The following is a 56,512-nucleotide window of genomic DNA, read 5'->3' on the forward strand; positions in this document are numbered from 1 at the left end:
CGAGATCTACACTCTCTCCGTCGTCGGCAGCGTCAGATGTGTCTAAGAGACAGACAAGGAGGAGCCACCCCACGCCTGAAGGAGATTGCCATGATTGTCCGGATCAACCCCTTTGCCGCCCTCGAAGACATCAGCCGGCGGCGTTTTCTCTTCGGTTCCGGCGCGCTGCTCTCGGCCAGCGCCGTCGCCCTGCTTGCGAACCGCCCCGCCCTCGCCGCCGAATATGGCAAGAAGAAAGGCGGCGACTCCACGGCCGACGTCCGCATCCTCAACACCGCGCTGGGCGCGGAACTGGAAGCCATCGCGGCGTACGGCGTAGGCGCGCAAAGCGGACTGCTGCAAAAGGCGACACTGGATCTCGCCCTGCAGTTTCAGGGTCAGCACAAGGAACACGCCGACGTGCTCGCCAAGACGGTGCAGAAGCTCGGCGGCAAGCCGGTCGAGGCGAAAGCGCACTACGAGTTTCCGACCGACAAGCTGAAGACGCAGGCCGACGTGCTGGGCTTTGCGGCGGGGCTCGAAAAAGGGGCCGTCAGCGCCTATCTCGGTGCCGTCCCGCTCTTCCAGGAGCGTGAACTCGCCAGGGCCGCCGCCAGCATCCTCGGCGACGAGGCCATGCACTGGGCCATCCTGCGCCAGGCGCTCGGCGACAACCCGGTCCCGGCGGCCTTCGTGTCATGATCCGGAACGCCGCTGCCGCGCTTGCGCTGCTCGCGGCACAGTGCGCCGCAGCCGCCGCCCCTCCACACGGCGACCCGGCGCGCGGCGCGGCGATCTACGACCGCTGCGCCGCCTGCCACGCACTTGCCTACAACCGCACCGGCCCGAAACACTGCGGCCTGTTCGGACGGCGCGCCGGCAGCGTGCCGGATTTCGAATACTCGCCGGCAATGGCGAAGGCAAAGTTCAAGTGGAACGCGGAAACGCTCGATCGCTTCATTGCAAACCCCACGCGCGCGGTCCCCGGCACGACCATGGGCTACGCAGGCATCCCCGACCGGCAGGAACGCGCCGACCTGATCGCCTGGCTCCGGGTAGCCACGGCCGACCCGGCCGATTGCCGGCACTGACGCTCCCCTGGCCAGCCCCCCGGCCCGGCCTCTTCGCCCTCACTCCGCCCCCGGATCCTCCGCCGGATCGGGAAACAGCACATCGGTAAAGCCGAAGCGGCTCATGTCGCGCATGCGCATCGGGTACAGGATCCCCGCCAGATGATCGCATTCATGCTGCACCACGCGCGCATGAAAACCTTCCACGCTGCGGTCGATCGCGCTCCCGTCCGGCGCTGATCCCGTATAGCGGACGCGGCGCAAGCGCGGGACCAGTCCGCGCAGGCCCGGCACCGACAGGCAGCCCTCCCAGCCGTCCTCCTCCTCGTCGCCGAGCGGCGTGATCACCGGATTCACCAGGACCGTTCGCGGCACGGGCTGCGCATCGGGATAGCGTTCGCTGTGCTCGAATCCGAAGATCACCACCTGCAGGCCCACACCGATCTGCGGCGCAGCCAGCCCCACCCCGCCGGCCGCGGCCATCGTGTCGAACATGTCACGGATCAGTGCCTCGAGGTCGGGCGTCCCAAAGGCGCTCACAGGCGCGGCAGCTTGCAGCAGGCGCGGATCGCCCATGCGCAGGATGGTTCTGACAGCCATTGATCGCTCCGGAACTGTTCGATGGATGGAAGCACGCGGGGAAACCGCACCGGATCTCCCGACCCGCGCCCGTCTCGGCAGAACGCACTATAGTCATGTAAACGCGGACACGCGACCACCTGCAGGCCGGCCCCGAATCACCGCGCCTGCGCACACGGAGAACCGGCCATGAAAACCTCCCTCGTCGTCACCCTGATCGGCCCGGACCGCCCCGGCCTCGTCAATTCCCTCGCCGCGCGCGCCAACGCCTGCGGAGCCGGCTGGATGGAAAGCAGCATGGCCCAGCTTGCCGGCCAGTTCGCGGGTATCGTGCGGCTCGAAATCGACGAGCCGGCCATTGCCGACCTCGAAAAGTCGCTGCTCCCGCTCGAAAACGAAGGACTTCACCTGCGCTTCGAGCGCGGCATCCCGCCGACCACCGCCTCGCTGCGCGAAGCCCGGCTCGAACTGACCGGTCACGACCGTCCCGGCATCGTGCATGAAATCTCGGCGGTTCTCGCGCGTCACGGCGTGAGCATCGACAAGCTCGATACCGCCTGCGAAAACGCATCGTTCAGCGGTGAACCCCTGTTCCGCGCCCATGCCGAGCTGCGCGTCCCCCCGGCGGTTCTGGCATCCGAGCTGCGCCGCGACCTCGAAGCGCTGGCCAACGAACTGATGGTCGACCTGAGCCTCGAAGACCAGCCGCCCCGTTGAACCTGCCTCCATCCGCGTCGCCGAATTGGACCGTTTTTCCCGCGCTTATCGGCGCAGTGCCCATCTCGGCGGCGCATTAAAGTGCTCCCATGTCCGAACCAGTTGGTACGCACGGACGAGGAGCGGCGAATGGAACTCGAATATCTCGAATACGACTGCGAAGTGATCGATCTCGACGACCTCTCGGCGCACGCCGGTGACGCCCAGGCCGACGAGACGGCGGAGGCCGCGTTCGCGAGCTGGTTCACCGACGGGCGCAGCCGCAATGGCTCCCAGCCAGGCGCCAGGGCCAGCTGACACCCGCGGCGGCCGTCACTGAAGCCGGCCACCAACGATCGCCCTTCGCCGCATGATTCCGCACCGAGCGGCACGATGACGCTGGATCTCTTCGAAACGGACGACGCTTCCTCCACCGGGCGCGAAGCGCTCGCCCCCGGCGCCGTGGTCCTGCGCGGATTTGCCCGCGCAAGCGCAGTCCTCCTGCTGGCCGAGATAGAGCGCATCGCGGCCCGCGCGCCCTTCCGCCACATGCTCACCCCCGGCGGCCAGCAAATGTCCGCTGCGATGACGAACTGCGGCCCCCTCGGCTGGGTCTCCGACCGGCGCGGCTACCGCTACGAACCGGCCGACCCGCAGAACGGGCACCCCTGGCCATCGATGCCCGAATCCTTCCGCCGCCTGGCGCACGACGCTGCCGCCGCGGCCGGCTTCCCGGGCTTCGCTCCCGACGCCTGCCTGATCAACCGCTACGAACCGGGCACCCGCATGTCGCTGCACCAGGACCGCGACGAGCCGGACCTCACCGCACCGATCGTCTCGGTGTCGCTCGGCCTGCCGGCGACCTTCCTCTTCGGCGGCCTGAACCGCGGCGACGCCAGCGATCGCATCGCACTCGTGCATGGCGACGTGGTCGTGTGGGGCGGCCCGTCGCGACTGCGCTTTCACGGCATCCTCCCCGTGCAGGAAGGTACTCACTCCCTTCTTGGTCGCCAGCGCATCAATCTGACCTTCCGCAAGGCGACCTGAGCGCCCGCGCCGGCCCGGACACCACGCTTCCAATCCGGCACGGCCAGAAACAAAAAACCCGCAGAGCCTTACGCTGTGCGGGTTTCTGATGCCGTAGAGGCGAGTGTTCGTGGTGGGTGCTAACGGGGTCGAACCGCTGACATCCTCCTTGTAAGGGAGGCGCTCTACCAACTGAGCTAAGCACCCGTGCCGGACGGGTGCTTAGCCCCCGATCCAACAAAGTCGATCAGTTTACTGCATCTTTCAGGGCCTTGCCAGCCCTGAACTTCGGAACCTTTGCTGCCTTGATCTTGATGTTCTTGCCCGTGCGCGGATTGCGGCCGGTTCGCGCGGCACGCGTACCGACATGGAAGGTACCGAATCCAACGAGGGTTACGGAGTCGCCTGTCTGAAGCGCGCCCTTGACTGCCGCGATCGCTGCATCGAGTGCCTTTCCCGCAGCCGCCTTCGACAATTCCGCTTGCGAGGCGATTTGGTCGATCAGTTCGGATTTATTCACTTAAGTCCCCTTCTGGATATGAAAGCGATGACCCGAAATGCGCAAACCCTCTGCCGGAGCCGCATTCAGGGCGATTCCAAATGCGTTGCGAGAAGCACGGACTTTATAGCGCGCCGTATTCCGGGGTGTCAATACGCGCCGCAGCGTTTTACAACGCTACAGCGCGTATTGACGCGGGACTTGTCGAACTGTCGCCCCGGAATCAGTGCGCGCGGACGGCCTTGCCCGTCGCACTGCTCTCGCCGGACTCGGTCGGCGGAGCCTCTTCCGCGGGGGTTTCCGGAAGAGGCTGGGGCCGGCGTTCGAGCGCATGCTCCAGCACCTGGTCGATCCAGCGCACCGGAATCAGCTCGAGCGTATTCTTGATGTTCTCGGGAATCTCGGCGAGGTCCTTGACGTTCTCTTCCGGAATCAGCGCCACGCGGATGCCGCCGCGCACGGCCGCCAGCAGCTTTTCCTTCAGGCCGCCGATCGGCAACACCTCGCCGCGGAGCGTGATCTCTCCCGTCATCGCGACATCACAACGCACCGGAATGCCCGTGAGCACCGACACCAGCGCAGAGCAGATCGCGATGCCGGCCGACGGACCGTCCTTCGGAATCGCCCCTTCCGGCAGGTGGATGTGGATGTCGCTCTTCTGGTAGAAATCTTCCTGGATACCGAGCGAACGCGAACGCTTCCGCACCACGGACAGGGCAGCCTGGATCGACTCCTGCATCACTTCGCCGAGCTTGCCCGTCGTCATGACCTTGCCCTTGCCCGGCAACGCAACGGCCTCGACGGTCAGGAGCTCGCCGCCGACCTCCGTCCACGCCAGGCCGGTCACCTGGCCGACCTGGTTTTCCTTCTCGGCCATGCCGAAGGAGTACTTGCGCACGCCCAGGTACTTGTCGAGGTTCTTCGCGTTCACCACGACCTTGCTCGTACGCTTCCTGAGCACGAGCGACTTCACCACCTTGCGGCAGATCTTCGAGATCTCGCGCTCCATGCTGCGCACGCCCGCCTCGCGGGTGAAGTAACGGCACACGTCGCGCAGGGCTTCCTCGGTCACGGACAGTTCGTCGCGCTTGAGCCCGTTGTTCTTCATCTGCTTCGGCAGCAGGTAACGCAAGGCGATATTGACCTTCTCGTCTTCCGTGTAGCCCGACAGGCGGATCACCTCCATCCGGTCAAGCAGCGCCGCCGGGATGTTGAGCGTGTTCGCCGTCGCGACGAACATCACGTCGGACAGGTCGAAATCGACCTCGATGTAGTGGTCCTGGAAGGTGTGGTTCTGCTCCGGATCGAGCACTTCCAGCAGCGCAGAACTCGGATCGCCACGGAAATCCATGCCCAGCTTGTCGACTTCGTCGAGCAGGAACAGCGGATTCTTGACGCCGACCTTGCTCATGTTCTGCAGGATCTTGCCCGGCATCGAACCGATGTAGGTCCGCCGGTGGCCGCGGATCTCGGCTTCGTCGCGCACGCCGCCGAGCGCCATGCGGATGAACTTGCGGTTCGTCGACTTGGCGATCGACTGGCCGAGCGAGGTCTTGCCGACCCCCGGAGGCCCGACCAGGCACAGGATCGGCGCCTTGACCTTGTCCACGCGTTGCTGGACCGCCAGATATTCGAGGATGCGTTCCTTGACGCGCTCGAGACCGTAGTGGTCCTTGTCGAGGACCTTCTCGGCTTCCGCGAGGTCACGGCTGACGCGCGACTTCTTCCGCCACGGCAGACCGACCAGCGTGTCGATGTAGTTGCGCACGACCGTCGCTTCCGCCGACATCGGCGACATCAGGCGCAGCTTCTTGAGTTCCGCCTGGGCCTTGGCGAGCGCCTCCTTCGGCATGCCCGCGGCCTTGATCTTCTTGTCCATCTCCTCAAGGTCGGCCCCTTCCTCGCCTTCCCCGAGTTCCTTCTGGATCGCCTTGACCTGCTCGTTGAGGTAGTACTCGCGCTGGCTCTTCTCCATCTGGCGCTTCACGCGGCCACGGATGCGCTTTTCGACCTGCAGGATGTCGAGTTCGGTCTCCAGCTGCGACAGCAACCGCTCCAGGCGGTCGCCGGTATCGGACATTTCCAGCACTTCCTGCTTCTGCTCGAGCTTGAGCGGCAGGTGCGCGGCAATGGTGTCCGCGAGGCGGCCGGCATCGTCGATCCCGGACAGCGACGCGAGGATCTCCGGCGGGATCTTCTTGTTCAGCTTAACGTACTGGTCGAACTGGGCAATGATCGCCCGCCGCATCGCCTCGAGTTCGTTGTTGTCGGTCTCGGGAACGGGTACCGGCGTGACCTTGGCCACGAATACGCTGCGCAGGTCTTCCACCGAGTCGACACGCGCGCGCTGCACGCCCTCGACGAGCACCTTGATCGTGCCGTCGGGAAGCTTGAGCATCTGCAGGATGTTGGCAATGCAGCCGATCTCGTAGAGATCTTCGGCCGCGGGCTCGTCCTTGGCAGCGGATTTCTGCGCCACCAGGAGAATGCCCTTGCCCGCCTCCATGGCGTTCTCGAGTGCCTTGATGGATTTCGGGCGACCCACGAAGAGCGGAATCACCATATGCGGGAACACCACCACGTCGCGCAGCGGCAGCAGCGGCAGTTCCATTTGCTCGTCGGGGAGGTCAAGCGGGCCTGACATGATTGTTTTTACCTCGAAAGGACTGGTCAGGCCCACATGGGGCCCAACCACGAAAAATCAAGCGGCGCCCAGAACCGATTTTTCGGATTCAGTTGGAACCCGCTACCTTCTGCTGATCCGCATAGATCAGCAGCGGCTGGGCGCCTTCTTCGATCGTACCCTCGTCGACGACCACCTTCTCCACGCCCTTCAACGTGGGCAGGTCGTACATGATGTCGAGCAGCGCGGCTTCGAGGATCGAGCGCAGGCCGCGCGCGCCGGTCTTCCGGCGGATTGCCTTGCGGGCCACGGCGTGCAGTGCCGCCGGACGGATCTCGAGTTCGACGCCTTCCATCGAGAACAGCTTCTGGTACTGCTTGACCAGCGCGTTCTTGGGTTCGACGAGGATCTGGATCAGTGCAGCCTCGTCGAGCTCCTGAAGCGTCGCGACGACCGGCAGGCGGCCGACGAACTCGGGGATCAGGCCGAACTTGACCAGATCCTCGGGCTCGACCTGACGGAACGATTCGGTCACGTCGCGGCCCTGGCGGCTCTTGATCTCGGCGCCGAAACCGATGCCGATCTTTTCGGTGCGGTTGCGGATGACCTTTTCCAGGCCATCGAAGGCACCGCCGCAGATGAACAGGATGTTGGTGGTGTCGACCTGGATGAAATCCTGGTTCGGGTGCTTGCGCCCGCCCTGCGGCGGAATCGAGGCCACCGTGCCTTCGATCAGCTTCAGCAGCGCCTGCTGCACGCCCTCGCCGGAAACGTCGCGGGTGATCGACGGGTTGTCCGACTTGCGCGAGATCTTGTCGATCTCGTCGATGTAGACGATGCCGTGCTGCGCCTTGTCGACATCGTAGTCGCACTTCTGCAGCAGCTTCTGGATGATGTTCTCGACGTCCTCGCCGACATAACCGGCTTCGGTGAGCGTCGTCGCGTCGGCCATCACGAACGGCACGTTGAGGAGACGCGCGAGCGTCTGCGCAAGCAGCGTCTTGCCCGAACCGGTCGGTCCGATCAGCAGGATGTTGCTCTTCGACAGCTCGACATCGTCCTTGCGCCCCGAAATGTGGCGCAGGCGCTTGTAGTGGTTGTACACCGCAACGGCCAGGTTGCGCTTGGCCTGCTGCTGGCCGATCACGTACTGATTGAGGATCTCGCAGATCTCCGCGGGGGTGGGCAGGCTGTTGCTGCCTCCATCCCCATCGGCCGATTGTGCAATCTCGTCACGGATGATGTCGTTGCACAGCTCGATGCACTCGTCGCAGATAAAGACCGACGGTCCCGCAATGAGTTTGCGAACCTCATGCTGACTCTTTCCACAGAACGAGCAGTAAAGCAGCTTTTCGCCACCCGTCTTCTTTTCCGTCATGGTCTTCCTCTCGTATGTCAGGCTTCGGAACGAGTCGTCAGCACCCTGTCGACAATGCCGTACTCCACCGCATCCTTGGCCGACATGAAGTTGTCACGATCCGTATCCTTCTCGATGCGCTCGAGCGACTGTCCGGTGTGCTTCGCGAGCATCTCGTTGAGACGGGCACGGATATTCAGGATTTCACGGGCGTGGATCTCGATGTCCGACGCCTGCCCCTGGAAACCGCCCAGCGGCTGATGGATCATCACCCGCGAGTTGGGCAGGCAGAAGCGCTTGCCCTTCGCGCCGGCGGCGAGCAGGAAGGAGCCCATGCTCGCGGCCTGCCCGATGCACAGCGTGCTGACGTCGGGCTTGATGAACTGCATCGTGTCGTAAATGGCCATCCCCGCCGACACCGATCCCCCGGGGGAGTTGATGTAAAAGAAGATGTCCTTGTCGGGATTTTCGGACTCAAGGAAGAGCAACTGCGCAACGATCAGGTTGGCGGTGACGTCGTTCACCGGCCCGACCAGAAACACCACGCGCTCCTTGAGAAGGCGCGAATAGATGTCGTAGGCGCGCTCGCCCCGACCGCTCTGTTCAACCACCATCGGAACCAGCCCGAGGCCGACCGGATCCCAGCTGCTGCTCGATTGAGGCGCCATGTTGCTCATTCCTTGGTCTTTCGCGGCATCAGGCCGCGTTGTTACCCATCAGTTCGTCAAACGATACCGCGTTCTCGGCAGTCTGGGCCTGCGAAGTGACCCACGCGACCACGTTGTCTTCGATCACCACGGCCTCGGCCTGTCCGAGACGCTCCGGCTGCGCGTAGTACCAGCGTACCAGTTCCGAAGGATCCTCGTAGCTCTGGGCCATCTCTTCGACCAGGGCACGAACCTGCTCCGGTTTTGCGTAGAGTTCCTTCGCCTTCACGAGTTCGGCCATGATGAGGCCCAGTTTGACACGACGCACGGCCTGATCGGTAAACCAGGCGGCCTCGACCGGGATGTCCTTCGTCTTCATGCCACGCATCTCGAGGTCGCGCTTGGCGTTCTCGGCGAGTTGATGGCTCTCGGCATCGACCAGCGCCTTCGGCACTTCGATCGGATTGGCGGTCAGCAGCGCGTCCATGACCTGTTCCTTGACCTTGGCCTGGATGCGGCGTTTCACCTCGCGTTCGAGGTTGGCGCGCACTTCGTCGCGCAGCTTGGTGACGTCACCGTCGGCGACGCCCAGCGCGCGTGCGAGGTCGGCGTCGACCGCCGGCAGGATCGCGCCTTCGACGCGCTTCACGGTCACTTCGAACTGCACTGCCTGACCGGCGAGGTTACGGGCATGGTAGTCCTCGGGGAAGGTCATGTCGAAGGTCTTGCTTTCACCGGCTGCCAGACCCGTCACGGCAGACTCGAAATCCTTCAGCATCGAGCCGGCGCCGATCACGAACGGGAAGTCCTGGGCCTGACCGCCTTCGAACAGTTCGCCATCCTTGCGACCGGCGAAATCGATCACGACGCGGTCACCCTCGCCGGCGGCACGCTCGGCGGTCTCGAAGCGGGTGCGCTGCTTGCGCAGCACTTCGATGGTCTTGTCGACCTCGGCATCACCGACAACCAGCACCGGACGCTCGATCTTGCTCTGGGACAGGTCACCCAGCTCGACCTGCGGGTAGACTTCGAACACGGCGCTGAATTCGAGCGTACCTTCGGCAGCTGCGTCCTTCGGCTCGATGCGGGGATAACCGGCCACGCGCAGGTTCTGCTCGCGCACGGACTCGCCGAACGCCTTCTCGACAGCCGCGCCGATCGCTTCGGAACGGGCCTGCGATTCGTAGGTTTGCGCTACGATCTTCATCGGCACCTTGCCAGGACGGAAACCCGGCATCTTCACGGTACGGGCCATGCGCTTCAGCCGGGCTTCGACTTCCTTGTCGATCTCGGCCATTGACACGGACATGTCGATGCGGCGCTCCAGTGCGCCCTGCGTTTCCTGGTTGGTCTGCATTAAGTAACGATCCCTGACAAGTCAAAATTTGCCCACAAGGCACACGCCGGGCTTACCGGGAGGCCAGCCCCCCGACCACGGAGGACGAACGGAGCGCGTAAAAATAGATTTTTGATTTTAGCACAGCACAAGGCCCTTCCTTCCAGAGTCCTTCCGGCCGCAGAATGAGGTGTCTTTGAGGTGTGTTGACTTGCGCATGGAATGAAGAAAACCACGGAACTTGAGCCCCCGGACACCCTCTGACGGGTGTCGGCGAACGGCTCGACCCAGACAGGAGAATCCAGATGACGATCTTCAATGCCTATCAGGCCCGTTTCGAGGCGGCCCGCGAAGAGGAGATGTCGATCCAGGAATACCTGGAGCTGTGCCGGTCCGACCGCTCGGCATATGCAACGGCTGCGGAACGGATGCTGATGGCGATCGGCGAACCCGAACTGGTAGACACCCGCCTGGATCCTCGCCTGTCGCGCATCTTCTCGAACAAGATGCTCAAGATCTATCCGGCCTTCCGCGACTTCTACGGCATGGAAGAGGTGATCGAGCACATCGTCTCGTACTTCCGTCACGCCGCGCAGGGGCTGGAAGAGAAGAAGCAGATCCTGTACCTCCTCGGCCCGGTCGGTGGCGGCAAGTCGTCGCTGGCCGAGAAGCTGAAGTCGCTGATCGAGAAAGTCCCCTTCTTCGCGATCAAGGGTTCGCCGGTGCACGAGTCGCCGCTGGGCCTGTTCGACGTGAACGAGGACGGCCGCCTCCTCGAGGACGATTTCGGTATTCCGCGCCGCTACCTGAACACGATCATGAGCCCGTGGGCGGTGAAGCGGCTGCACGAGTTCGGCGGGGACATCACCAAGTTCCGCGTCGTCAAGCTGCGTCCGTCGGTGCTCAAGCAGACGGCGGTCGCGAAGACCGAGCCGGGCGACGAGAACAACCAGGATATCTCGTCGCTGGTCGGCAAGATCGACATCCGCAAGCTGGAACAGTACTCGCAGGACGACCCGGACGCCTACAGCTATTCGGGCGGCCTGTGCCTCGCGAACCGCGGCCTGCTGGAGTTCGTCGAGATGTTCAAGGCACCGATCAAGGTGCTGCACCCGCTGCTGACGGCCACCCAGGAAGGCAACTACAAGGGTACCGAGGGCTTCGGGGCGATCCCGTTCGACGGCATCGTGATGGCGCACTCGAACGAGTCGGAGTGGGTTGCGTTCAAGAACAACCGCAACAACGAGGCCTTCCTCGACCGGATCTACACGGTGAAGGTGCCCTATTGCCTGCGCGTGTCCGACGAAATACACATCTACGAGAAGCTGCTGATCGAGAGCTCGCTCGCCGACGCGCCGTGCGCACCCGACACGCTGCGCATGATGGCGCAATTCGGCGTGCTGTCGCGCCTCAAGGAGCCGGAAAATTCGAGCATCTACTCGAAGATGCGCATATACGACGGCGAGAACCTCAAGGACACCGATCCGAAGGCGAAGAGCTTCCAGGAATACCGCGACTATGCGGGCGTGGACGAAGGGATGACGGGCCTATCCACGCGCTTCGCGTTCAAGGCGCTGTCGAAGGTGTTCAACTTCGACCACCGCGAAGTTGCGGCAAACCCGGTGCACCTGATGTACGTACTCGAGCAGCAAATCGAGCAGGAGCAGTACGCGCCCGAGGTCGAGGCCCGCTACATGGGCTACATCAAGGAGTTCCTGGCGCCGCGCTACGCCGAGTTCATCGGCAAGGAGATCCAGACGGCCTATCTGGAAAGCTACTCCGAGTACGGCCAGAACATCTTCGACCGCTACGTGACCTACGCCGACTTCTGGATTCAGGACCAGGAGTTCCGCGACCCGAACACCGGCGAGATCCTCGACCGCTCGGCGCTCAACGACGAGCTCGAGAAGATCGAGAAGCCTGCCGGCATCAGCAACCCGAAGGACTTCCGCAACGAGGTGGTGAACTTCGTGCTGCGCGCGCGGGCGAAGCACGACGGCAAGAATCCGAGCTGGACGAGCTACGAGAAGCTGCGCGGGGTGATCGAGAAGAAGATGTTCTCGAACACCGAGGAGCTATTGCCGGTCATCAGCTTCAATGCGAAGGCGAGCGCGGACGAGCAGAGGAAGCATCAGGACTTCGTCAACCGCATGATCGAGAAGGGCTATACCGAGAAGCAGGTGCGCTTGCTCTGCGAATGGTACTTGCGGGTCCGCAAGTCCTCGTGACCGACGCGCCGCCCGGGAGACAAGCCCCGGGCGGCGTTCTGCGCCCTTGCCGGAGATACACATGACCCGCATCATCGATAGGCGGTTCGACAGCAAGAAGAAGAGTGCAGTGAATCGGCAGCGCTTCATGCGCCGCTTCAAGCAGCAGATCCGTCGCGCCGTGAACGAGGCGATCCAGGATCGCTCCATCCGCGATCTCGACAACGGCGAGCAGATCACGATCCCCTCCAAGGATCTGAGCGAGCCGCAGTTCCAGCATGGGCGCGGCGGCATCTGGGAACAGGTTTTTTCGGGTAACGATCAGTTCGCCAGCGGCGATCTGATCAACCGCCCCCCTTCCGGGGGAGGCGGAGGTCGGGGCCAGGGCAAGGCGAGCAACGAGGGTGAGGGCGAAGACGATTTCGCGTTCCACCTCTCGCGCGAGGAATTTCTCGACATTTTCTTCGACGACCTTGCCCTGCCGAACCTGGTCCGCACGCAGCTCGCACGCATCACGGATTACAAGACGCAGCGCGCCGGCTTCACCTCCGACGGCACGCCGGCGAACATCAACATCGTGCGCTCGATGCGCGGGGCGCTGGGGCGCCGGCTCGCACTCGGGTCGCCGTTCTCGGCCCGCCTGCGCGAATTGCAAAAGGAACTCGAGAAGGTCATCGAGGAATCCGGCGAGGATTGCGAGGAAGCGCTGCAGCTCAAGGACGAGATCGGGCGCCTGCGCGCGAAGATCGACGCGATCCCGTTCATCGACAGCTTCGACCTGCGCTACAACAACCGCATCCGCGTTCCGAAGCCGACCACGCAGGCGGTGATGTTCTGCGTGATGGACGTGTCGGGATCGATGGACGAGGAGAAGAAGGCCACCGCGAAGCGCTTCTTCATGCTGCTGTACCTGTTCCTCACGCGCACCTACGAGCAGATCGACGTCGTCTTCATCCGCCACCACACCGTCGCCAAGGAAGTCGACGAGGACGAGTTCTTCCACTCGCGCGAGTCGGGCGGGACGGTGGTGTCGAGCGCGCTGAAGCTGATGCACGAGGTGGTCACCGAGCGTTACGCGCAGGGCAGCTGGAACATCTACGGCGCACAGGCCTCGGACGGCGACAACTGGGACAACGACTCGCCCATCTGCCGCGAGCTGCTGGGCGCGCAGATCCTGCCGTGGTGCCAGTATTTCGCCTACATCGAGATCACGCCGGGCGAGCCGCAGAACCTGTGGAGGGAATACGAGAAGCTATCGGGCGAGCACAAGAACTTCGCCATGCAGCGTATCGAGGAACCGGCCGACATCTATCCGGTGTTTCGCGAACTCTTCAAGAAGACTCTCGTATGAAGCGCGCCTCCGCAAAGAAGCCGAAGCAACTGCCCGCGACGTCCGAATGGACCTTCGAGGCGATCGACGCGTACCACACCGAGATCGCGCGCGTCGCCGCGAATTTCCACCTGGACGCCTACCCGGCGCAGATCGAGCTGATCACCTCGGAACAGATGATGGACGCCTATGCGTCGGTCGGCATGCCGGTGAATTACCACCACTGGTCCTTCGGCAAGCATTTTCTTTCGACGGAAAAGAGCTACCGGCGCGGACAGATGGGGCTGGCCTACGAGATCGTCATCAACTCGAACCCCTGCATCGCCTACCTGATGGAGGAGAACACGCTGACGATGCAGGCGCTGGTGATCGCGCACGCGGCGTACGGGCACAACAGCTTCTTCAAGGGCAACTACCTCTTCCGCACCTGGACCAATGCGGACGCGATCATCGACTACCTGGTCTTCGCGCGGAACTACATCGCGCAGTGCGAGGAGCGCCACGGCGAGGAGGAGGTGGAGCTGCTGCTCGACTCCTGTCATGCGCTGATGAACCTGGGGGTGGACCGCTACAAGCGTCCGCCCAAGCTGTCGCTCGCGAAGGAGAAGCTGCGCCAGGCCGAGCGCACGGAATACCTGCAGAGCCAGGTCAATGAGTTGTGGCGCACGCTGCCGGTCCACGACACCAAGCCGGGCAAGGTCGCAGCGCCGCGCTTCCCGCCCGAGCCCGAGGAAAACCTGCTCTATTTCGTCGAGAAGCATGCACCGCTGCTCGAGCCGTGGCAGCGCGAAGTCGTGCGCATCGTACGCAAGATCGCGCAGTACTTCTTCCCGCAGCGCCAGACGCAGGTGATGAACGAGGGCTGGGCGTGCTTCTGGCATTACACCCTGCTCAACACGCTCTACGACGAGGGCCTGCTCGCTGACAGCTTCATGCTGGAATTCCTGCAATCGCACACCAACGTCGTCTACCAGCCCTCCTACAACGAACGCTGGTACAGCGGCATCAACCCTTATGCGCTGGGCTTCGCGATGTGGCAGGACATCAAGCGCATCTGCGAGGATCCGACCGAGGAAGACCGCGCCTGGTTTCCCGACATCGCAGGCAGCGACTGGCGCGAGACCTTCGACTTCGCGATGAAGAACTTCAAGGACGAGAGCTTCGTCGCGCAGTACCTGTCGCCGAAGGTGATGCGCGACTTCCGCATGTTCGCGATTCTCGACGACGAGCACGAACCGAAGCTGAGGGTTTCGGCGATTCACGATGAGCTGGGCTACCGGCGCGTGCGCGAGATCCTGTCCGACCAGTACAACCTCGGCAGCCGTGAACCGAACATCCAGGTCTGGAACGTTGATCTGCGCGGAGACCGTTCGCTCACACTGCGTCACCAGCAATACCGCAAGCGCCCGCTGGGGGGAAACATCGACGAAGTGATGAAGCACATGGCGCGGCTGTGGGGCTTCACGGTGCGGCTGGAGAGCCAGCACGAGGACGGGTCGGTCGAGCTGGTGCAGGAGACGCGCCTCGAAAAACGTCGCGGGCAATCCGAAAACTGACGTGCGGCGGCATTCGATCCGCGTGCGGACAGATTGACGTCATAATTCGCACGAACGCGTAGAATCAGGGCTTTCCAGTCCCGCCGGAGGCTCCATGTTTCTGCCGCCCAAGCCGATTTATCCGGTCGACGGCATTCGTGCGATCGAAGCCCTGGTCGCGCCGGATGCGCGGCCGAGCCTGATGGAGCGCGCCGGACGGGTCGCTGCCGAGGAAGCCGTGCACCTGACCCAGGACCGGGCGGGCCATGTGCTGATTGCTTGCGGCCCCGGCAACAATGGCGGCGACGGCTTCGTGATGGCGCGCCGCCTGCTGCAGGCCGGCCGGAACGTGACCGTTGCGTTCGCCGACGACCCGGCGAAGCTGCCGCGCGAAGCCTCGGCCGCGTTTGCGGCGTGGCGAGCGGCCGGCGGCGAAACCGTCTCGGATTTCCCGGCCGCCCCGGCAAACGGCTGGGCCCTGGTCGTCGACGCGCTGTTCGGCATCGGCTTGCGCAGTGCCGTGACCGGGCGGCACGCGAAGTGGATCGACGCGCTCAACGCGCAGCACGCGCCGCGGCTCGCCATCGATATTCCGAGCGGACTCGACGCCGACACCGGGCGGGTGCTGGGCACGGTATTCCATGCGACGACCACGCTGACCTTTCTCGCGCTCAAACCCGGGCTGCTCACGCATGACGGTCCCGACATTGCCGGGGTCGTCAATGTCCATCGCCTGGACATTGACCCGCCTGACTACCTTCCGCCCCGGGGCTTGCAGATCCAGCCGGGAATCATCAAGCCATTCCTCAGGCAGCGCCTGCAGAACACCCACAAGGGATGCTACGGCGACGTCGGCATCATCGGCGGGGCGCGCGGGATGACCGGCGCGGCCTTGCTCGCCGGCAGGGCAGCGCTGAAGCTCGGCTGCGGGCGGGTGCTCACCGGTCTCGTCGACGACACGGCGCCGGCGGTCGATTTCACTCAGCCGGAACTGATGCTGCAACGTCCGGACGACGTGATCGAGTACGCAACCGTGCTGGCGGCGGGGCCCGGGCTGGGTCATGGCGATGTCGCGGCGGCGCTCCTCGAACAGGCGATCCGGCGCCCTCGCCCGATCGTCCTCGACGCCGACGCGTTGAACATCGTCGCGGCATCCGACCATCTCAGATCCCTCGTCGCTGCGCGTGAGGCGCCGACGATGATGACCCCTCACCCCGGCGAGGCGGGACGGCTGCTGCGATCGGACACGGCCGCCGTCCAGAGCGATCGCGTCGCGAGCGCACTCGAACTCGCACGCACCTTCAACGCGCTGGTGGTGCTCAAGGGCAGTGGCAGCGTGATCGCGACCCCGGATGGCCGCTGGCTGATCAACAGCACGGGACACCCCGGCATGGCCAGCGCCGGCATGGGCGACGTGCTGACCGGGCTGATCGCCAGCCTGGTGGCGCAGGGCTGGCCGGCGGAGTCGGGCCTCATCGCGGCAGTGCATCTGCATGGCGCCGCAGCCGACCGGCTGGCACGCGAGGGCATCGGCCCCGTGGGACTGACCGCCAGCGAGGTCGCGGACGCTTCACGGGGCATATTCAACGGGTGGACCTTGCAGGCAACCAGGGGGCACTAGGCGAAAACCCGGCATCCGGCTGCATGTCGCGCGACTGAAATCGCCGCCCGGCTTATGCGAAAATCCTGACGCCGCCCGCATCGCCGGACTCAACTTCATAACCGACCATATGCTGCAGATCCGCGTCGACCGTCTCAGACCCGGGGTTTTCATATCGCTTTCATCCCTCGGCTGGATGGGACACCCTTTCTTGCTGAATCGCTTCTGCCTCTCGAACGAGAAGCAGATTCAGGCGCTGCGGGAAATGGGCATCACAGCCGTCGAGTGGGACCCCGCGCGCAGCACGGCCGAACCTCTTCCCGAGCGCACGGCCGGCGCCCCTGTCGCCGAGCAGGATTTCAGCAGCGCGGCGCTCGCGGGGATGCAGAACGAGAAACGCGTGCGTATCGAAAGGGTGCGCGAGCAGCGCGAAGGCCTGGCACGGCGTGAACGGCTGTTCGAGCAGCAGGCAATCGCTGCGGGCGATATCTTCCGTTCGCTCCTCGGCCGCCCGCAGGACGCACAGCGACAGGCCAAGGCGCTGGTCGGGACGCTGGTGGAAAACCTGCTCGGCACCGACAGCATGGTGATCCATCTGGTGAGCGAGAAGAGTCGCGAAGGCGGCCTCGCATTTCACGCCCTGAACGTGATGGCCTTGTCGCTGATGCTGGGCAAGACGCTGCGGCTATCCGAGGAGGAAATGCGGCACCTGGGCCTGGGCGCCCTGCTCCACGACGTCGGCAAACAGGAAATCCCGCCCCGCATCCTGCGCAACACCAGGCGCAGCGGCCCCGAGGAAGAGTTCTACCGTGCCCACGTCGGCTACGGCATCAAGGCCATCAGCAGCATGAAGGACCTTCCCGTGGCGGTGCGCAACGTCATTGCGTGCCATCACGAGTTCTTCGACGGCAGCGGTTTTCCCAACCGCCTGGCCGGCGAGAAGATCCCCCGGCTCGCCCGCATTGCGGCAATCGCGAACCGCTACGACAATCTGTGCAACCCCTTCGACCTGCGCGACGCGAAGGCGCCGGCCGAAGCACTGCGCCAGATCTTCCGCGCCGAAAGCGCGCATTACGATGGGCAACTCGTGCAGTTGTTCATCAGGACGCTCGGCGTCTATCCGCCCGGGACCTTCGTCTCGCTGTCCAACGGCGGCGTCGGGATGGTCGTGGAGACCAATCCCGCGGCTCTCCTCCATCCGCTCGTGATGCTGCACGATCCCGACATCCCGCGCGCGGAAGCCCTGCTCCTCGATCTGCGCGACGCCGACCTGAAGGTCGAGTCGGCCCTGAGCCCGGCCACCCTTCCGGTCGAAACCGTGGAATACCTGGCGCCGCGCGGCCGGCTCGACTACTACGTCGAAGGCAGCAAGAATTGATCGGTGCGTTCCACCTGACCGGCGATCAGCCCCGGCCCTGAACGACCGCAAGCCTGCGGGGTGCCTGAATCACACCGGTCGCGAGGCCCGTTCCCGCGAGGATCACACCGCAGCCGGCAAGCATGTTGATCGTGACGACTTCGTCGAGCAGGATTGCGCCCCACAACATGCCGAACACCGGAATGAGGAACGTGACCGCGATCGCACGCGCCGGCCCGACGTGTGCGATCAGGCGGAAGTACATCACGTAGGCAACGCCGGTGCAGGCGAACGCGAGCAGGAGCACCGACGTCCACGCCTCGCGTCCGGGCATCGCCTCGGGCCACAGCCACACCGCGAAAGGCGCGAGCACGAGGGCGGCATAGAACTGGCTGCCGGTGGCGATCGCCATCGGATCGACACCGGACAGGAAGCGCTTGGTGAAATTCGCCGCGATACCGTAATTCAGCGTTGCGGCGAGGCACGCCGCCACCGCCCAACCCGCGCCGCCGACGCGGAACGAGGCCTTGCCCCACACGAGAATCACGACTCCCAGCAGGCCGAGCAGCAGACCGGCCATCGCGGCCGCCGAGAGGCGATCCTTGAGCCAGACCCATGCGACGAGCGCCGCAAAGAGCGGCGAGGTGGCGTTGACGATGGAGGCGAAGCCGGCCGTGACCGACAGTGCCGCCCACGCGTACAGCACGAAAGGCAAGGCCGAATTCGTCACGCCGATGAAAAGCAGCGGCCCGGCCTTGCGCCACAGCGGAGCGAGATGGCCGCGCCATGCGAGCACCGGCAGCAGCAGCAAGGCGGCCAGGCCGACCCTGAGCTCGATCAGCGCCGCCGGCCCGAACTGCGGTGCGGCGACGCGCATGAACAGAAACGAACCGCCCCACAGGGCGGCGAGGATCACCAGTTCCAATACGTCACGCGGTCGCACTTCCGCTCCCGAAAACGATGGCCCCGCGGTGGAGGCCCGATTGCCCCGGCACACGACGGAACCGCTAGAATTCCTGCCTCATCATACCGATCCACGCTAGCCATGAATCTGTCTCAGCAACTGCGCATCGAGATCCAGCGCAACGTCGCCGCGTCGCTCGCCGAGGACGTCGGCACCGGCGACCTGACCGCACGCCTGATCGCCGCCGACACCGACGCCCGCGGTCGGGTGATCACGCGCGAGGACGCGATCGTCTGCGGCACGGCCTGGTTCGACGCCGCCTTCGCCGCACTCAGCCCCGCGGCCACGATCATCTGGCATGTCGCCGACGGCGACCGTGTCGAGGCGGGTCAGGCGCTGTGCGATGTCGTCGCGAATGCACGGGTGCTGCTCACCGCCGAGCGCACCGCACTGAACTTCCTGCAACTGCTCTCCGGCACCGCCACCGTCACCCGCCGCTTCGTCGACGCCGTGGCGGGGACCGGCGCCAGGATCGTCGACACCCGCAAGACCCTGCCCGGCCTGCGCCTCGCGCAGAAATACGCCGTTGCGGTGGGCGGCGGCACCAATCATCGCGTCGGCCTCTACGACGGCATCCTGATCAAGGAGAACCATATCATCGCCGCGGGCAGCGTCGCACGCGTGCTGGAACAGGCGAAGAAGATCGCGCCGTCCAACGTGTTCATCGAAATCGAGGTCGAGACGATCGCGCAGCTCGAGGATGCGCTCGCGGCGGGCGCGAAGATGATCCTTCTCGACAACATGGACCTCGCCACGATGCGCGAAGCGGTGCGCATTACCGCGGGCCGCGCGGAACTCGAAGCCTCGGGCGGCGTGAGCCTGGAAAAGGTGCGGGCGATTGCCGAAACGGGCGTCAACCGCATCTCGATCGGCAGCCTGACCAAGGACGTGCGCGCGCTCGACCTGTCGCTGCGTCACATCGAGGAGTAAGCCGACGCGGGCAGCGGCCGTCCGGCCGCGATGCCCGCGCCTTCCGCCGGCGCCTAGGCGCCGAGGTGCCCGACGATGAAGCGCTTGATCGCGTCGACCTCGGGCGCCATCACCTCGACCCGCTGCGGCAGCGACTCGATGCCATCGAGTTCCGCGGGACGCTCGGGCTCGCGCCCCAGCGCCGCGCGGATGGTCTCGGCGAACTTCACCGGCAGGGCGGTTTCGAGCACCAGCAGCGGCACGCCGGCGGGCACGGAGTCGGCGCAATCCCATGCGACCTTGACGCCGTCGGCCGTGTGCGTATCCACCATCGTCCCGTAGGTCTCGAATACCTGCCGGATCGTCGACAGGCGATCCTCGTGCGTGCTGCGTCCGGACGCGAAGGCGAAGTTCGTGAGGTGGGCGAATTCGGGAGTCCCGGAAAGATCGAACGCTCCGCCCGCGTCGACCGACTTCCACAGTTCCGCAACACGTTTCGGGTCGCGGCCGACGAGATCGAAGACAAAGCGCTCGAAGTTCGACGCCTTCGAGATATCCATCGAAGGGCTCGACGTGACGTGGGTTTCCGCCGCCTTGCGCGGGCGATACACGCCCGTTTGGAAGAACTCGTCGAGGACGTCGTTCTCGTTGGTTGCGAGGATCAGGCGTGCGACGGGCAGGCCCATCTGGCGTGCGATGTGGCCCGCACAGATATTGCCGAAGTTGCCCGACGGCACGCAGAACGCGATCTGCTCGTCGTTGGACTTCGTCGCGGCGAAATAGCCCTTGAAGTAGTACACGATCTGGGCCGCGACACGCGCCCAGTTGATCGAGTTGACCGCACCGATCTTGTACCTGGCCTTGAACGCGGCGTCGTTCGACACCGCCTTCACGATGTCCTGCGCGTCGTCGAACATCCCGGTGACGGCGATGTTGTAGATGTTCTCGTCCTGCAGCGAATACATCTGCGCGCGCTGGAACGCGCTCATCTTGCCGTGCGGCGACAGCATGAACACGGTCACGCCGTGCTTGCCGCGCATCGCGTATTCCGCCGCCGAACCGGTGTCGCCCGACGTCGCGCCGAGGATGTTGATCGTCTCGCCGCGCTTGTCGAGGACGTACTCGAAAAGGTTGCCGAGCAACTGCATCGCCATGTCCTTGAATGCCAGCGTCGGGCCATTCGACAGTTCGAGCAGGCCGAAGCGGCCCGGTTCCAGCCAATGCACCGGGGTGATGTCGGCTGCGTTGTCGCCGGAGCGGGCGAAGCGATAGACGTCGGCAGTGTAGGTCTTGTCGCAGATCGCCTTGAGGTCGGCCGCGGGGATGTCGGTGATGAATTTCGACAGGATCGCGAAGGCGAGCTCCGCGTAGGACAGGCCGCGCCAGGCATCGAGTTCGGCGCGCGTGACCTGCGGGTAGGTCTCCGGCAGGTACAGGCCACCATCGGGAGCGAGACCGCCCAGCAGGATGTCGCAGAACTCGGGACGGGCGGCGTGGCCGCGGGTGGACAGGTACTTCACGGGCAAATCCTCAAAATTTCGTGTTCGTTCATGGACGAAAGGCACGGCGATGCGGCGCTCCGCACCCGGCCGTGCCTGCCGTCGCGCCGGTGCACTCGGGCGGTGCGCCGGCCCCGGAGGAGAATTACTGCAGGCTTTCCATGCGCAGGCGCGTGATCCTGCCCTGCACGACCGGCAGCGCCTCGATCTTCGCGATCGCGGCGTTGGCGTTCTTCTCCACGGTCTCGTGCGTGAGCATGATGATGTCGGTCTGCGACGTGCCCTCGGGGGCTTCCTTCTGGATCATCGCCTCGATCGAGATGCCGCTGTCGGCGAGGATGCGGGTGATGTCGGCGAGCACGCCCGGCTTGTCCTCGACGCGCATGCGCAGGTAGTAGGACGTGATCACTTCGTCGATCGGCAGCACCTTCAGGTCGTGCACCTGGTCGGGCTGGAACGCGAGGTGCGGCACGCGGTGCTCGGGATCGGCCGTATGCAGGCGCGTCACGTCGACGAGGTCCGCGATCACGGCGCTGGCCGTCGGTTCGGCGCCGGCCCCCTTGCCGTAGTAAAGCGTCGCGCCGACCGCGTCGCCATAAACCACTACCGCGTTCATCGCGCCTTCGACGTTTGCGATCAGGCGCTTGGCCGGGATCAGCGTCGGATGCACGCGCAGTTCGATGCCTTCCGGGCGCATGCGCGAGATGCCCAGCAGCTTGATGCGGTATCCGAGCTGTTCGGCGTAGGTGATATCGACGCTGTCGAGCGCCGTAATGCCCTCGACGTGGGCGGCCTCGAACTGCATCGGCACGCCGAAGGCGATCGCGCTCATGATCGTGGCCTTGTGGGCGGCGTCGATGCCTTCGATGTCGAAGGTCGGATCCGCTTCGGCATAGCCGAGCGCCTGCGCTTCCTTGAGCACGTCGGCGAACGGCAGGCCCTTGTCGCGCATCTCGGACAGGATGAAGTTGGTCGTGCCGTTGATGATGCCGGCGAGCCACTGGATGCGGTTGGCGGAGAGGCCTTCGCGCAGCGCCTTGATGATGGGGATGCCGCCGGCGACCGCCGCCTCGAACGCGACCATGACGCCCTTCTTCTGCGCGGCGGCGAAGATCTCGTTGCCGTGCACGGCGAGCAGCGCCTTGTTGGCGGTCACGACATGCTTGCCGTTCTCGATCGCCTTGAGCACCAGCTCCTTGGCGACGCCGTAGCCGCCGATCAGCTCGACGACGATGTCGATATCGGGGTCGGCGACGACCGAAAACGCGTCGTCGGTCAGGCGCGGGCCTTCCCCGGCGACCTTGCGCGCGAGTTCCAGGTTCTTGTCGGCCACTGCAGTAATGCGGATCGGGCGACCGGCGCGACGGGTGATTTCCTCCTCGTTGCGTTTCAGAACGGTGAAGGTACCGCCACCGACGGTACCGATGCCCAGCAGGCCAACATTGATCGCTTTCATAAGAACTCGTTGAGTTTCGTCTTCAGATGGGTAAAACGGCTTGCTTCAGGTGCCGTGACGCTTCCGGTAGCTTTCGAGGAAGCGGGCGAGACGGCCGATGGCGTCGCGCAGGTCGCCCTCGTGCGGCAGGAACACGAGGCGGAAATGGTCGGGATGCGGCCAGTTGAAGCCCGTGCCCTGCACCAGCAGCACGCGCTCCTGCTCGAGGAGCTCGGCGATGAAAGCCTGATCGTCCTCGATCGGGTACATCTTGGGATCGAGCTTCGGGAACATGTACAGCGTCGCCTGCGGCTTCACGCAGCTCACGCCCGGGATTGCCGTGATCAGTTCGTAGGCGAGGTCGCGCTGCCGGCGCATGCGGCCGCCTTCGACGACGAGGTCGTCGATGCTCTGATAGCCGCCCAGCGCCGTCTGGATCGCGTACTGGCCCGGCACGTTCGCGCACAGGCGCATCGAGGCGAGCATGTTGAGGCCTTCGATGTAGTCCTGCGCATGGCGCTTGTCGCCGCACACGACCATCCAGCCGGCGCGATAGCCGCAGGAACGGTAGTTCTTCGACAGGCCGTTGAAGATGATCGTCAGCACGTCCTCCGACAACGCGGCCATCGACGTGTGCTTCACGCCGTCGTAGAGCACCTTGTCGTACACCTCGTCGGCGTACAGGATCAGGCCGAATTCGCGGGCGAGATCTACGATGCCTTTCAGGACCTCGTCGGGATAGACCGCTCCGGTCGGATTGTTCGGGTTGATGACGACGATGGCGCGGGTGTTCGGCGTGATGCGCGAACGCATGTCGTCGAGATCCGGCAGCCAGCCGCTCGCCTCGTCGCACAGGTAATGCACCGGACGGCCGCCCGACAGGCTCACGGCCGCCGTCCACAGCGGGTAATCGGGGGCCGGCACCAGCACCTCGTCGCCGGCGTTGAGCAGCGCGTTCATCGCCATCACGATCAGCTCGGACACGCCGTTGCCGATGTAGATGTCCTCGATCGTCACACCCTTGATGTGCTTCTGCTGGGTGTAGTGCATCACCGCCTTGCGCGCCGCGAAGATACCCTTGGAATCCGAATAGCCCGCCGAGTTCGGCAGGTTGCGGATCATGTCCATCTGGATCTCTTCGGGGGCGTCGAAGCCGAACGCGGCGAGGTTGCCGATGTTGAGCTTGATGATCTTGTGCCCCTCGTCTTCCATCTGCTTGGCGCGGGTGAGGACGGGGCCGCGGATGTCGTAGCAGACGTTGGCGAGCTTGGCGGACTTGCGGACCTGCGGGAGCTTCTGGGCATCGGCGTTGCCCTGCGTTTGTTCGGGCGGGACAGCAACCCGCAGTTTCGGCTCGACGCTCATCGCACTCCGTCCTTTCTTTCGCATGTTCACTCCGCGCCCGGCCTCGGGCGCGCCGCAGGATCGCCGGCAACACCGCAGGGAACTGCCGGGTGGGCCGGAAAACCAAAAGAATGTATCTTATCCAAGCCTGTATCCCCCGGCAATTTTGCCGACCGAGCGAACCCGATGAAGCTGAATCTAGAACAGAATCCCGACCTCAACGTCGTGACCGGCTACGGTACCGACCACCTGATGATCAACAAGGAACGCCACGACGGCAACGTGCTGGTCGCGGCCGACCGCATCGTCGGAGGCTGGGCCCCGGGCGGCTTCGCGAACCTGAGTGCGGACGATTTCGCCCCGGTGTGCGAGATGAAGCCCGAAGTCGTGCTGATCGGCACCGGCAGCCGCCTGCGCTTTCCGGCGCCGGCGATCCTGCGCCCGCTGATCGAAGCGCGTATCGGCTATGAAATCATGGACTTGCCTGCCGCCTGCCGCACCTACAACATCCTCGCCGCCGAGGGCCGCTCGGTCGTCGCGGCACTGCTCTTCGACGCAGCCTGACGCCCGCGAGCGGGCGGATGCGCGCCCGCCGCCCCCTCGCGAGCATGCAGACGTTGTCTTCCGGCCGGCTCCTCCGCTACGCTGAGTGCGACAACCGACACAGGAGAGCCCGATGAGTACGGCAAGCATCCCGTCCATGCCCGATCTGACCCTTCCCGCAACGGGCGGCAACAGCGTCGCCCTCGCGGCACGGAGCGGCCGCAAGGTGGTCCTGTATTTCTACCCCAAGGACAACACGCCGGGCTGCACCAACGAGACCGCGGACTTCCGCGACCATCACGCGTCGTTCCACGCCGCCGGGTGCGACGTGTATGGCATTTCGCGCGACAGCCTGAAGTCGCACGAGAACTTCAAGGCCAAGCTCGGCCTGCCCTTCGAGCTGATCTCCGACGCCGACGAGGCGGCATGCAATGCCTTCGGCGTCATCAAGATGAAAAACATGTATGGGAAACAGGTACGCGGCATCGAACGCAGCACTTTCGTCATCGATGCCGAAGGTGTCGTCCGCCGCGAGTGGCGCGGCGTGAAAGTGGCCGGCCACGCGCAGGAAGTGCTGGATTTCGTGAAGACCCTGTAACCCCGATCAACCGACGCCTCGAGCCTCACCCACTCCATGACCAAACGCGCGCCCAGCAGCCGGGACACCAAGCTCTTCGTCCTCGACACCAACGTGCTGATGCACGACCCCACCAGCCTGTTCCGCTTCGAGGAGCACGACGTGTTCGTGCCGATCATGACGCTGGAGGAACTGGACAACAACAAGAAGGGCATGTCCGAAGTCGCGCGCAACGCGCGCCAGGCAAGCCGCACGATGGACGAGATCGTGAGCTCCTGCCCCGCCGACATCGCCGACGGCATCGACCTCAAGGCCCCCTCGCACGAACTGGCGACGGGCAAGCTGTTCCTGCAGACCGAGGCGATCAACCTCGCCCTGCCCCCCGCGCTGCCGACCGCCAAGGGCGACAACCAGATCCTCGCGGTGGTCATGCACCTGGTCGAGCGCTTCCCCAAGCGGCCGGTGATCCTGGTTTCCAAGGACATCAACATGCGCATCAAGGCCCGCGCGCTGGGCCTGGAGGCGCAGGACTACTTCAACGACAAGGTGCTGGAGGACACCGACCTCCTCTACACGGGCTGGCGCGAGCTGCCGCCCGACTTCTGGGACACCCACGGCAAGGGCATGGAGTCGTGGAAGGAGGAAGGACACACCTACTACCGCATCAACGGTCCGCTCTCGGCCAGCCTGCTGGTCAATGAATTCCTGTTCCAGGACGGCGAATCCCCGCTGCAGGCATGGGTGAAGCGAAGGGAAGGGAAGACCGTACTGATCGAGACGCTGGTCGACTACGCCCACAACAAGAACAACGTGTGGGGCATCACCGCGCGCAATCGCGAGCAGAACTTCGCGCTCAACCTGCTGATGAATCCCGAGATCGACTTCGTCACCCTGCTCGGCCAGGCCGGCACCGGCAAGACGCTGCTCACGCTCGCGGCGGCGCTGACCCAGGTACTGGAAGCCAAGCGCTATTCCGAGATCATCATGACCCGCGTGACCGTGCCGGTCGGCGAGGACATCGGCTTCCTGCCTGGGACCGAGGAAGAGAAGATGGCGCCGTGGATGGGTGCGCTGGAGGACAACCTCGACGTGCTCAACGGCACGACCGGCGAAGGCGGCGACTGGGGCCGCGCGGCGACGCGCGACCTGATCCGCTCGCGCATCAAGATCAAGAGCCTCAACTTCATGCGCGGGCGCACCTTCATCAACAAGTTCCTGATCATCGACGAGGCGCAGAACCTCACGCCGAAGCAGATGAAGACCCTGATCACGCGCGCGGGGCCGGGCACCAAGGTGGTGTGCCTCGGCAACATCGCGCAGATCGACACCCCCTACCTGACCGAGGGCAGCTCCGGCCTGACCTTCGTGGTCGACCGCTTCAAGGATTGGCCGCATTCCGGCCATATCACGCTGCAGCGCGGCGAACGCTCGCGTCTCGCCGACCACGCGGCGGACGTGCTTTGACCTTCGCCGGGGCGGCAGGGCTGCCCCGGCGATACCGTCGAAATACCCTGGAAAAGACACGGGAATTTGCCATGGATCATCCCGGCGGACCGGGATGCACCCTATAATGCGCGGGTTTTTTGCCTGCGAAAGCTGCCATGCCTGCTACCGCCTCCGAGATGCTGGTCGGTGCCAGTTCGGACTTCCTCAAGCGCTTCTCGCCGTTCAACCGGATGGAGCCGGAGGCGCTCGGATTCCTGAGCGAGCGTGCGGTGCTGGCGTTTCACGCCCGCGGCAGCGAGATCCTGACCCCCGAGATGGGGCAGCCGACGCACTTCCACATCGTGCAGCGCGGCAAGGTGCAGGCCCGTCAGACCGGCCCCGCGAGCGTCACCGACTACGCCGCGATGACGCTGGGTCCGGGCGAATGCTTCCCGATCGGCGCGATCTCGGCCCAGCGCCCCTCGACCAACGCCTACGTGGCGGTCGAAGACAGCTTCGTGTTCCAGCTGCCCGCGGAGGATTTCCTCAAGCTCATGCAGATGAGCCCGGTCTTCCACGTCTTCTGCACCCAGTACATCGCGAGCCTGCTCAACCAGTCGCGGCAGCAGCTGCAGAGCACCTTTGCGCAGCGCGCGGCGGAGCAGCAGACGATGACGACGCCGCTCGGCCAGCTCGTGAAGAAGGCACCGATTTTCGTCACGCCGGACAGCTCGCTGCGCGCCGCGCTGGAAAAGATGTCCGAGATGCGTATCGGCTGCATGGTGGTCACGGACAGCGAACAGAAGCCGCTCGGCATCCTGACCCAGAGCGATCTGCTCCCGCGTGTCGTGCTGCCGGGAATCGATCTGCAGCGCCCGATCGGCGACGTGATGACGCGCACCCCGCACGTCATGTCGGCCTCGGATTCCGCCTACGACGCGGCCCTCGAGATGGCGACGCACGGCGTGCGCCATCTGCTGGTGGTCGACTCGGAGGGCCGTCTGAAGGGCGTGGTTTCCGAGCGCGATCTGTTCACGCTGCAGCGCATCGGCCTGCGGCAGATCCGTTCCAGCATCGAAGGCGCCGACGACCTGGACGCGCTGCAGCGCGCCAGCCGCGACATCCGCCAGCTGGCGCTCAACCTGATCGCCCAGGGCATCGGCGCGGAACAGCTGACCCAGTTCATCTCCGCGCTCAACGACGCCCTGACCTGCCGCATCATCGATCTGGCGCGTGCGCGGCATGACCTGTACGGCATCGACTATGCGTGGCTCGCCTTCGGCTCGGAAGGGCGCCACGAGCAGACGCTCTCGTCCGACCAGGACAACGGCATTATCTACGTCCGCCCCGAAGGGGCAGACCCGACCGAGCTGAAGAACCGCCTGCTGGCCTGCGCGAAGGAAGTGAACGAGAACCTCGCCGCCTGCGGATTCCCGCTGTGCAAGGGCAACATCATGGCGAGCAACCCCGACCTCTGCCTCACGCTCGACGAGTGGAAGGGGCGCTTCGGCGACTGGATTCGCGAGCCGGATCCGCAAGCCCTGCTCAATGCGACGATCTTCTTCGATTATCGCGTACTGTGCGGCAACGAACGCCTGGGCGACCAGCTGCGCGCGTGGCTGAACCGCACGGCGAAGGCCAACGCCAACTTCCTGCGCATGATGGCGTCGAATGCGCTGCAGGTCGCACCGCCGCTGGGACGCATCCGCGATTTCGTCGTCGATGACGACGGCACGATCGACCTGAAGAAATCCGGCGCCCGCCTGTTCGTCGACGTCGCGCGCATTCTCGCCCTGCGCACCGAGGTCGCATCGAGCAGCACCGTGCAGCGGCTGCGCCAGGCCGGCAACAAGATGGGCATTGCGTCCGAGGAAATTGCCGCGCTGATCGACGGCTTCCACTTCATCCAGCTGCTGCGCCTGCGGTCCCAGCACCTCGACACCGAACACGACGCGCCGGGCGACAACCGCGTCAATCCGGACACGCTGAACGAACTCGACCGGCGCATCCTGAAGGAAGCGTTCCGTCAGGCCAGGAAGCTGCAATTGCGCCTCAGGCTCGACTACCAGCTATGAACTGGCTCACCCGGCTCCTCGGCAACAGCGCAGACACGGCCACGCTCGACGCGGCCTTGCGTGATGCCCTCGCGAAGTGGGAAGCGCTGCCGGCGCCCGATCCGGGCACCGCCCACTTCGAGACGCGCTACGTGGTCATCAACACCGAGGCCACCGGGCTCGACCTCGACAAGGATCGCCTGCTCGCGGTCGCGGCGATCGCGATCGACCGCGAGCAACTGTCGCCGCACGACAGCTTTCATGCCGCCGTGGAACCGGATGCCGCGGCGGCACTGACGAGCCTCCTCGCCTTCGCGGGCAAGGGCCCGGTCGTGGTGTTCAACGCGTCGTTCAACCGCAGCCTGCTCGAACGCGCGCTCGACGAGCATCTCGGCATCACGCCCGACTGGACCTGGCTCGACCTGCACTGGCTCCTGCCGGCCCTCTACGACGAACACATCGACCGGCCGGCACGCCTGGCCGACTGGATGAAGGCTTTCGGCATCGAGACCTTCCAGCGCCACCACGCGCTGGGGGATGCCTGGGCGATCGCACAGCTGATGCTGGCCGCGCAGGCACGCGCCCGCGCGCTCGGCCACAACACTCCACGCACGTTGGCGGACCTCGAACACAGCCGCCGACAATTGAGGCGCCACGGATGAATCGAATTTCCCCTGCAAGCAACATGCGCCGCTGCCTGACAACCCGCTTCATCGCCGCGCTCGCGGCGACCACCCTGCTGATCGCCCCGCCTGCGGGCGCCGACGACACGCCCGCTCCGGCCGATCAGCCCGCCGCGACGACGTCGTCCTTCGGCCGATACGGTACGGCGGCCCAGGATCTCATCAACCAGGGGATGGAGTACCTCGGCATCCGCTATCGCTTCGGCGGCAATTCGCCCGAAACGGGGCTCGATTGCAGCGGCCTGGTCCAGAACGTCTTCCGCAACGCGCTCGGCCTCAACCTGCCGCGCGCCGCGCGCGACATGGCCAGCGTCGGCGAAAAGGTCGGCATGCAGGATCTCAAGCCCGGCGATCTGGTGTTCTTCAACACCATGCGCCGCGCCTTCTCGCATGTGGGCATCTACGTCGGCGAAGGCCGCTTCCTGCACGCCCCGTCGAGAGGCGGTGAAGTGCGCATCGACGAGATGAGCCAGAGCTACTGGGCGAAGCGCTTCAACGGCGCACGCCGCATGGTGCCCGACGCCGGCCTGCCACAGGCCGACTGACGGGCGGCGCCGGCGTACCGGCGAGGCGCTGCGACGGGTCGGGTTTTCGTCTAGGCTTCGATCAAGCCCGACGAGATCCCAGCCATGCTGATCGCCCAGTTGTCCGACCCCCACGTCGTCGCCCCCGGTTCCCTCCTCTACGGCAAGATCGACACCGGTGCGCTGTTCGCCGCGGCCGTCCGGCGCGTCGCCCGGCTGAGCCCGGTGCCGGACCTGGTCGTCGTCTCCGGCGACCTCGTGAACGAAGGCACCGCCCGGGAATACGCACGGGTACGCGAACTGCTCGCACCGCTGCCGATGCCGTGGCAAGTGATGGCCGGCAATCACGACGACCGAGAGCAACTCAGGGCCGCCTTTCCGGACCAGGGCTTCGGCGATGGCAGCCTGTGCTGCGCGCGGCGGATGCTCGGCGACCTGACCCTGCTGTTCCTCGACACCACCATCCCCGGCGAGGAAGGCGGCGAGATCGCCGACGAACAGCTCGCCTGGCTCGACCGGGCGTGCGATCCCGATCGTGATTGCCTGCTGTTCCTGCATCACCCCCCGTTCGCGACGGGGATCGCCGGGCTCGACACCATCGCCTGCAGCGGTTCCGCACGCCTCGCCGACTGGCTGCACCGCCACGCCGAAGTGCGCGCCCTCGCCTGCGGCCACGTACATCGCCCGATCTTCGCAAGCTTCGCGGGACGACCGTGCATCACCGCCCCCTCGGTCGCCCACCAGATCGTGTGCGACCTGTCGGGCGCGCCCGATGCGCTGGCTTGGTGCCGCGAACCGCCCGCCTTCCTGCTGCATCGCTGGCACGACGGCGAGCTGGTCACGCACGTGCTGCCCGTCGATGAGAGCGCGGCACAGCGCTACGATTGAGCGGCCTTCGCCCGACGCCTATTCCGTCTTCACCAGCCGGCGATACTGCGCCATGTGGCGGATGGCTTCCCGCGGCTGCCTGAACTGCTCGCACAACAACGCCAGGTTGTAGTGGCAATCGGCCAGACCCGGATCGCCGCGCAGGGCCGTCTGGTAGGCGTCCATCGCCTCGTGCTTGCGGTCCATGTCGTCGAGCAGGACACCGAGGTTGTACATCAGCGTCGGATCGGCTCCGCACGCCGCGATCGCATCGCGGTAGACGCGCTCGGCCTCCGTCAGGCGGCCTGCTTCGTGCAGCAAGGATCCCAGATTGATGCGGGCATCGAGCAGCTTCGGCGCCTCGACGATCGCCCGCTCGTAGGCCCGCCGCGCAGACTCCGGTTCGTCGCGCTCCAGCGCGAGCGCCTGCTCGAACCAGTGCGCGGCGTGCGCCGGTGCGTGGGTGGGTGCGCTCCCGGCCTGGCTTGCAGCCGCCTTGTGCTCGATCACGCTCATGGAGCCGTCGGCAGGGTCACCTTCGAACGCGAGCAGATACTGGCCCGACTCGGCCTGCCAGTGGCCGCTGCCCTCCCTGACGACGACGCGGTCGGCCACGACGCGCACGGACAGCCCCGAGAGGGGCATCTCCTCGGGAAGCCGGCTGCGCAGCGCCTTCATGGATCGCACGATGCGCCGGGGCGGGACCTGCGCCTCAGCGAGCGCCTGCGCAGTGCGCAGCACGACCAGATCCTGGAACGAGAACCGCCAGGCGTTGCGCGGGCCGCGCTCCGGCGAGACGAAGCCGGCCCCGATCAGTGCACGGATCGTGCTGCGCCCCAGGCGCAGAAGTTTCTCGACCTCACGCACGCCGTAGCGGTGCATCGGGAAACCTCGCTATTTCCTGGCCGTCTTGCGTACCGCCGGCTCGGCGGCAGGCTTCGCCCGCCGGGGCGGCTTGCGCGTCTCGGCCGGCGGCTCGGAGGGCAACTCCGGCGCCGGGGCCTTTTTCTCCAGGCTCGCGCGCAGGGCCTCCATGAGGTCGATCACCTGGCCGCCACCTTCGCCCTCCTCGGTCAGCGTGATCTCCTGACCCTCGACCTTCTTCTGCACCGCCGCCTCGATGCGCGCGCGCACCGCGTCCGTGTAGGCGGCGGGATCGAAACGCTCCACGGCCTGCTGGTCGATGAGCAGCTGCGCCAGCTGGAGCTCGGCATCCTTGACCTCGGTCTGCGGAATGTCGAGGTCCCTGATCGAGCGCACGTCGGCGCCGTAGAGCAGCTGCTGCATGACGAGCCCGCTCATTTCCCCCGCCTCGACCGGACGGATCATCACGACATGCTGCTTGCCGTGCGCCGCCCAGCGACCAAGGGCGCAGCGCCCCGACGCCCGCAGCGCGCGGGCAAGGAGCGCATAGGGCTTGGCGCCGCCCTTGTCCGGGGCGAGGTAATAGGCCTTGTCGAAATACACCGGATCGACGGTTTCGATGGGCACGAACTCGGTGATCTCGGCGCTGTGCGAACCTGCCTCCTCGAGCGCCTTCAGCTCGTCGGCGCTGAAGGTCACGAACTGGTCCTTGGCGAATTCGTAGCCCTTGACCATGTCGTCGCGCGCCACCACCACCTCTTCCTTCAGGCACACGTACTGCTGCTTGAGCCGCGAACCGCAGCCCTTGTGCAGCAGGTTGAACGAGACGGTCCGGCTCGCTTCGGTGGCGGTATAGAGTTTCACCGGGATGGCCACCAGTCCGAACGAGACCGTGAGCGATGCAATCGATCGTGCCGCCATGCTTGCCTCCGGGGGTCAGGGAGTCATGATCCGGCGCCCGACACGGCCCGTTCCAGGCTCTGCTTGCGCTCCAGGGCGTCGTGCCAGCGATCACCCGATTGCGCCAGGCGCTGCGCGACGTTGGTGATCCTGAAGTCGAGCGGGTGCGCGCCGGCCAGCTCGTCCCAGGTGAGCGGCATCGACACCGGCGCGCCGGGCACCCCTCGGGGCGAATAGGCGACGTTCAGCGTCTTGCCGCGGACGTTCATATTGTAGTCAAGGAAGATCTTGCCGGTCCGCGCCCGCACGCTCCACTCCATCGTGATGTCCCGCGGATGCTGGCGCAGCAGGTGCCGCCCGACGAGCTCGCACACCTTGCGCGCGGCGTCGAAATCGATCGTGCGCCGGATCGGCACGAAGACATGCAGCCCGGTCTTGCCCGAGGTCTTGACGATCGCGTCCAGCGCCATGCCCTGCAGCAGCTCGCGCAGGTGGAAGGCCACCGCCTTGCCCTTCTCGAAGGCGACCGTGTTGAGCTCCGGCTCCGCCCCCGGTGCCTCCTTGCCGGAATAGATATAGGGGTCGAGGTCGAACACCACGTAGTCGGGGAAGTTGAGCACCGAGGATTCCAACGTGGCGAGAGATCCGGCGTAGTCGGTCCCCTGCACCGCCGCATCCGCCCCGGGGCGCGCACGCGAATGCCAGACATGAAGCTCGATGGTCCCCGACTGCGCAAGCCACAGCAGCGTCGCCAGGTTGTTGCACACGAGTGCCTCGTGGCTCTCGTCCTTGTGTTCGGAAAACACCGTAAGGGTGTCCACGAACGCGGGCCGCTCCTGCTCCCAGTGCTTCTGGAAGAATCGCTGCCCGCCGATACCTTCGGGCATGCGGATCAGCGTCAGCGGACGATCCGCGAGGTGCGGCAGGAGGAAGGGCGAAACCTGCGCGAAATAGCGCAGCAGGTCGCGCTTGGTCAGCGCCGGCTGCTTGAGTGCCGGATCCGCCGGCCAGTAGACGCGATCGAGATGCGTCAGGCGGATCCGGTGCGGGCCGACCGCGAGCGGAAAGGCCGCCTTGCCGTTCTCCAGTTGCCGCAGGACCTCGTCGATCTCGCCGCTTCCTCCCTCTGCGCCCGACTTCCCCGCTGCGTACGGCACCTGCGGGACGTGCCCGGAGCGCAGCACCGTTCGGGGGTCGATGTCGTCGCGCACGCGCAGAAAAACCGGCGCGCGCAGGCTGCCGTCCTCGGTCCACGCCTGGAATTGCACTTCGACCACCATTTCCGGCACGACCCACGTCGTCGGGCCGTTCAGCTCCGGCTGCGCCACGAACGGACAGGCATCCGTTTGCAAGCCCTCCAGCCGCGCCTTCACCTGCGCCAGCGTCGCGGCGTCGAAGCCGGATCCGACATGCGAGGCGTACCGCAGCACGCCCCCATCCCGGTACCCGATCAGCAGCGCGCCCAAGGGCGCCCGCGAGCCCTTGCCGCGGGTGTAGCCGCCGACCACGAACTCCCCACTTTGGGTGGCCTTGATCTTGAGCCACGCTGCCGAGCGCCGGCCGGCCTCGTAGCGGCTGTCCTTGCGTTTTCCGACCACCCCCTCGAAGCCGCTGGCGAGCGCCGCTTCATGCAGCGCCTCCCCGTCCTCCGCGACATGGACGAGCTGCAGCAGGGGCGAAGGCAGCAGGCACTGGGCGAGGTAGCGGCGGCGGTCGCGATACGGCGCGCCGCGCAGGTCGACGCCCGCGAAGTGCAGCAGGTCGAAGCAGCAGAAAACCACCGGCGTGCTGCGGTCGGCGACGGCGATGTCGCGCTCGGTCTTCAGCTGGAAGCGATTCTGCAGCGCATTGAACGACGGCCGGCCGCTCGCATCGAAGGCCACGACCTCTCCATCCAGGATCATGTCCGCCCCCTGGCCACGCAGTTCCGCCGCGAGCCGCGGGAAGGTGGCGGTCAGGTCGAGGCCCCGGCGCGACAGCAGTTTCACCCGCATTTTCGCCCCCTTCCCGGACACGAAGGCGAGCACGCGATAACCGTCGAGCTTGGGTTCCCACAGCCAGTCGACATCGGTGAACGGTGCCTCGCCGGTTTCGGCGAGCATGGGCGAAAGCGTCGCGGGCATCGCCTCGGGCCGCCCGCAAGGCACCAGCGTTGCCACCGGAATGCGGCGCACCGGCAGGACCTTGAGCTCCTCGACCATCAATCCGCTGAGTACCGAACGGTTCCTCTCGCCGGGATCGGCAGGCCCCGCAAAGCGGTCCTTGTGCTTGATCAGCAGCCAGTTGCGCGGCTCCGACGTGCGGACGAGGGCGAAGGAGCCCTTCACCTTCTCTCCGCGCAGCAAGAAGCTCAGCTTGCCCTGCGCGAGCCCTTCGCGGACCCGCCGCTGCGCTTCGTCCCGATCGTCGAACGAATACGCCTGATCCTCGTCGGGTGAGTAAACGCCGCAGTCCCACACGATCACCTCCCCGGCGCCGTACTGCCCGGGCGGGATGACGCCCTCGAACGAGGCGTAGTCATAGGGATGATCCTCGGTCTCGACGGCGAGCCGCTTGTCCGCGGGATCGAGGGACGGCCCCTTGGGAACTGCCCAGGATTTCAGCACTCCATCACATTCGAGCCGGAAGTCGAAGTGCAGCCGCCGGGCCGAGTGCTGCTGGATCACGAAGAGCAGCGGCCCACCGCCTGCCTGCGGCACCGACGGCGCCGGCTCCGGTGTGGCAGCAAAAGTCCGCCTGGCCGCGTATTCGCCGAGTTCGCCGGGCGGATCGGCCGCGGGCTGTCCCTTTGCCCGCCGCGCGGGTGGAACCGCCTCATGCCCACGCGGCATGGCACAAGTCCTGGGAGCGGATGCGATGCGACTGTCGACCGGAACGAGCGGCTTTTCGTACAAGGAGTGGCTCGGCGCCTTCTACCCGGAGAAGCTCCCCGCGAACGCAATGCTGCACTACTACGCCGAGCGCTTCACGACGGTGGAGATCAACAACACCTTCTACCGCATGCCGGCCGAATCGATGCTGGCGCACTGGGCGGAAGAAGTGCCGCCCGGGTTCGCCTTCACGCTCAAGGCGCCGCGCCGCATCACGCACGAGGAGCGCCTGCACGGCTCCGAAGCGAGCGTGGCCGAATTCGTGCGCCGCGCCGCCACGCTCGGAGACAAGCTCGGCGTGCTCCTGTTCCAGCTGCCGCCGTTTCTCGGAAAGGATCTTCATCGGCTGCGCGATTTCCTGGCGGGATTGCCGTCAGACAAACGCTATGCCTTCGAGTTTCGCCACGCCTCCTGGCAGGACGACGAGGTCTACGAGGCCCTGCGCTCGCACGGGGTAATGTATTGCGTCACCGACACCGACGAAGGCGAAACGCCTTTCGTCTCCACGACGGAGTGCGCCTACATCCGCCTGCGACGCACCCACTACGACGACGCCGACCTGCGCACCTGGGTCGAACGCATCGCCGCGCAGCCGCTCGAACGCGCCTACGTCTACTTCATGCACGAAGACGAGGCGCTCGGCACGTGCTTCGCCCGGCGGCTGGAAGAACTGTGGCGGGAAGCGGGTGGAACGCCGTAAACAAAGAAAGCCCGCACCACGGCAATGGTGCGGGCCTTCGAGGTGCTAACGACTGCTGGAGACTTAAACCGTCACGGTCGCCGCAACGTCGCTGAACTCCGCGATCTGGTCGAAGTTCATGTAGCGATACACGTCCGCCGCCTTGGCATTGACCGCCGCGACCTGCTCCATGTACTCACCGACCGTCGGGATCTTGCCCATCAGCGCGCACACGGCGGCGAGTTCCGCCGAACCGAGATACACGCGGGTGTCGATGCCGAGACGGTTCGGGAAGTTACGCGTCGAGGTCGACATCGCGGTCGAGCCCTTGCGGATCTGCGCCTGGTTACCCATGCACAGCGAGCAGCCCGGCATTTCCATGCGCGCGCCGGACTTGCCGAGCACCGAGTAGTAGCCTTCCTCGTTCAGGATCATCGCGTCCATCTTGGTCGGCGGGGCGATCCACAGGCGGGTCGGGATGTCCGACTTGCCGTCGAGCACCTTGCCGGCGGCGCGGAAGTGGCCGATGTTGGTCATGCACGAGCCGATGAAGACTTCGTCGATCTTGTCGCCGGCGACTTCGGACAGCAGCTTCACGTCGTCCGGGTCGTTCGGGCAGGCGACGATCGGCTCCTTGACGTCGGCCAGCTCGATCTCGATCACGGCGGCGTACTGGGCGTCGGCGTCGGCCTTCAGCAGTTCGGGCTTGGCGATCCAGGCTTCCATCGCCTTGATGCGGCGGCCCAGCGTGCGCGCGTCCGAGTAGCCGTTCGCGATCATCCACTTCATCAGCGTGATGTTCGAGCGCATGTACTCGATGATCGGTTCCTTGTTCAGCTGGATCGCGCAGGCGGCAGCGGAACGCTCGGCAGCGGCGTCGGACAGCTCGAAGGCCTGTTCGACCTTCAGGTCCGGCAGACCTTCGATTTCGAGGATGCGGCCCGAGAAGATGTTCTTCTTGCCCTTCTTCTCGACGGTCAGCAGGCCCTGCTTGATCGCGTAGTAGGGGATCGCGTTGACCAGGTCACGCAGCGTGACGCCGTTCTGCAGCTTGCCCTTGAAGCGCACCAGCACCGATTCCGGCATGTCGAGCGGCATGACGCCGGTCGCGGCGGCGAAGGCCACGAGGCCCGAGCCGGCCGGGAAGGAAATGCCGATCGGGAAGCGGGTGTGCGAGTCGCCGCCGGTGCCGACCGTGTCGGGCAGCAGCAGGCGGTTGAGCCACGAGTGGATCACGCCGTCGCCCGGACGCAGCGCCACGCCGCCGCGGGTCGAGATGAAGGACGGCAGTTCGCGGTGCATACGAACGTCGACCAGCTTCGGATAGGCGGCGGTGTGGCAGAAGGACTGCATCACCATGTCGGCGGAGAAGCCGAGGCAGGCGAGATCCTTCAGCTCGTCGCGCGTCATCGGGCCGGTGGTGTCCTGCGAGCCGACGGTGGTCATCTTCGGTTCGCAATAGGTGCCCGGCAGGATGCCCTTGCCTTCCGGCAGGCCGCAGGCGCGGCCGACCATCTTCTGCGCGAGCGAGTAGCCCTTGCCCGGATCGTTCGGTTGCTGCGGCAGACGGAACAGCGTCGACACCGGCAGGCCCAGCGCTTCACGCGCCTTGGTGGTCAGGCCGCGGCCGATGATCAGCGGAATGCGGCCGCCGGCGCGCACTTCGTCGAGGATGACCAGGGTCTTCAGCTGCGACTCGGCGATGGTGGCGCCGTTCTTGAGCGCGGTGACCTTGCCGGTCGCCTGGTCGATCTTCAGCTCGATCTCGTCGCCCATGTCCATCTGGCCGGCGTCGATTTCGATCGGCAGCGCGCCCGCGTCTTCCATGGTGTTGAAGAAGATCGGGGCGATCTTGGAGCCGATGCACACACCACCGAAACGCTTGTTCGGCACGAAGGGGATGTCTTCGCCGGTGAACCACAGCACCGAGTTGGTCGCGGACTTGCGCGAGGAACCGGTACCGACCACGTCACCGACGTAGGCGATCAGGTTGCCCTTCTTGGCCAGCGCCTCGAGCTGCTTGATCGGACCGCGCTCGCCCGGCTTGTCGGCGTCGATGCCCGGACGCGGGTTCTTCAGCATCGCCAGCGCGTGCAGCGGGATGTCGGGACGCGACCAGGCGTCCGGCGCGGGCGACAGGTCGTCGGTGTTGGTTTCGCCGGTGACCTTGAAGACGGTCAGCTTCTGCGAGGCCGGCACTTCCGGACGCGAGGTGAACCACTCGGCGTCGGCCCAGCTCTGCATCACGGCCTTGGCGTTGGCATTGCCGGCCTTGGCGAGCTCGGCAACGTCGTGGAAGTAGTCGAACACCAGCAGGGTCTTCTTCAGGCCTTCGGCGGCGACGGCGCCGACTTCGGCGTCGGCCAGCAGGTCGATCAGCGGCTTGACGTTGTAGCCGCCCAGCATCGTGCCGAGAAGCTCGGTGGCCTTGGCGCGCGAGATCAGCGCACAGGCTTCTTCACCCTTGGCGACCTTGGCGAGGAACTCGGCCTTGACCTTGGCGGCGTCATCCACGCCGGCCGGCACGCGGTAGGTGATCAGTTCGACGAGGGCAGCTTCCTCGCCGGCGGGGGGATTCTTCAGCAGGGCAACCAGGTCCTGGGTCTGCTGCTTCGACAGCGGCAGCGGGGGGATGCCGAGGGCGGCGCGTTCGGCGACATGGGCACGGTAGGCTTGAAGCACGGCGAATTCCTTCCTTTTTCGTGACGTTGGCTGGGCGTCGGGGCTGCGGACCCGGACGACGCCGCGAGATTATATGTCTTTTATAAGACTTGCGGTGCAATGCAACAACCATCGCTGGTCAGCGCGCGAATTCTACTCCTCCCCATGGACCTGCGTACGCCCGCCGGACGCGGTGCTGGCGTTTGCCTTCGCCCCGTCCGTCGTCTACACCGGGCAAGGTGGTGCGGGAACGCATCAAGGTGGTGCGGGAACGCATCTCACCCGTGCAGTTCCAACAGGTAGCCGGAGGCGGCGCGACTTGCGGTCGTTCGCCTCGCACACGAACCGACGAAAAGGAGATCCGACATGCCCCAATCCGCGTTCGACACCCTCAGGCGCTTCTCCACCCCATCCGGGGACGGTCTGTTCCATTCGCTGCCGGCGCTCGAAGCCGCAGGCGTCGGCCGGGTGACCCGTCTGCCGGTGTCGCTGCGCATCGTGCTCGAGGCGGTGCTGCGCCATTGCGACGGCAGGAAGGTGACCGAAGAGCACGTCCGGCAGCTCGCGAACTGGAAACCGACGGCCGCACGCACCGACGAAATTCCGTTCGTCGTCGCGCGCGTCGTGCTGCAGGATTTCACCGGCGTGCCGCTGCTGTGCGACCTCGCGGCGATGCGCAACGTCGCGGCCGGGATGGGGCGCAATCCCAAGCTGATCGAACCGCTGGTGCCGGTGGACCTCGTCGTCGACCACTCGGTGCAGGTCGACCACTACGGCACGCCGCTCGCGCTGCGGCAGAACATGGAACTGGAGTTCCAGCGCAACCGCGAGCGCTACCAGTTCATGAAATGGGGGATGCAGGCCTTCGACACCTTCAAGGTGGTGCCGCCGGGCATCGGCATCGTGCATCAGGTGAATCTCGAATACCTGTTCCGCGGCGTACGCGGGCAGGACACGGACGACGGCACGCTGTATTACCCCGACACGCTGGTCGGCACCGACTCGCACACGACGATGATCAACGGCGTCGGCGTCGTCGGCTGGGGCGTGGGCGGCATCGAGGCCGAAGCGGGCATGCTCGGCCAGCCGGTGTATTTCCTGACGCCGGACGTCGTCGGCGTGGAACTGACCGGGCAGCTCAAGGAAGGCGTGACCGCGACCGACCTGGTGCTGACCGTCACGGAAATGCTGCGCAAGCAGAAAGTCGTCGGCAAGTTCGTCGAATTCTTCGGCGACGGCACCGCGAGCCTCTCGGTCACCGACCGCGCGACGATCGCCAACATGGCACCCGAGTATGGCGCAACGATGGGCTTCTTCCCGGTCGACGACAAGACCGTCGCCTACATGCGCGACACGGGGCGCACCGCGGCCGAATGCGCGCGGTTCGAGGCGTATTTCCGCGCGCAGGGCCTGTTCGGCATCCCGCGCGCGGGCGACATCGATTACTCGACGACGCTGAAGCTGGACCTCGCGTCGATCGAGCCGTCGCTGGCCGGGCCGAAGCGGCCGCAGGACCGCATCGCGCTGAAGGACATGGAGGAAGTGTTCGACCGCCTGTTCTCGCTGCCGGTCAGCGAGAACGGCTTCGGCCAGCCGGAAGCCGCGCTGGGCACGCGTTTCCCGACCGCGCTGCCGGGCGTGACCCTGGGCCACGGCGACGTGCTGATCGCGGCGATCACCTCGTGCACCAACACCAGCAACCCGGCGGTGCTGATTGCCGCGGGCCTGCTGGCGAAGAAGGCGGTCGAAAAGGGATTGTCGGTGCAGCCGCACGTCAAGACCTCGCTCGCGCCCGGCTCGCGCGTGGTGACCGACTACCTCGGCCGCGCCGGGCTGCTCGAACCGCTCGCGCAGCTGGGGTTCGCGCTCGCGGGGTATGGATGCACGACCTGCATCGGCAATGCCGGGGATCTCGCGCCCGAGCTCAATGACGCGATCAACGAGAATAGCGTGATCGCGGCGGCAGTGCTGTCGGGCAATCGCAACTTCGAGGCGCGCATCCATCCCAATCTGCGCGCCAATTTCCTCGCGTCTCCGCCGCTCGTCGTCGCCTTCGCGATCGCCGGCCGCGCCAACGTCGATCTCACCGAGAACCCGCTCGGCAACGGCCGCGACGGGCGCCCGGTGTATCTGCGCGACATCTGGCCGACCTCCGAGGAGATCGCCGCGGTCCTGCCCTTCGCGATGGACCCGGCGACCTTCACGCGCCTGTATGCCGATTTCACCAAGGATCACGACCTGTGGAACGCGATCCCGGCGACCACCGGCCAGGTGTACGAATGGCCGGACTCGACCTACATCGCGCGCCCGCCGTTCTTCGACGGCTTCTCGGCACGGCCGGGGGCCGTCGGTGACATCGTCGGCGCGCGCACGCTGCTGATGCTGGGCGACTCGGTGACCACCGACCACATCTCGCCCGCCGGCTCCTTCAAGGACAGCACGCCTGCCGGCCAATGGCTGATCTCGCGCGGCGTGGCGAAGCAGGACTTCAACTCCTACGGCTCGCGCCGCGGCCATCATGACGTGATGGTGCGCGGCACCTTCGCCAACGTGCGCGTGAAGAACATGATGCTGCCGCCGCGCGACGACGGCTCGCGCGTCGAAGGCGGCTATACGCTGCTCGACGGCAAGCAGACGACGGTGTTCGACGCCGCGACGAGCTACATCGCGCGCGGCGTGCCGACGGTCGTGTTCGCGGGCGAGGAATACGGCACCGGTTCGAGCCGCGACTGGGCGGCCAAGGGCACGCAGCTGCTCGGCGTGAAGGCGGTGATCGCGAAGAGCTTCGAGCGCATCCACCGCTCCAACCTCGTCGGCATGGGCGTCCTGCCGCTGCAGTTCAAGGGCGAGGACTCGTGGGAGAGCCTGGACCTGAAGGGCGACGAAAGCTTCGACATCCGCGGCATCGGCGCAAGCCTGCAGCCGCGCCAGGACCTGACGCTGACGATTCGCCGCAGCAACGGCGCGACGCGGGAAGTGGCGGTGCTGTGCCGCATCGACACGCCGATCGAAGTCGATTACTACCGCCACGGCGGCATCCTGCCCTATGTGCTGCGGGAAATTCTTGCTCGGCGGGACTGACATGCGGATACTTCTGACATGCTCGCGATCCCCTGCCCATGCCAATCCGGAAAGCCCTTCACCGAATGCTGCGCACCGGTGATCTCGGGCGACCTGCCGGCCGAATCGGCCGAGGCGCTGATGCGTAGCCGCTACACGGCCTTCACGCTGTGCAACGAGGCCTACCTGCTCGACACTTGGCACAGCTCGACGCGCCCCGTGACGCTCGACCTGGCCGGTGGCGAGCCGGCACCCAAATGGATCGGCCTCCAGGTGCGGCAGCATGTGCAGACGGGGAAAGACACGGCCATCGTCGAGTTCGTCGCCCGCTACCGCGTCGGCGGGCGCGCCCATCGCCTGCACGAGACCAGCCGTTTCGTGCGCGAGGATCGCCGCTGGTACTACGTCGACGGCGAGATCCAGGAATAAGGGCATTCCCGGGCGCAATCGCCGCCGCATATAATCGGTCTTGCAGTATGACCTTCACGTGAGCGCGTGCCGCCCCGGCGCCGGCGCCGCGTGCCTACCGCGAGACCGGCATGAACCTCGAAAAAGTCATCTTCGGCTTCTTTATCGTCCTCGCGGCGACGCTGAACTTCGGGTTCTTCGTCGGCGACCTCGACGATCCGGTGCACCATGAGATCAACGAGCTTTTCGTCGCGATCGTCGTCAACCTAATCGCAACGGTGCTCAAGTTCGGCGACCGCACGCAGATCGGCGCCATCCACCTCGCGACCAGCCTGGTCGCCGACCTGCAGCTGATCGCCGCCGCAATGGTGTGGGGCTATGCCGAGCATGTCACGGGCACGGGCATGACGCCGACGATGGTCGCGCGTGTCGTCTCGCTCGCGGGCGGCGCGCTGTTCGCGAACGTCGTTTCGGTGATCATCCTGATCGCCGAGACCATCATGCAGCGCCGCTAGCGAGTCGGCTGCGATGATGCCGCTGCTGCGCCATCAGAGCGTCTTCTTCCTGATCATGCGGCGCCTGCGCGCGCCGCTGATCCTGTTGATCGTCATCATCGCGATCTCGGTGTTCGGCCTCACCCTCGCGCCCGGCGTCGATGCGGAAGGCAAGCCCGCGTACATCAGCTTCTTCCACGCGCTGTACTTCATCAGCTACACCGCGACCACCATCGGCTTCGGCGAGATCCCCTATGCCTTCTCCGACCAGCAGCGGCTGTGGGTCATCATCTGCATCTACCTCTCCGTGGTCGGCTGGGCCTACACCGTGGGCACCGTGTTCGCCCTGCTCGCCGACCGCAACCTGCAGCAGGCGATCCGCACGCAGGGCTTCATGCGTGCCGTGCGCAACCTGCGCGAGCCCTTCTATCTCGTGTGCGGATTCGGCGAAACCGGCCGGCTGATCTGCGACGCGCTCGACCGGCTCGGCGTCCGCGCGGTCGTCGTGGAGCTGGACGACACCAAGGTCGGCGAGATCGAACTGCACGGCTACCGCGCCGACGTTCCAGCCCTGTGCGCAGACGCACGCAACCCGGAGACCCTCAAGTTCGCGGGCCTCACGCACCGCAGCTGCATCGGGGTCGTCGCACTGACCAACGACGACAGCGCCAACCTCGCGATCGCGATCGCGGCGCGGCTCCTCGCGCCGGGCATTCCGGCGCTGTGCCGCGCCGAATCGGCCGAGACGGCCGCCAACATGGCGTCGTTCGGTACACGCCACATCATCAACCCGTTCGAGAAATTCTCGGAATACCTCGCGCTCGCGCTGCACGCGCCCGCCGCCTGGCACCTGCTGACCTGGCTCACCGGCGTACCCGGCACGACGATGGAACGCCAGCGCAACCCGCCGCGCGGCGAATGGATCCTGTGCGGACACGGGCGCTTCGGTCGCATGCTTGCGCACGTCCTCGAACAGGAAGGGGTGCCGCTCACGATCATCGATCGCAACGCCGCGCCCGCCGCGTGCCCGCCGCGCTGGATACAGGGCGAAGGAACGGCGGCCTCCGCGCTCGAAGCGGCCGGCATCCAATGCGCGGCCGGCATCGTCGCGGCCACGTCCAACGACATCGACAACCTGTCCACGGTCGTCACCGCGCGCGAACTCAATCCGGCCCTGTTCGTCATCCTGCGCCAGAACCATTTCGCGAACAACGCACTGTTCGAGGCCTTCGACTACGACGTGAACGTCGTTCCCAGCCGCATCATCGCCCATGAATGCCTCGCGATCCTGACCACCCCGCTGCTCGTGCCCTTCCTCGAAGAGATGAAGCGGCGCAACGAGGAATGGTGCGATCACCTGCTGAAGCGCCTGACCAAGCGCTTCGGCTGGGAGATCCCCACCGTCTGGAGCGAGCGCCTCAACCTCAGCCGCGCCCCGGCGCTGTACCGGCGGCTGATGAAGGGGGCGACAGTCGAGCTGCAGGCGCTGCTGCGATCGCCGTCGAACCGCGACGAGCCGCTCGCATGCGAGGTCCTCTACCTGCAGCGCGATGACGACGACCACGTGCTGATTCCCGACGGCGACACGCAACTGGGGCCCGGCGACGAATTGCTGCTGGTGGGTACGACGGACGCGCAACGCGAGTTCGGGCTGATGCTGTCGAACGACCATGCCCTGGTGTACGTGCTCACCGGCAAGAACCTGCCCGGTGGCTGGATCTGGGAACGGCTGTCGCGCGCCGCCGACGATCCGCACGGCGCCGCATAGCGCCGCCGGATCAGTCGGACGCCACCAGCACGACCGTTTCCCCGCCGAAACGGACGGTTGCGCCCGGCCGCAGCTTCGCGCGCTTGCGCGATTCGACCTTGCCGTCCACCGTCACCCGCCCCGCCTCGACGGCCGCGTGGGCCTCGCCGCCGGTACCGGTGAGCCCGGTCGCCTTCAGCAGCTGATCGAGCTGGATATATTCGCCGCGCACCGCAAACGAAACCGTCATATGCACCTCCCGCACGCGCTTCACATGGCGCGATTCAAATTGATCGATCGGAAGCCGTCAGCCTACACTCCCGGCTATCCCCTTGTTCCTTCAGGCCGCCCAGAACATGTCCGACGACCTGCTGCACCGGATCGACCGCACGCTCAGCCGCGCCGCCGACGCGGGCGCGCTGCTGCCCATCCGCACCGAGCAGACACCGATCCGCGACGCCGGCATCGACTTCACGGTGCGCTGGGTCTCCACCCTCGCGCACAAGGATGCAGCGCGCGTCGAGGCCGCCGTGCGACGCGACCCGGACTTCAACCCCTTCCTGCCTCCCGACCCCGAACTGACGATCGGCCCGCTCGGCGACGAACACCTGGGCGTGCTCAACAAGTTTCCGGTCATCGACCGCCACCTGCTGATCGTCACGCGCCGCTACGAGGCGCAGACCGCGCCCCTGACACGCGCGGACTTCATCGCGCTGGCGACGGTGATGGCCGCCAGCGGCGGACTCGGCTTCTACAACGGCGGCGCCGAGGCGGGCGCCAGCCAGCGCCACAAGCACCTGCAGTGGATCCCGGATGCCACCGGAACCGCGCGCCTGAGCCGCTTCACGCACCAGCTGCCGCAGGACCTGCCCGCCGGAGAAATCGCCACACACCCTGCCCTGCCCTGGCGCCATTGCTTCCTGCGCCTGCCGCCATGCGGCGATGCCGTGTCGCTGGGCGAAGCGATGCACGCGGCCTTCGACCGCGCATGCGCGGCGGTCGGCATCGCCGCATCCGCCGAGCCGATGCCGCCGTACAACTTCCTCGTCTCGCGCGACTGGATGACGGTGATCCCGCGCACCTGCGAGCGCCACGAGAACATCTCGGTCAACGCGCTGGGTTTCGCCGGCTCGCTGTTCGTGCGACGCCCGGAGGAAATCGACACCGTGCGGGCGATCGGCCCGCTCCGGCTCCTTGCCGCCGTCGCGACCCCGCGCTGATCAGGCTGCCTGCACCGGCACGATCGGCGTCAGCGCTGGCAGGCCGATCTGCGCGCGCAGCTCGTTGCATTTCGGATTCGGCGCGCCGTCGGCCTCGTGCGACGGGAATTCGCGGCACGGCGTCGGCCGCCGGTCGTAGATCGTGCAGGACACCTGCTCGCCGGGTTGCCCCTCCAGGGCCACACAGCGGCGCGGCACCGTGTTGCTCCCCGTCATGCAACGCCGGTAGGGGTCGAGCTTCTCGGTCAATGCGACAGGCACGAAACCGTCCGGCGCGTCGTCCGCCTCGCCCCAGTAGAACGACACGCGAAACTGGACGCAGCACATGCCGCAATCGAGGCAGGGGTTGCCGTCGCTCATGGCCCTGCTCAGAGCGGCGGCAAGCCGTGACGCCGGCGCGCCCGGTCGCACGCGTCCTCGCCGATGCCGAGCGCCGCGTACGGCGCGAAGTCGCGGCACGGCGACGGCCTGCCGGCATAGGTCGAGCAGGCGACTTTCGCCCCGATCTCGCCCGAGAGTGCGACGCAGCGCGATGGCGCCTCGTCCGTCCCGCGCATGCGCACCAGCTCGCCGGTCACCGGCACGGTGAGCGCGTCCGGCACCCCGCCCGGCATGGCGCTGGCCAGTTCGGAACGATGGAAATCGACGCGGAAGGCCGCGCAGCAGGCGCCGCAGCGGGTGCAGTGATCGTCGCTCACGCGGCAGCCTCCGGCGGCGTCGCGGCACCGCTCATTCGACGGCGGCCCCGCAGCACTTCTTGTACTTCTTGCCGCTGCCGCACGGGCAAGGATCGTTGCGCCCGACCGCCGCCGGCGTGTGCACCGCCGGCCCATCCACCGACAGCAGCTCCGGCTCATCCAGCCCGACCGCGCGCCACTGCCCGAGAACGGTCTCCAGGCTGCTGACCGCCTGTTCCAACCATTGCAGGCGCGTGTCCTCGTCCGCCATCTCCGCATCGTCGGCGGCCCAAGGCGCCATCAGCTCGTCGAGTGCGGTGCGCACGGCGTCCGCCGCGTCCTCGGGGAGCCCCGCATCCCAATCCGCGGGCCACAGTTCCAGCCCCTGCGCAAAGCCTTCGATCCACTCCTCGCCGATCGCGATCGTGTCGCCTTCGCTCGCCGCGTAGCAGAACGGCTCCCACCCCTCGGGCTGCCCCAGGGTCGTCGCGAGCTCGTTGTAATAGCGCCGCACGAGGCGGATCGCGCGCTGCATCTGGCTGCCCGAACCGAACGAGATCTCGTCGCCGTGCGCCGACCAGACCGGCGGCAGCCACTGCTCGGGCTCGATGGTGACGGGCGACGCGATCACGGCAGCCAGATAACCGTCGAGCATCTCGAGGTTCATGCAATCCTCGGGCACCACGTCCGACGTCAGCAGCTCCTCGAGCGCCTCGAATTCGTGGTCGTCCAGCAGATGGGGGTTATCGCTTCCTGCGTCCGCAGCGGTCTCGTTCGTCATCGTCTTTCTCCTCTATTCCGTTCAGCGTGCGCCATCCGGTTGCCGCGCGCAAGCCCGCACATCGAGGTCGCAGACGAGCCGGTAGAGCGGCTGACCGGAATCGCGATACTTGCGCTCGAACGGCGTCAGCGGCGCCGGCGCCTCGAAGGTTTCCCACGCCACGTCACGGCCGGTCGCCAGTCCGAGTGCACACGCGAATTCCTCGATATACACCCGCCAGTTCGTGCGGCATTCCAGCACGCCGCCCAGCCGCGGGATGAACGGGAACACCGGATGCGCATGCCAGCGCCGCCCGAGGTGGCCGATCTTGGGCCACGGATTCGGGTACAGGATGTAGTGGCGGGACAGGCGCATGCCCGCATCGCACAGCAGACGCCAGTAATCGACGAGGTCGGCGCGCACGAACATCATGTTCTTCGGCAACAGCGCGTCCGGATAGGGTTTGCGGCGATTGAGGCGATCCTCGGACTGATCGACGCCGATCACCCAATGATCGGGAAACGCGCGCGCCAGCTGGATCGTGCTGTGACCGACGCCGCAGCCCGCATCGAGGATCAGCGGCGCCTTGCGGTCCCAGCCCGCGAGGCTGGCCTCGAAGGCCGCGCGGTTGTAGTCGAGACAGGGCTTGCGGAAGGGCTCCGCCAAGTGGCGCTCGACGCGGCGCACGAGCTGCTCGTGGACGCCCGCCTGGGCGCTCTCTGGAATGCGCGAATTTGCGTAGCTCATCGATTCGTCCGGTTCAGGCCGCGAGGGGCACCGCTGCGGAAAGGATGCCGTGCCGCCGCAGCGCCACATCCACTTCGGGCGGCCGGCGCGCCGCCCGCACATTCTGGAACAGCTGCTCGGCCTGCGGGAAATTGCGGCGCAGCAGGTTGAGCCATTGCTTGATGCGGCCCGGCGAATGCTGGGGCTTCACCCTTTCCTGGACCCTGTGCCAGAAAAGCGCGAGCAGCGGCCGCAGCTCCGCCCATTCGGCATCGCGGTCGATCGCGACGTCGGGCACGGCCCCCTCGTGCTCGCGGAGCCGTCGCGCGAGGAAGGGATCCGCAACCGCGCCGCGCCCCAGCATGACGTCGGCAACGCCGCTCTCCGCGCGGCAACGCCGCCAATCCGCTTCCGACCAGACTTCGCCGTTGGCGGTGACGGGAATGCGGACGGCTTCGGCGATGCGTCCGATCCACGGCCAATGCGCGGGCGGACGGTAGCCGTCGAGCTTGGTCCGCGCGTGCACCACGAGGCCTTCCACGCCCCCGGCGGCGAGGGCCTGGGCACATTCGACCGCCCTGTACGTATCCGCAACGCCCAGTCGCATCTTCGCGGTAAACGGCAGGCCGATGGGGACGGCGGCGCGTACGGCAGCGGCGATGCGATACAGCAGTTCCGGCTCGTCGAGCAGCACGGCACCGCCGCGATGGCGATTCACGGTGGGTGCGGGGCAGCCGAAATTGAGGTCGATCCCGGGAGGCGCCAGCTCGACGAGGCGCGCCGCGTTGTCGGCCAGGCACGCGGGATCGGAGCCGAGCAACTGGACGCGCACCGGAACATCCGCTGCCGTCCGTCCGCCCGACCGCAATTCCGGGCACAGGCGGGTGTAGAAACGATGCGGAAGCAGCGTGCCGGACACACGCGCGAACTCGCTCACGGCCCAGTCGTAGGCACAGGCGCGGGTAAGAACGTCGCGCAATACCGCGTCGAGCAGACCTTCCATCGGCGCGAGCAGCAAACGCACACCAACTCCCTGAAAAAAGGGGCGTATTGTACGGCCATTCGCATCGCGGGCGAACACGGACGGCAGCTGGCTGCCCGTCCCCGGCGCCAGCCATACTCTACTTGCCATGCAGAGGCAAATCGCCGATAATCCGCGGTTTCCACTGTTGTCAGGGCGGCCACATTCACCGCCCGTTCGTTCGAGGAATCACCATGAAAGCGGACATCCACCCGAATTACAACGCCGTCCAGGTCACCTGCTCCTGCGGCAACAGCTTTGAAACGCGCTCCACGCTGGGCAAGCCCGTCCTGCACGTCGAAGTGTGCGCGGCCTGCCACCCGTTCTACACCGGCAAGCAGAAGATCGTCGACACCGCCGGCCGCGTCGAGCGTTTCCGCCAGAAGTACGGCAGCGTTCAGCGCCTCGGCTGATCCCGGCCTACGGTCACGCAAAAAGGCAGCTTCGGCTGCCTTTTTTGTTCCCTGCCCGCGGCGCGCCAACGCCCGCCGGCTAGAATTCCGCACCTGACGATCGAACACCCCCGCATAATGACGAGCGGGGCGACATGACATGACTGGTGAATCCTCCGGCACCTCCTCGATACGGCAGCATCTGTTCGGCGCGACCGGGCTGGCGCTGCTCATCGCGCTGTACCTGCTCACCGGACTGACCGGCCACGCCCCGTGGCGCGGCGACGACGCCCGTCACTTCGGCGCGATCTTCGAGATGGTGCAGGGAAACAACCTGCTGTTTCCTGCCATCGCGGGCCAGCCGGAAACGCCCTTCCCGCCGCTCTATTACTGGACGGGTGCGGCCTTTGCACGCCTTCTCGCCCCGCTGGTGCCGCTGCACGACGGCGCACGGCTGGCAACGACGCTGTTCACGGCGCTGGCGATCTTCTGGATCACCCGCGCGGCAACCCGTCTCTACGGGCGCCAGACGCGCACGCCCGCGGCCCTGCTGACCCTCGGCACGCTCGGCCTCGTCCTGCATGCGCACGAAACGCAGCCGATGATTGCGCTGATGGCCATGCAGGCGCTGACGCTGGCGGGGCTCTCGCACATCCCGACGCGCCCGGCGCTCGGCGGGGTCCAGGCCGGGCTGGGCGCGGCGCTCGCCTTCCTCGCCGCCGGCCTGCCCGGCGTCGTGCTCACGATTCCCCTCTTCATCGTCGTCATCGCCGCCTGTCCGGAATGCCGCGATCCGCGCGCCAGCAGTGGCCTCATCATCGGCCTGAGCCTTGCGATCGGCGCATCCGCGCTGTGGCCGCTGGTGCTGCATTACCAGTCCCCGGAGCTGCTCGCGCTGTGGTGGCGCACCGAATGGCCCAACCTGTGGGCAGACCCGATGCGCGGCGACGAACTCGCGCGCCTCGTCGAGTTGCTCGGCTGGTTTGCCTGGCCGCTGTGGCCGATCGCGCTGTGGTCGCTGTGGCGGACGCGCCATCATCTGCTGCACGTATCGTCCTTCCTGCCGATCGCCGCGCTGGCGCTCGCGCTTGCGTGGATCATTGCCAACGGTAGCCTCGGGCAGGCGTCCATGCTGCCCGTGGTGCCGCCGCTCGCGCTGCTCGCGGCATCCGGCGTACCGAGCCTGCGCCGCGGCGCCGCGAATGCGTTCGACTGGTTCGCCGTCATGACCTTCGGCGTGTTCGCCCTGCTCCTGTGGACCGCCTGGAGCGCGCAGGTCTTCCTGTGGCCGCCCGGCCTGGCTCGTTACCTGGTACGGATCGCGCCGGACTTCGCACTACGCTCGCCCGAGATTTCGGCCGCGGTCGGGATTGTCGTCTTTGCGGCGTGGGGGCTGCTGGTGGCGTGGCTGCCGCGCTCGCCGAACCGCGCCCCGGCGAACTGGGCGCTAGGCATGACGATGCTGTGGTGCCTGGCGATCGCGCTGCTGAAGCCCTGGTTCGACCACGACCGGAGCTATCGCCCGACGGCGATGTCCCTGAAGATCGCGCTCGCCGGCGAGCGGGCGGACTGCGTCGCAATGATGGGGCTGTCGCCGAGCCAGCGCGCCTCCTTCCACTACTTCGCCGGGATTCGGCCGGACAAGGTCGTGAACAACGCGACGCCGTGCCGCTTCCTGCTCGCCTCCGACGATCGCGGCAACACCCAGACGCCTGCACCGGAGTGGCAGCAGATCTGGGAATACCGCCGCGGCGGCGGGAAAAGGCAGGAAATCTTCCGGCTGTACCGGCGCGACTGAATCCGCGGCGCCGCGATCGCGCTCAGCCTTCGAGGCGCAGGAAGGTGTCGCGGTAGTGGCGCAATTCGCCGATCGATTCGTAGATGTCCGACAGCGCCTCGTGCTTTCCCTTCTTCACGACCCCCTTGTAGACCTCGGGGCGCCACCGGCGGGCGAGTTCCTTCAGCGTCGACACGTCGAGGTTGCGGTAATGGAACCAGGCTTCGAGCTGCGGCATGTAGCGCGCGAGGAAGCGGCGGTCCTGGCACACGGAATTGCCGCACATCGGCGACGTGCGCGCCGGTAGGTATTCCTGCAGGAACGCGAGCATCCGCGCTTCGGCATCCGCTTCGCCGACCGTGGACGCCTTCACGCGATCGGTCAGGCCCGATTTGCCGTGCGTGTCGCGGTTCCACTGGTCCATCCGGTCGAGCACGCTGTCGGGCTGATGCACGGCGATCACCGGGGCTTCCGCGACGGTATTGAGCTGGGAATCGGTGATCACGATCGCGATCTCGATGATGCGATCGGTATCGGGCTCGAGCCCGGTCATCTCCATGTCCAGCCAGATGAGGTGATTCTGATCCTGTGCCATAATCGTCCGCCCGCTTGAGCAAAGGCGCGATTGTGGCATAGATGCCGCCGCGCCTCGCCGCTACCCGCCGAAATGTCCCCGTACGCCTTCTCGATCCTGTTCCTCGCCGCCGTCACGCTGACCCTGCTCGCACGGCTCGCCCTCATGTTGCGCCAGATCCGGCACGTACAGGCGCGCCGTGACGCGGTGCCGCCGCCGTTCGCGGAGTCGATCAGCCTGGAGTCGCATCGCAAGGCCGCGGACTATACCGCCGCCCGGATGAAGCTCGGCGTCGCCGATGCCGCCATCGGCACCGCATACGTGCTCCTCCTCACGCTCGGCGGCGGCCTGCAGGCGATCCACGACGTGCTCGCCGGAATCCTCGAACCCGGAACGCTCGCCCACGGCGTCGCCCTGCTCGCGGCGCTCGGCATCATCGGCTGGGCGGTCGAATTTCCGTTCGCGCTCTATCGGACCTTCGGCATCGAAAAGCGTTTCGGCTTCAACCGCATGACCCCCGCGCTGTATGCCGCGGACCTCGCGCGCGAGACGCTGCTGGCGGCACTGATCGGCCTGCCGGTGCTCGCCGCGGTGCTGTGGCTGATGGGTGCGATGGGCGAGCGCTGGTGGCTGTGGGTCTGGCTGTTCTGGCTCGGGTTCAACCTGCTGGCGCAGTTCATCTGGCCGACCTTCATCGCACCGCTGTTCAACAAGTTCACGCCGCTGGCGGACGAAGCCCTCAAGGCACGTGTCGAGGGCCTGCTTGCGCGCTGCGGCTTCCGCTCCCGCGGGCTCTTCGTCATGGACGGCTCGCGCCGCTCGGCGCACGGCAACGCCTACTTCACGGGCTTCGGCGCGGCGAAGCGCATCGTGTTCTTCGACACCCTGCTCGACAAGCTCCAGCCCGAGGAAGTGGAGGCCGTGCTCGCCCACGAACTCGGCCATTTCCACCATCGCCATATCTGGAAGCGCCTGGCCGCCGTCGCGGCCGCGAGCCTCGGCATGCTGTGGCTGCTCGGCTGGCTGATGGGGCAGACGTGGTTCTTCGCCGGGCTCGGCGTCGCCCCCGCCGCGGCCGGCACGGCCGTCGCGCTGGCGCTGTTCGCGCTGGCACTGCCCGCTTTCACTTTCCCGCTCGCGCCGCTGATGAGCCATTGGTCGCGGGTACACGAATTCGAGGCCGATGCCTATGCGGCGCAGCAGACACGCGCCGCCGATCTCGCACAGGCACTCGTCAAGCTCTACCGCGACAACGCCTCGACGCTGACGCCCGATCCGCTGTATTCGCGCTTCTTCGACTCCCACCCGCCGGCCGCCCTGCGCGTCGCGCGCCTGCGTTCCACCAGCTGAAGGCCGCCCGCTTCGTGAGCAAACCCCGCCCGAGCCACGGTACGCCACTGAACGGAGTGATCGTCGCCGCCTTCGGCCGTCACTATGAAGTCGCCGTTTCCGGCCGGTCCGTGAAGGACGGGAGCCTCAAATGCTATCCGCGCGGAAAGAAGAGTGTCTTCGCGTGCGGCGACGAGGTCGGGATTGAGGCCAGCGGAGACGATCAGGGCGTCATCACGACGCTGCATCCGCGCCGCAACCTGCTGTGGCGCTCGGATGCCTTCCGGGAAAAGCTCATCGCGGCGAACCTCAGCCAGGTCGTGCTCGTGACCGCGACCGAGCCGGGGTTCTCCGACCTGCTGATCTCGCGCTGCATTGCGGCCGCCGAGAGCCAGCATCTCAGGACCCTGATCGTCCTCAACAAGACCGACCTGAGCGATTCCCTGCCGCAGGCGCGCCGCATGCTGGCCCCGTTCCGGGAGCTCGGTTATCAGGTGGTCGAGCTGAGCGCCCGCGAAGGTGTGGAAGGACTGCTCCCCCATCTCGCCGGCCAGCGGAGCATCTTCGTCGGGCAATCGGGAATGGGAAAATCGACGCTCACGAACGCCCTGATCCCGGAGGCCCGCGCCGCGACGCGCGAAATCTCGGAAGCGCTCAACAGCGGCAAGCACACGACCACCTTCGCCCGCCTCTACCCGCTCGACGGCGGCTGGCTGATCGACAGCCCGGGCCTGCAGGCCTTCGGTCTCGCCCACCTCACGCCCGAGGAACTCGCCGCGAGCTTCGTGGAGTTCCACGACCACCTCGGCAAGTGCCGCTTCCGCGACTGCCGGCACGAGGCCGAGCCCGGCTGCGCCCTGCTGGCAGCGGTCGAGTCCGGCGCGATCGCAGCGCGCCGCTTCGAACATTTCCGTCAGATCCGCGACGAGATCCGCGCAGCGAAGCGGCAGTCGCAGGGCTGGTAGCCCCGTCGAACCGGCCGGACAGGACGAAAAAAAACCCGCCGAAGCGGGTTTTTTTCTGCCCTGAGGCCGAATGGACGATCAGATGCGTTCCCAGATCGTCGTGATGCCCTGGCCGCCGCCGATGCACATCGTGGCCATGCCGTAGCGGCCGTTCACGCGGATCAGCTCGTGCAGCAGCTTGGTGATGATGACGCCGCCGGTCGCACCGACCGGGTGGCCGAGGGCGATCGCGCCGCCGTTCGGGTTGGTCTTCTTCGGATCGAGGTCGAGGCCCTTGTTCACCGCAATCGACTGGGCCGCGAAGGCTTCGTTGGATTCGATCACGTCGATCTTGTCCAGCGACAGACCGGCGCGCTGCAGCGCGAGCTTCGAAGCGGGGATCGGGCCTTCACCCATCACGTCGTTGGGCACGCCGGCGATTGCGTAGGCGACCAGGCGCGCGATCGGCTTGTGGCCGCCGGCAGCCGCCTTGGCAGCGTCGGCCAGCACGAGGAAGGCAGCCGCGTCGTTGATGCCGGAAGCGTTACCGGCGGTGACCGAACCGTCCTTCTTGAAGGCGGGCTTCATCTTGCCCAGCGCTTCCATGGTGGTCATGCGCGGATGCTCGTCGGTGTCGAACACGACCGGGCCCTTGCGGGTTTCGAAGGTGATCGGGACGATCTGGCTCTTGAAGCGGCCGTCGGCGATTGCGGCGGCGGCGCGGTTCTGCGACTCGAGCGCAAAGGCGTCCTGGTCTTCGCGGGTGATGCCCCACTTGCCGGTCAGGTTCTCGGCGGTGATGCCCATGTGGCCGACGCCGAACGGGTCGGTCAGCACGGCGACCATCGCGTCGATCGCCTTGGTGTCACCCATGCGGGCACCGTTACGCAGCGCCGGCATCAGGTAGGCGCCGCGCGACATCACTTCGACGCCGCCACCGATCGCGAAGTCCGCGTCACCCAGCATGATGGCCTGGGCGGAGTTCACGATGGCCTGCTGCGCCGAGCCGCACAGGCGGTTGACGGCGAAGGCCACCGAATCCATCGACATGCCGCCCTGGATCGTCGCGACGCGCGCGACGTAGGGGTAACGCGATTCCGTCGGGATGCAGTTGCCGACGGTGGCGAAGGTCACCTGCTTCGGATCGACGCCGGCGCGGGCGATCGCTTCCTTGACGACCACACCGCCCAGTTCAGCGGGTTCCATGTCCTTCAGCGAGCCACCGAAACCACCCACAGCCGAACGGACTGCGCTCAATACCACAACTTCACGATTCGCCATCTCTGTGCTCCCTCCTGGATGTTAAGCACCAACCCAGCCGGCAATCACCAGCAGGGCCAGCATCAGCAGGCACAGCACCAACGCGCGCCAGATCAGGCCCACGGTGCTCTGCATGTAGTCGGCATCGGCCTCTTCTCCGACACCCATTTCCGGTCGTTCTACGATCTCACCGAATTCATGGACCGGCATGCCCAGGCGAACGCCGAGGGCGCCGGCGCCGGCCGCAATGAGTATACCGGACGCCCTGTCGGCCCATAGCATCGCCTGCGTGCGCCAGCAGAACACCGCGTCCTCGAAGTCGCCCACGACCGAGAACGATGCCGCGGTCAAGCGCGCGGGCAGCCAGTCGATCAGCTCGAAGGCCTTTTTCGCGAAGCGGCCGAACTGGCCGAACTCGGCGTCGCTGCGCTCGCCCCATTCCTCGCCGAGGAAACGTGCGAGGCGATACAGCAGGGCACCGCTCGGCCCCGGCAGGACGATGAACCAGAAGATGACGCCGAACACGTTGCGATGCGCTGCGACCAGCCCCTTCTCGATGGCGAGCCGCGCGACTTCGCTGGAGCTCGCGCCGACGTACTGCCCGCCGCGCCACTCGCTCAGCAGCGAACGCGCGCGGTCGAGTTCCCCCATGCGCAGCGCGAGGTGGATATCCGTGAAGAAATGGCTTTCCTGGCGGAAACCCATCGTCAGGTAGAGCACGGCGATATTGAAGGCCAGCGCCAACAGGGGATGGGCGAGCCACAGCAGGAAGAACACCAGCGCCCCGACTGCGACGACGGAAACGACCAGCAGCAGCCAGGCGACTGCGCCGTTGCGGGCCTGACCGTCGTTGAAGCGTTCAACGAGGACGCCCGCAAGACGGTGAAGCGGATCCAGAACGATTTGCCGCACCGGCAGTGGCCGTACCTGCTCGAGCAGCAGCGCAACAATCAACGAAAGAAGCGTCATGCGAATTGCGATGGGAGAAAGGGTCCGGACCGGCAGTATCTGGCGACAATACCATAAAAGCACGACGGGATTGTGCGACGCGGAAAACATTGCTCGCAGCAAACGCCGCCCAATTGTTGCAGATTATTGAACAGTGCGTGCCGCCCCCACCCGTTTATCCGTCCGACCGGGCTCCCTAGACTGAGAAGACCGGGGCCATGGAAAAGAGCCCCGCATTCAAAGCTGACCCAACCCCTCCCTGGAGACCCCATGACCACGATGCCCACCCTGTTCGTTTCCCATGGCGCACCGACGTTCGCACTCGAGCCGGGCGATGCCGGAAGCGAACTTGCGGCGCTCGCCCGAACGCTCCCGGCGCCGCGGGCGATCCTTGTCGCGTCGCCGCACTGGATGACCGCCGGGGTGAGCGTGACCACGAGCGAACGCCCCGAGACAATCCACGATTTCGGCGGCTTTCCGCGCCCGCTGTACGACCTGCGCTACCCCGCGCCGGGTGCGCCCGAACTCGCCGAGCG

The 56,512-nt window shown here is 66.2% G+C and carries 52 protein-coding genes and 1 tRNA gene (1 of these 53 cut by a window edge); 29 read left to right on the plus strand and 24 right to left on the minus strand.

From position 1 onward, the window contains the following. Window positions 1-90 precede the first annotated feature (90 nt). Both GPA22_RS06390 and GPA22_RS06395 read left to right on the plus strand, forming a co-directional pair. Window positions 91-681, plus strand: coding sequence for a ferritin-like domain-containing protein (locus GPA22_RS06390; protein WP_169255272.1), 591 nt, complete (start codon window positions 91-93; stop codon window positions 679-681). Continuing rightward, on the plus strand, window positions 678-1,070 hold the full coding sequence (locus GPA22_RS06395; protein ID WP_169255273.1) for a c-type cytochrome: 393 nt from the start codon (window positions 678-680) through the stop codon (window positions 1,068-1,070). Before GPA22_RS06390 ends, GPA22_RS06395 begins: the two co-directional genes overlap by 4 nt. A 39-nt stretch (window positions 1,071-1,109) precedes the next feature. Here GPA22_RS06395 and def read toward each other — a convergent pair whose 3' ends face one another. Beyond that, complete coding sequence (gene def, locus GPA22_RS06400; RefSeq protein ID WP_169255274.1) at window positions 1,110-1,649, minus strand: peptide deformylase; 540 nt, start codon at window positions 1,647-1,649, stop codon at window positions 1,110-1,112. Between the two features lie 168 nt (window positions 1,650-1,817). Here def and GPA22_RS06405 point away from each other — a divergent pair, with 168 nt between their 5' ends. The 3 genes from GPA22_RS06405 to alkB all read left to right on the plus strand — a co-directional run bounded on the left by GPA22_RS06405 (window position 1,818) and on the right by alkB (window position 3,371). Then, window positions 1,818-2,345: a glycine cleavage system transcriptional repressor gene (locus GPA22_RS06405; protein ID WP_169255275.1), complete on the plus strand. Its 528-nt coding sequence runs from the start codon at window positions 1,818-1,820 to the stop codon at window positions 2,343-2,345. 129 nt (window positions 2,346-2,474) lie between these two features. Next, window positions 2,475-2,642: a hypothetical protein gene (locus tag GPA22_RS06410; RefSeq protein ID WP_169255276.1), complete on the plus strand. Its 168-nt coding sequence runs from the start codon at window positions 2,475-2,477 to the stop codon at window positions 2,640-2,642. A 75-nt stretch (window positions 2,643-2,717) separates the two neighbouring features. Next, a complete protein-coding gene (alkB, locus tag GPA22_RS06415) occupies window positions 2,718-3,371 on the plus strand; it encodes a DNA oxidative demethylase AlkB (protein ID WP_169255277.1) in 654 nt (217 codons plus the stop codon). A 110-nt stretch (window positions 3,372-3,481) separates the two neighbouring features. On the opposite strand, the gene GPA22_RS06420 is transcribed toward alkB, so the two are convergent. From GPA22_RS06420 to tig, 6 genes are all read right to left on the minus strand, one after another. Then, window positions 3,482-3,557, minus strand: a tRNA-Val gene (locus GPA22_RS06420). 40 nt (window positions 3,558-3,597) lie between these two features. Continuing rightward, window positions 3,598-3,870 carry an HU family DNA-binding protein gene (locus GPA22_RS06425; RefSeq protein ID WP_169255278.1) on the minus strand — a complete coding sequence of 91 codons (273 nt, stop codon included), beginning with the start codon at window positions 3,868-3,870 and terminating at the stop codon, window positions 3,598-3,600. A gap of 202 nt (window positions 3,871-4,072) precedes the next feature. Continuing rightward, window positions 4,073-6,493, minus strand: coding sequence for an endopeptidase La (gene lon / locus GPA22_RS06430; protein WP_169255279.1), 2,421 nt, complete (start codon window positions 6,491-6,493; stop codon window positions 4,073-4,075). An 88-nt stretch (window positions 6,494-6,581) separates the two neighbouring features. Further along, a complete protein-coding gene (clpX, locus tag GPA22_RS06435; protein WP_169255280.1) occupies window positions 6,582-7,850 on the minus strand; it encodes an ATP-dependent Clp protease ATP-binding subunit ClpX in 1,269 nt (422 codons plus the stop codon). A gap of 17 nt (window positions 7,851-7,867) precedes the next feature. After that, window positions 7,868-8,497 (minus strand): ATP-dependent Clp endopeptidase proteolytic subunit ClpP, encoded by a 630-nt coding sequence (gene clpP / locus GPA22_RS06440; RefSeq protein ID WP_425483949.1) that lies wholly within the window; start codon window positions 8,495-8,497, stop codon window positions 7,868-7,870. A gap of 28 nt (window positions 8,498-8,525) precedes the next feature. Then, on the minus strand, window positions 8,526-9,833 hold the full coding sequence (gene tig / locus GPA22_RS06445) for a trigger factor (RefSeq protein ID WP_169255282.1): 1,308 nt from the start codon (window positions 9,831-9,833) through the stop codon (window positions 8,526-8,528). Between the two features lie 284 nt (window positions 9,834-10,117). Here tig and GPA22_RS06450 point away from each other — a divergent pair, with 284 nt between their 5' ends. The 5 genes from GPA22_RS06450 (at window position 10,118) to GPA22_RS06470 (ending at window position 17,862) form a co-directional block, all read left to right on the plus strand. Further along, complete coding sequence (locus GPA22_RS06450; RefSeq protein ID WP_169255283.1) at window positions 10,118-12,040, plus strand: PrkA family serine protein kinase; 1,923 nt, start codon at window positions 10,118-10,120, stop codon at window positions 12,038-12,040. A gap of 61 nt (window positions 12,041-12,101) precedes the next feature. Beyond that, window positions 12,102-13,370, plus strand: coding sequence for a YeaH/YhbH family protein (locus GPA22_RS06455; protein WP_169255284.1), 1,269 nt, complete (start codon window positions 12,102-12,104; stop codon window positions 13,368-13,370). Further along, the gene (locus GPA22_RS06460) at window positions 13,367-14,905 is read left to right on the plus strand and encodes a SpoVR family protein (protein ID WP_169255285.1); all 1,539 of its coding nucleotides are present in this window, start codon (window positions 13,367-13,369) and stop codon (window positions 14,903-14,905) included. Before GPA22_RS06455 ends, GPA22_RS06460 begins: the two co-directional genes overlap by 4 nt. A gap of 94 nt (window positions 14,906-14,999) precedes the next feature. Continuing rightward, a complete protein-coding gene (locus GPA22_RS06465; RefSeq protein ID WP_169255286.1) occupies window positions 15,000-16,505 on the plus strand; it encodes an NAD(P)H-hydrate dehydratase in 1,506 nt (501 codons plus the stop codon). Window positions 16,506-16,614: 109 nt separating this feature from the next. After that, a complete protein-coding gene (locus GPA22_RS06470; protein ID WP_169255287.1) occupies window positions 16,615-17,862 on the plus strand; it encodes an HD-GYP domain-containing protein in 1,248 nt (415 codons plus the stop codon). Between the two features lie 25 nt (window positions 17,863-17,887). Here the strand turns inward: GPA22_RS06470 and GPA22_RS06475 are convergent, their stop codons facing one another. Next, complete coding sequence (locus GPA22_RS06475; RefSeq protein WP_169255288.1) at window positions 17,888-18,784, minus strand: EamA family transporter; 897 nt, start codon at window positions 18,782-18,784, stop codon at window positions 17,888-17,890. Between the two features lie 102 nt (window positions 18,785-18,886). Here GPA22_RS06475 and nadC point away from each other — a divergent pair, with 102 nt between their 5' ends. Continuing rightward, window positions 18,887-19,735 carry a carboxylating nicotinate-nucleotide diphosphorylase gene (gene nadC / locus GPA22_RS06480; RefSeq protein ID WP_169255289.1) on the plus strand — a complete coding sequence of 283 codons (849 nt, stop codon included), beginning with the start codon at window positions 18,887-18,889 and terminating at the stop codon, window positions 19,733-19,735. Window positions 19,736-19,788: 53 nt separating this feature from the next. Here nadC and thrC read toward each other — a convergent pair whose 3' ends face one another. The 3 genes from thrC to GPA22_RS06495 form a co-directional block, all read right to left on the minus strand. Further along, window positions 19,789-21,234 (minus strand): threonine synthase, encoded by a 1,446-nt coding sequence (thrC, locus tag GPA22_RS06485; protein ID WP_169255290.1) that lies wholly within the window; start codon window positions 21,232-21,234, stop codon window positions 19,789-19,791. A 124-nt stretch (window positions 21,235-21,358) separates the two neighbouring features. After that, window positions 21,359-22,669 carry a homoserine dehydrogenase gene (locus GPA22_RS06490; protein WP_169255291.1) on the minus strand — a complete coding sequence of 437 codons (1,311 nt, stop codon included), beginning with the start codon at window positions 22,667-22,669 and terminating at the stop codon, window positions 21,359-21,361. A gap of 45 nt (window positions 22,670-22,714) precedes the next feature. Beyond that, a complete protein-coding gene (locus tag GPA22_RS06495; protein WP_246264135.1) occupies window positions 22,715-24,013 on the minus strand; it encodes a pyridoxal phosphate-dependent aminotransferase in 1,299 nt (432 codons plus the stop codon). A 165-nt stretch (window positions 24,014-24,178) separates the two neighbouring features. Here GPA22_RS06495 and GPA22_RS06500 point away from each other — a divergent pair, with 165 nt between their 5' ends. From GPA22_RS06500 to GPA22_RS06530, 7 genes are all read left to right on the plus strand, one after another. Next, window positions 24,179-24,556: an Mth938-like domain-containing protein gene (locus tag GPA22_RS06500; protein ID WP_169255292.1), complete on the plus strand. Its 378-nt coding sequence runs from the start codon at window positions 24,179-24,181 to the stop codon at window positions 24,554-24,556. A gap of 112 nt (window positions 24,557-24,668) precedes the next feature. Further along, a complete protein-coding gene (locus tag GPA22_RS06505; protein WP_169255293.1) occupies window positions 24,669-25,133 on the plus strand; it encodes a peroxiredoxin in 465 nt (154 codons plus the stop codon). 36 nt (window positions 25,134-25,169) lie between these two features. After that, on the plus strand, window positions 25,170-26,576 hold the full coding sequence (locus GPA22_RS06510; protein ID WP_169255294.1) for a PhoH family protein: 1,407 nt from the start codon (window positions 25,170-25,172) through the stop codon (window positions 26,574-26,576). A 137-nt stretch (window positions 26,577-26,713) separates the two neighbouring features. Next, complete coding sequence (locus GPA22_RS06515) at window positions 26,714-28,612, plus strand: DUF294 nucleotidyltransferase-like domain-containing protein (protein ID WP_169255295.1); 1,899 nt, start codon at window positions 26,714-26,716, stop codon at window positions 28,610-28,612. Then, on the plus strand, window positions 28,609-29,253 hold the full coding sequence (locus GPA22_RS06520) for a 3'-5' exonuclease (protein WP_169255296.1): 645 nt from the start codon (window positions 28,609-28,611) through the stop codon (window positions 29,251-29,253). The genes GPA22_RS06515 and GPA22_RS06520 overlap by 4 nt, the downstream gene beginning before the upstream one ends. Then, entirely contained in the window at window positions 29,250-29,819 is a 570-nt protein-coding gene (locus tag GPA22_RS06525) for a C40 family peptidase (RefSeq protein WP_246264128.1), read from the plus strand. The genes GPA22_RS06520 and GPA22_RS06525 overlap by 4 nt, the downstream gene beginning before the upstream one ends. A gap of 84 nt (window positions 29,820-29,903) precedes the next feature. After that, the gene (locus tag GPA22_RS06530; RefSeq protein ID WP_169255297.1) at window positions 29,904-30,686 is read left to right on the plus strand and encodes a phosphodiesterase; all 783 of its coding nucleotides are present in this window, start codon (window positions 29,904-29,906) and stop codon (window positions 30,684-30,686) included. An 18-nt stretch (window positions 30,687-30,704) separates the two neighbouring features. Here the strand turns inward: GPA22_RS06530 and GPA22_RS06535 are convergent, their stop codons facing one another. The 3 genes from GPA22_RS06535 to ligD are packed head-to-tail and all read right to left on the minus strand — an operon-like array spanning window position 30,705 to window position 35,260. Beyond that, the gene (locus GPA22_RS06535) at window positions 30,705-31,547 is read right to left on the minus strand and encodes a tetratricopeptide repeat protein (RefSeq protein ID WP_169255298.1); all 843 of its coding nucleotides are present in this window, start codon (window positions 31,545-31,547) and stop codon (window positions 30,705-30,707) included. 12 nt (window positions 31,548-31,559) lie between these two features. Continuing rightward, entirely contained in the window at window positions 31,560-32,450 is an 891-nt protein-coding gene (ku, locus tag GPA22_RS06540; RefSeq protein WP_169255299.1) for a non-homologous end joining protein Ku, read from the minus strand. Between the two features lie 23 nt (window positions 32,451-32,473). Next, the gene (ligD, locus tag GPA22_RS06545; RefSeq protein WP_169255300.1) at window positions 32,474-35,260 is read right to left on the minus strand and encodes a non-homologous end-joining DNA ligase; all 2,787 of its coding nucleotides are present in this window, start codon (window positions 35,258-35,260) and stop codon (window positions 32,474-32,476) included. A 25-nt stretch (window positions 35,261-35,285) separates the two neighbouring features. Between ligD and GPA22_RS06550 the strand changes: the two genes are divergently transcribed. After that, window positions 35,286-35,999, plus strand: coding sequence for a DUF72 domain-containing protein (locus GPA22_RS06550; RefSeq protein WP_169255301.1), 714 nt, complete (start codon window positions 35,286-35,288; stop codon window positions 35,997-35,999). Window positions 36,000-36,062: 63 nt separating this feature from the next. Here GPA22_RS06550 and GPA22_RS06555 read toward each other — a convergent pair whose 3' ends face one another. Continuing rightward, window positions 36,063-38,660, minus strand: a complete 2,598-nt coding sequence (locus tag GPA22_RS06555) for a bifunctional aconitate hydratase 2/2-methylisocitrate dehydratase (protein WP_169255302.1) — start codon at window positions 38,658-38,660, stop codon at window positions 36,063-36,065. A 345-nt stretch (window positions 38,661-39,005) separates the two neighbouring features. Here GPA22_RS06555 and acnA point away from each other — a divergent pair, with 345 nt between their 5' ends. The 4 genes from acnA (at window position 39,006) to GPA22_RS06575 (ending at window position 44,369) form a co-directional block, all read left to right on the plus strand. Next, the gene (gene acnA / locus GPA22_RS06560; RefSeq protein WP_169255303.1) at window positions 39,006-41,720 is read left to right on the plus strand and encodes an aconitate hydratase AcnA; all 2,715 of its coding nucleotides are present in this window, start codon (window positions 39,006-39,008) and stop codon (window positions 41,718-41,720) included. An 18-nt stretch (window positions 41,721-41,738) separates the two neighbouring features. After that, window positions 41,739-42,128, plus strand: coding sequence for a YchJ family protein (locus tag GPA22_RS06565; protein ID WP_169255304.1), 390 nt, complete (start codon window positions 41,739-41,741; stop codon window positions 42,126-42,128). 110 nt (window positions 42,129-42,238) lie between these two features. Further along, a complete protein-coding gene (locus GPA22_RS06570) occupies window positions 42,239-42,622 on the plus strand; it encodes a DUF6394 family protein (protein ID WP_169255305.1) in 384 nt (127 codons plus the stop codon). A 13-nt stretch (window positions 42,623-42,635) separates the two neighbouring features. After that, window positions 42,636-44,369, plus strand: a complete 1,734-nt coding sequence (locus GPA22_RS06575; protein ID WP_169255306.1) for an NAD-binding protein — start codon at window positions 42,636-42,638, stop codon at window positions 44,367-44,369. Window positions 44,370-44,379: 10 nt separating this feature from the next. On the opposite strand, the gene GPA22_RS06580 is transcribed toward GPA22_RS06575, so the two are convergent. Beyond that, on the minus strand, window positions 44,380-44,598 hold the full coding sequence (locus tag GPA22_RS06580) for an RNA-binding S4 domain-containing protein (protein ID WP_169255307.1): 219 nt from the start codon (window positions 44,596-44,598) through the stop codon (window positions 44,380-44,382). Window positions 44,599-44,704: 106 nt separating this feature from the next. Here GPA22_RS06580 and GPA22_RS06585 point away from each other — a divergent pair, with 106 nt between their 5' ends. Continuing rightward, a complete protein-coding gene (locus GPA22_RS06585; RefSeq protein WP_169255308.1) occupies window positions 44,705-45,568 on the plus strand; it encodes an ATP adenylyltransferase family protein in 864 nt (287 codons plus the stop codon). On the opposite strand, the gene GPA22_RS06590 is transcribed toward GPA22_RS06585, so the two are convergent. The 5 genes from GPA22_RS06590 to GPA22_RS06610 are packed head-to-tail and all read right to left on the minus strand — an operon-like array spanning window position 45,569 to window position 48,755. After that, window positions 45,569-45,928: a YkgJ family cysteine cluster protein gene (locus tag GPA22_RS06590; protein ID WP_169255309.1), complete on the minus strand. Its 360-nt coding sequence runs from the start codon at window positions 45,926-45,928 to the stop codon at window positions 45,569-45,571. Window positions 45,929-45,936: 8 nt separating this feature from the next. Next, window positions 45,937-46,266 carry a YkgJ family cysteine cluster protein gene (locus GPA22_RS22910; RefSeq protein WP_343035966.1) on the minus strand — a complete coding sequence of 110 codons (330 nt, stop codon included), beginning with the start codon at window positions 46,264-46,266 and terminating at the stop codon, window positions 45,937-45,939. Between the two features lie 31 nt (window positions 46,267-46,297). Continuing rightward, on the minus strand, window positions 46,298-47,026 hold the full coding sequence (locus tag GPA22_RS06600; protein ID WP_169255311.1) for a UPF0149 family protein: 729 nt from the start codon (window positions 47,024-47,026) through the stop codon (window positions 46,298-46,300). A 21-nt stretch (window positions 47,027-47,047) separates the two neighbouring features. Next, window positions 47,048-47,752 (minus strand): tRNA (guanine(46)-N(7))-methyltransferase TrmB, encoded by a 705-nt coding sequence (gene trmB, locus GPA22_RS06605; RefSeq protein WP_169255312.1) that lies wholly within the window; start codon window positions 47,750-47,752, stop codon window positions 47,048-47,050. Between the two features lie 13 nt (window positions 47,753-47,765). Beyond that, entirely contained in the window at window positions 47,766-48,755 is a 990-nt protein-coding gene (locus GPA22_RS06610; RefSeq protein ID WP_343035967.1) for a tRNA dihydrouridine synthase, read from the minus strand. 191 nt (window positions 48,756-48,946) lie between these two features. Here GPA22_RS06610 and rpmE point away from each other — a divergent pair, with 191 nt between their 5' ends. Both rpmE and GPA22_RS06620 read left to right on the plus strand, forming a co-directional pair. Further along, entirely contained in the window at window positions 48,947-49,165 is a 219-nt protein-coding gene (rpmE, locus tag GPA22_RS06615) for a 50S ribosomal protein L31 (RefSeq protein ID WP_121429552.1), read from the plus strand. 139 nt (window positions 49,166-49,304) lie between these two features. Next, complete coding sequence (locus tag GPA22_RS06620; protein ID WP_169255313.1) at window positions 49,305-50,942, plus strand: ArnT family glycosyltransferase; 1,638 nt, start codon at window positions 49,305-49,307, stop codon at window positions 50,940-50,942. 22 nt (window positions 50,943-50,964) lie between these two features. Here the strand turns inward: GPA22_RS06620 and orn are convergent, their stop codons facing one another. Continuing rightward, window positions 50,965-51,516, minus strand: a complete 552-nt coding sequence (orn, locus tag GPA22_RS06625; protein WP_169255314.1) for an oligoribonuclease — start codon at window positions 51,514-51,516, stop codon at window positions 50,965-50,967. Window positions 51,517-51,588: 72 nt separating this feature from the next. Between orn and GPA22_RS06630 the strand changes: the two genes are divergently transcribed. Continuing rightward, window positions 51,589-52,845, plus strand: coding sequence for a M48 family metallopeptidase (locus GPA22_RS06630; protein WP_169255315.1), 1,257 nt, complete (start codon window positions 51,589-51,591; stop codon window positions 52,843-52,845). A 14-nt stretch (window positions 52,846-52,859) separates the two neighbouring features. Then, on the plus strand, window positions 52,860-53,789 hold the full coding sequence (gene rsgA, locus GPA22_RS06635) for a ribosome small subunit-dependent GTPase A (protein WP_343035969.1): 930 nt from the start codon (window positions 52,860-52,862) through the stop codon (window positions 53,787-53,789). 78 nt (window positions 53,790-53,867) lie between these two features. Here rsgA and GPA22_RS06640 read toward each other — a convergent pair whose 3' ends face one another. Together GPA22_RS06640 and GPA22_RS06645 are read right to left on the minus strand one after the other, a co-directional pair. Beyond that, window positions 53,868-55,049, minus strand: a complete 1,182-nt coding sequence (locus GPA22_RS06640; protein WP_169255316.1) for an acetyl-CoA C-acyltransferase family protein — start codon at window positions 55,047-55,049, stop codon at window positions 53,868-53,870. Between the two features lie 21 nt (window positions 55,050-55,070). Next, window positions 55,071-55,997, minus strand: a complete 927-nt coding sequence (locus GPA22_RS06645; protein ID WP_169255317.1) for a CobD/CbiB family protein — start codon at window positions 55,995-55,997, stop codon at window positions 55,071-55,073. Between the two features lie 249 nt (window positions 55,998-56,246). Between GPA22_RS06645 and GPA22_RS06650 the strand changes: the two genes are divergently transcribed. After that, window positions 56,247-56,512, plus strand: the 5' end (the start) of a protein-coding gene (locus GPA22_RS06650) for a DODA-type extradiol aromatic ring-opening family dioxygenase (protein WP_169255318.1). 520 nt of this gene lie beyond the right edge of the window; only the first 266 of its 786 coding nucleotides appear in the window; it begins with the start codon at window positions 56,247-56,249; its stop codon lies beyond the right edge, outside the window.

The sequence above is a fragment of the Aromatoleum toluvorans genome, from assembly GCF_012910905.1.
In the GTDB taxonomy this organism is placed as follows: Bacteria; Pseudomonadota; Gammaproteobacteria; order Burkholderiales; family Rhodocyclaceae; genus Aromatoleum; species Aromatoleum toluvorans.

Excerpts from the sequence above, each read along its gene's own strand:
- GPA22_RS06390 (WP_169255272.1), top strand. The coding sequence starts at position 91 with ATGATTGTCCGGATCAACCCCTTTGCCGCCCTCGAAGACATCAGCCGG.
- GPA22_RS06395 (WP_169255273.1), top strand. The coding sequence starts at position 678 with ATGATCCGGAACGCCGCTGCCGCGCTTGCGCTGCTCGCGGCACAGTGC.
- def (WP_169255274.1), bottom strand. The coding sequence starts at position 1,649 with ATGGCTGTCAGAACCATCCTGCGCATGGGCGATCCGCGCCTGCTGCAA.
- GPA22_RS06405 (WP_169255275.1), top strand. The coding sequence starts at position 1,818 with ATGAAAACCTCCCTCGTCGTCACCCTGATCGGCCCGGACCGCCCCGGC.
- GPA22_RS06410 (WP_169255276.1), top strand. The coding sequence starts at position 2,475 with ATGGAACTCGAATATCTCGAATACGACTGCGAAGTGATCGATCTCGAC.
- alkB (WP_169255277.1), top strand. The coding sequence starts at position 2,718 with ATGACGCTGGATCTCTTCGAAACGGACGACGCTTCCTCCACCGGGCGC.
- lon (WP_169255279.1), bottom strand. The coding sequence starts at position 6,493 with ATGTCAGGCCCGCTTGACCTCCCCGACGAGCAAATGGAACTGCCGCTG.
- clpX (WP_169255280.1), bottom strand. The coding sequence starts at position 7,850 with ATGACGGAAAAGAAGACGGGTGGCGAAAAGCTGCTTTACTGCTCGTTC.
- clpP (WP_425483949.1), bottom strand. The coding sequence starts at position 8,497 with ATGGCGCCTCAATCGAGCAGCAGCTGGGATCCGGTCGGCCTCGGGCTG.
- tig (WP_169255282.1), bottom strand. The coding sequence starts at position 9,833 with ATGCAGACCAACCAGGAAACGCAGGGCGCACTGGAGCGCCGCATCGAC.
- GPA22_RS06450 (WP_169255283.1), top strand. The coding sequence starts at position 10,118 with ATGACGATCTTCAATGCCTATCAGGCCCGTTTCGAGGCGGCCCGCGAA.
- GPA22_RS06455 (WP_169255284.1), top strand. The coding sequence starts at position 12,102 with ATGACCCGCATCATCGATAGGCGGTTCGACAGCAAGAAGAAGAGTGCA.
- GPA22_RS06460 (WP_169255285.1), top strand. The coding sequence starts at position 13,367 with ATGAAGCGCGCCTCCGCAAAGAAGCCGAAGCAACTGCCCGCGACGTCC.
- GPA22_RS06465 (WP_169255286.1), top strand. The coding sequence starts at position 15,000 with ATGTTTCTGCCGCCCAAGCCGATTTATCCGGTCGACGGCATTCGTGCG.
- GPA22_RS06470 (WP_169255287.1), top strand. The coding sequence starts at position 16,615 with ATGCTGCAGATCCGCGTCGACCGTCTCAGACCCGGGGTTTTCATATCG.
- nadC (WP_169255289.1), top strand. The coding sequence starts at position 18,887 with ATGAATCTGTCTCAGCAACTGCGCATCGAGATCCAGCGCAACGTCGCC.
- GPA22_RS06490 (WP_169255291.1), bottom strand. The coding sequence starts at position 22,669 with ATGAAAGCGATCAATGTTGGCCTGCTGGGCATCGGTACCGTCGGTGGC.
- GPA22_RS06495 (WP_246264135.1), bottom strand. The coding sequence starts at position 24,013 with ATGAGCGTCGAGCCGAAACTGCGGGTTGCTGTCCCGCCCGAACAAACG.
- GPA22_RS06500 (WP_169255292.1), top strand. The coding sequence starts at position 24,179 with ATGAAGCTGAATCTAGAACAGAATCCCGACCTCAACGTCGTGACCGGC.
- GPA22_RS06505 (WP_169255293.1), top strand. The coding sequence starts at position 24,669 with ATGAGTACGGCAAGCATCCCGTCCATGCCCGATCTGACCCTTCCCGCA.
- GPA22_RS06510 (WP_169255294.1), top strand. The coding sequence starts at position 25,170 with ATGACCAAACGCGCGCCCAGCAGCCGGGACACCAAGCTCTTCGTCCTC.
- GPA22_RS06515 (WP_169255295.1), top strand. The coding sequence starts at position 26,714 with ATGCCTGCTACCGCCTCCGAGATGCTGGTCGGTGCCAGTTCGGACTTC.
- GPA22_RS06520 (WP_169255296.1), top strand. The coding sequence starts at position 28,609 with ATGAACTGGCTCACCCGGCTCCTCGGCAACAGCGCAGACACGGCCACG.
- GPA22_RS06525 (WP_246264128.1), top strand. The coding sequence starts at position 29,250 with ATGAATCGAATTTCCCCTGCAAGCAACATGCGCCGCTGCCTGACAACC.
- GPA22_RS06530 (WP_169255297.1), top strand. The coding sequence starts at position 29,904 with ATGCTGATCGCCCAGTTGTCCGACCCCCACGTCGTCGCCCCCGGTTCC.
- GPA22_RS06535 (WP_169255298.1), bottom strand. The coding sequence starts at position 31,547 with ATGCACCGCTACGGCGTGCGTGAGGTCGAGAAACTTCTGCGCCTGGGG.
- ku (WP_169255299.1), bottom strand. The coding sequence starts at position 32,450 with ATGGCGGCACGATCGATTGCATCGCTCACGGTCTCGTTCGGACTGGTG.
- ligD (WP_169255300.1), bottom strand. The coding sequence starts at position 35,260 with ATGCCGCGTGGGCATGAGGCGGTTCCACCCGCGCGGCGGGCAAAGGGA.
- GPA22_RS06550 (WP_169255301.1), top strand. The coding sequence starts at position 35,286 with ATGCGACTGTCGACCGGAACGAGCGGCTTTTCGTACAAGGAGTGGCTC.
- acnA (WP_169255303.1), top strand. The coding sequence starts at position 39,006 with ATGCCCCAATCCGCGTTCGACACCCTCAGGCGCTTCTCCACCCCATCC.
- GPA22_RS06565 (WP_169255304.1), top strand. The coding sequence starts at position 41,739 with ATGCTCGCGATCCCCTGCCCATGCCAATCCGGAAAGCCCTTCACCGAA.
- GPA22_RS06570 (WP_169255305.1), top strand. The coding sequence starts at position 42,239 with ATGAACCTCGAAAAAGTCATCTTCGGCTTCTTTATCGTCCTCGCGGCG.
- GPA22_RS06575 (WP_169255306.1), top strand. The coding sequence starts at position 42,636 with ATGATGCCGCTGCTGCGCCATCAGAGCGTCTTCTTCCTGATCATGCGG.
- GPA22_RS06580 (WP_169255307.1), bottom strand. The coding sequence starts at position 44,598 with ATGACGGTTTCGTTTGCGGTGCGCGGCGAATATATCCAGCTCGATCAG.
- GPA22_RS06585 (WP_169255308.1), top strand. The coding sequence starts at position 44,705 with ATGTCCGACGACCTGCTGCACCGGATCGACCGCACGCTCAGCCGCGCC.
- GPA22_RS06590 (WP_169255309.1), bottom strand. The coding sequence starts at position 45,928 with ATGAGCGACGGCAACCCCTGCCTCGATTGCGGCATGTGCTGCGTCCAG.
- GPA22_RS06600 (WP_169255311.1), bottom strand. The coding sequence starts at position 47,026 with ATGACGAACGAGACCGCTGCGGACGCAGGAAGCGATAACCCCCATCTG.
- trmB (WP_169255312.1), bottom strand. The coding sequence starts at position 47,752 with ATGAGCTACGCAAATTCGCGCATTCCAGAGAGCGCCCAGGCGGGCGTC.
- rpmE (WP_121429552.1), top strand. The coding sequence starts at position 48,947 with ATGAAAGCGGACATCCACCCGAATTACAACGCCGTCCAGGTCACCTGC.
- GPA22_RS06620 (WP_169255313.1), top strand. The coding sequence starts at position 49,305 with ATGACTGGTGAATCCTCCGGCACCTCCTCGATACGGCAGCATCTGTTC.
- orn (WP_169255314.1), bottom strand. The coding sequence starts at position 51,516 with ATGGCACAGGATCAGAATCACCTCATCTGGCTGGACATGGAGATGACC.
- GPA22_RS06630 (WP_169255315.1), top strand. The coding sequence starts at position 51,589 with ATGTCCCCGTACGCCTTCTCGATCCTGTTCCTCGCCGCCGTCACGCTG.
- GPA22_RS06640 (WP_169255316.1), bottom strand. The coding sequence starts at position 55,049 with ATGGCGAATCGTGAAGTTGTGGTATTGAGCGCAGTCCGTTCGGCTGTG.
- GPA22_RS06645 (WP_169255317.1), bottom strand. The coding sequence starts at position 55,997 with ATGACGCTTCTTTCGTTGATTGTTGCGCTGCTGCTCGAGCAGGTACGG.